Below are 54,229 nucleotides of genomic sequence, written 5' to 3'. Positions count from 1 at the left end.
CTCGTACCACTGGGCGCTGAGGCGGGCGGCGCTCTGGGCGGGGACGAGCTCGGTGCGGCGGCGCTTGCCGTACGAGGCCAGGGCCGTGTCCAGGTCGTCCGGGTGGGCGCGCAGGGCGGCGGCGAGGGCGAGGGCGTCCTCCAGGGCGAGGGTGGTGCCGGCGCCGGTCGAGTAGTGGGTGGTGTGGGCGGCGTCGCCGAGGAGGACGGTCCGGCCGTGGTGCCACGTCTTCGTGGTGAGGGTGCGGAAGTGGAGCCACTGGGCGGGTTCGGCGCCGCGGTCGCGGCCGATGAGGGCGTGGCCGTCGAGGAGGTCGTGGAAGAGTTTTTCGAGGAGGGCGAGGCAGTCGCCTTCGGGCAGGGTGTCCAGGCCGAGGCCGGTCCAGGTGCCGGGGGCGCATTCGACGACGCAGGTGGAGCGTTCGCCGCTGAAGCCGTAGGCGTAGCACCAGATCCAGCCGTGTTCGGTCTCCTTGAAGGCGAAGCTGAAGGAGTCGAAGACCTTGCTGGTGCCGAGCCAGATGTAGGGGTTCTTGCCGGTGGTGAAGGTGGCGCCGTAGTGGTCGGCGTGGGCCTCGCGCAGGGTGCTGTTGATGCCGTCGGCGGCGACGATCAGGTCGGCGCCGTCGAGTTCGGGGGCGCCGGGGCCGGTGACCGGGTGCTCGTACGCGACCTGGATGCCGAGCTCGGCGGCCCGGTCGGCGAGGAGGCCGAGCATGCGGCGGCGGCCGATGCCGAAGCCGGCGTCGCCGCGGTGGACGGTCCGTTCGTCGCGGACGATGGCGAGGCCGTCGGTCCAGGTCACCGAGGCGTCGGCGACGGCCGTGGCGGACTCGGGGTCGCCGGCCCGCAGTTTGTCGAGGAGCCCGGCCCAGTAGGTGACGCCCCAGCCGTAGGTGGAGCCGGCCGCGTTCCGCTCGTACACCGCGATCTCGTGGGACGGGCCCTGGCGCTTGAGCAGGATCGAGAGGTAGAGGCCGGCGGGTCCGCCACCGACGACGGCGATCTTCACGTGCGCTCCCACAAGGACATGACGTTGTGCGCTTGGACGACAGCGCACGGTAGCAGTCTCAGGGGAGCAGGCGCTGTTCCTTCGCGACCGCCACGGCTCCGGCCCGCGTGTCGACGCCGAGCTTGGCGTAGATCCGGCCCAGGTGGGTCTTGACGGTGGCCTCGCTGATGAAGAGGGCGCGGGCGATCTCCTTGTTGCCGAGGCCGTGGGCCAGCTGGCCGAGGATGTCGCGTTCCCGGTCGGTGAGGGAGGGGCCCGCGGCGCCGCGCATCCGGTCCATGACCCGGCTGGCGACCGGTGGCGACAGGGCGGTGCGGCCCTGGGCGGCGGAGTGGATGGCGGCGAACAGCTCCTCGGGCCGTTCGGCCTTCAGGAGGTAGCCGGTGGCGCCCGCCTCGATGGCGCGGGTGATGTCGGCGTCGGTGTCGTAGGTGGTGAGGACGAGGACGTGGACGCCGGTGGGGGCGATCCGGCGGGTGGCCTCCACGCCGTCGATGCCGGGGCCGAGCTGGAGGTCCATGAGGACGACGTCCGGCTTCAGTCTGGCGGCCATGGCGACGGCCTCCTCGCCGCTGCCGGCCTCTCCGACGACCTCGATGTCGGGGGTGGAGCCGAGCAGGGCGAGCAGTCCGGCGCGGACGACGGCATGGTCGTCGCAGAGCAGGATGCGTACGGTCACGGGCGGGCCTCCGTGGGGGGTGCGAGGGGGAGGGAAGCGGAGAGGACGGTGCCCTCGCCGGGGGCGGACTCCACGGTCAGGGTGCCGCCCAGCTGCCGGGCCCGGACCCGCATCGCGGGCAGGCCGTGGCCGCGGACGCCCTCGTCGGCGCGGGGCGCGGACGGGTCGAAGCCGCTGCCGTCGTCGGCGACGTCGAGGACCACCTGGTCGTCGAGGTAGGTGAGGGTGAGCGCGGCGGAGGTGGCGTCGGCGTGCTCGCGGATGTTGGCGAGGGCGCCCTGCGCGATCCGCAGCAGCGCCGACTGGGCCCGGTCAGGCAGCGGCACCGGTGTGCCGTCGACCCGGAAGGCGGCGGACTCGCGCTCCGCGAGCCCGCGCAGCGCCTGTTCCAGGCCGCCGCCCCCGGCGAGGTCGGCGGGGGCCAGGTCGTGGACGAAGCGGCGGGCCTCGGCGAGGTTGCGTTCGGCGATCGACTCGGCCGTGCGGACGTGCCGGCGGGCGGTCGCCGGGTCGCTGTCCCAGGTGCGGTCGGCGGCCTGGAGCAGCATCTGCTGGCTGGACAGGCCCTGCGCGAGGGTGTCGTGGATCTCCATGGAGAGCCGCTGCCGCTCGGCGAGGGTGCCTTCGCGCCGTTCGGTGGCGGCGAGTTCGCGGCGGGTGCGGATCAGGTCGTCGATGAGGGCGCGCTGGCGGGCCGCCTGCCGTTCGGCGTGGACGAAGACGCCGGTGGCGAGGGCGGCGACGGCCGGTGGCGCCACGATCAGGTTGGGGTCCAGGCCGCCGTGCGAGAGCTGCACCTGCGCGAAGACGACGAAGGCGGTGAGGAGGGCGACGAGGACGATCGCGGCCCTCGGCGGCAGGGTGCGCAGGCCCGTGTAGAAGAGGGGGACCGCGCACCAGGCGAAGCTGGGCGCGAGGACGACGAGGACGACCCATACGGCGACGACCGTGCCCAGCCAGGCGGTCCGGCGGGGGGTGGCGCGGGTGCCCAGGACGGGGCCGAGGAGGTAGAGGGCGGCGAGGGTGCCGCTCAGGACGATGATCCAGGGGCTGCGGCCCTCCCACGGGTGGCGCAGCAGGAACCGTGCCAGGGAGGCGCCGAGCAGCAGGAAGAACGCGACGTGCATGACGCGTGCGAGCCAGCCGGCGTCCGGGTCGGGGGCGGGGGTGTGCGGTGCCCGCGTCTGCCTGCCGGTTCTGTCCATCGTTTCGCCTCCTTCGGTGCCGGGCGCGGGTGTGCGTACAGGCGCTGACCTGGGTGTACGTATCCATGCTGACCCGCGAGGACCATGCGGGCATCAGCCGATCGGCTGACCCCCGTGTCCTCCGGTGCGCTGCGGGAGGGCAGCCGGACCGTCGACCGTACGGGGCCGGTACCGGACCCAGGATGGTTGCAGAGCGAACGAAACGCGCTCTCCGGCACAGACGCCCTCTCCGGCACAGACGCCCTCTCCGGCACAGACGCCCTCTCCGGCACAGACGCCCTCTCCGCCTCAGACGACACGACCTCCTTGGGAGCCCCACCATGCAGAAGAAGAAGCTCGTTCTCGGTGCCACCGCCGCCGCCATCGTCGCCGCCGGGACCTTCGGCGCCGTCTCCGCGAACGCCTCCGCCCCGGCCGCCGCTCCCGCCGCCGTCGTCAAGGCCGACGCCGCGAAGGACCATCTCTTCCAGACGAAGCACCTCACCGTCGAGGCCGCCACCGACGCCGCCGAGGCCGCCCTCAAGGCCGCCAAGAAGGAGAACCAGCGGGTCACCGTCGCCGTCGTCGACCGCAACGGCAACACCATCGTGACCCTGCGCGGCGACGGCGCGGGCCCGCAGTCCTACGAGTCGGCGATCCGCAAGGCGTACACGGCCGTCTCCTGGAACGCGCCGACCTCGGTCCTCGCCGGCCGTCTGGCCCAGGCCCCGAACCTGAAGGACATCCCCGGCACCCTCTTCCTCGGCGGCGGCGTCCCGGTCACCGCCGACGGCGGCCCGATCGCGGGCATCGGCGTGGCGGGCGCCCCCTCGGGCGACCTGGACGAGAAGTTCGCCCAGGCCGGCGTCGCCGAGCTGGCGAAGTAGCCCCCATGTGCGGGTGAGGGCGCCCGGCTCCCCCCGACGGGCGTCCTCGCCTCCGCCTGCTGTCCGACTTGTCTACTATCCGGGTGTGCACCGGAGCAGCCGGACCGGAAGGTCCCCCAGGTCCAGGGCCACCGCCGGCACGGCGGTGGCCCTCGCCGTGCTCGGACTCCTCGCCGGGGGGTGCGTCCCGGAGACCGGCGGGGTGCGGGGCGGGCCCGGCGCTGCGGGGCTGCGCGACCCGTACTTCCCGAAGCTCGGGAACGGCGGGTACGACGTCCGCCACTACGCCCTCGACCTCGCCTTCGACCCGGCCGCGGGGCGCCTCGACGGCACCGCGCGGATCACCGCCCGCGCCACCCGGGACCTCTCCGCGTTCAACCTCGACCTCGCCGGTCTCACGGTCGAGCGGGCGGATGTCGACGGCGAGCCCGCCGCCTTCAACCGGGCCGGGGGCGAGCTGACCCTCCGTCCGCGCGACGAGCTGTCGGAGGGCGCCGAGTTCACCGTCACCGTCGTCTACTCCGGTGTGCCCGAGCCGCTCACCGACGCCGACGGTTCGACGGAGGGCTGGCTGAACACCGCCGACGGGGCCCTCGCGGTCGGTGAACCGGCCGGTTCCACGACCTGGTTCCCCGGCAACCACCACCCCTCCGACAAGGCCACCTACGAGATCGCGCTGACCGCCCCGAGCCGGCTCCAGGCCCTCTCCAACGGCGTCCGCGTCTCCTCGGGGCCCGCGTCCGGCGGCCGTACCCGCACGGTCTGGCGGCAGGCCGAGCCGATGGCGAGCTACCTGGCCACCGTGATGATCGGCCGGTACGCGACCACCACCGGCACCGCCCTCGGCGGGGTCCCGGTCGTCACCGCCGTCGAGCCCTCGCTGGGCCCCGCCACGGCCGCGCTCCGCGCCGAGCTCCCGACGTTCCTCGCCCGCCTGCGGGAACGCTTCGGCCCCTACCCCTTCGGTGCCGCCGGTGCCGTCGTCGTCCCCGACGGACTCATCGGCTACGCCCTGGAGACCCAGACCCGGCCCGTCCTCCCGGCCTCCGCCTTCGACCGCGCGACGCTCGTGCACGAACTGGCCCACCAGTGGTTCGGGAACTCCGTCACCCCCGAGAGCTGGCAGGACATCTGGCTCAACGAGGGCTTCGCCACCTACGCCGAGTGGCTGTACGCGGAGGAGTACGAGTCCGTGCCGGCCCGGCGGCGCTTCGAGGCCGCCTTCGCCGAGGACGCCAACTGGGCCTTCCCGCCCGCCGACCCGCCCACCGCCGGGGACCTCTTCGGCGCGCCGGTCTACCAGCGCGGCGCGATGGTCCTGCACAAGCTCCGCGAGGCCGTCGGGGACGAGGTCTTCGACGAGCTGCTGCGCGGCTGGGCCGCGAAGTACCGGCACGCCAACGCCTCGACGGAGGACTTCACGGCGTACGCGGAGGGGGTCGCGGGGCGGGACCTGGGGGAGCTGTGGGACGTGTGGCTGTACGGGGACGGGCGGCCGGAGAAGCCCTAGCGCGGGTCCTGGAGGGGCCTTGCTTCTAGAGGGGCTTGCGCAGGATCGTGCACGGGCGGCCGTGGGCGCGGTCCGGGCGGCGGGCGATCTCCTCGTACCCGAGGGAGGTCCAGAAGGTGAGGGCCCTCGGGTTGTTCTCCAGGACGGCGAGCTTCAGGCCGGTGCGGCCCGCCGCGCGGAAGCCGTCCTCGACGTGTCCGGCGAGGCGGCGGCCGTGTCCCGCGCGCCACTCGTCGCCGTGCACCATCAGGAGGCCCAGCCACGGGTCGGGGTCGGCCGGGTCGGGGTGGTGGGCCAGGGTGACGGCGACGGCCACGAGCCGGCCCTCGGAGCGGGCGAGCAGCACCTCGGCGGACGGCTCGGCCAGTTCGGCGGCGAGCGTGGCCGCGACCTGCTCGGGCCGGATGTCGTCCGGGTCCGGGAAGTCGCCGCTGAGCTGGTGGAACTCCCGGTTCGACGCGTACAGCGCGGTGAGTTCGGTGAGCAGCGGGCCGGGCAGCGCGGCCCCGTCCTCCAGGGCCTTGGGCGCGAGGGTCTCGACGATCACCCGGCAAGGGTAGGGCCAGGGGCGGAGCCCCGGCGGGTGGAAACCCGGCCGGGGCCCCGCGGTTCTGCCGGGGTGCGTCAGATGTTCACGCCGAAGTCGCGGGCGATGCCCTCCAGGCCGGAGGCGTAGCCCTGGCCGACCGCGCGGAACTTCCACTCGGCGCCGTTGCGGTAGAGCTCGCCGAAGACCATGGCGGTCTCGGTGGCGGCGTCCTCGGAGAGGTCGTAGCGGGCGATCTCGGCGCCGCCGGCCTGGTTCACGATGCGGATGTACGCGTTGCGGACCTGGCCGAAGTTCTGCGAGCGGGAGACCGCGTCGTAGATGGAGACCGGGAAGACGATCTTGTCGACGTTCGGCGGGAGGGCCGCCAGGTTGACGTTGATCTGCTCGTCGTCGCCGCCGCCCTCGCCGGTGCGGTTGTCACCCGTGTGGACGATGGTCTGGTCCGGGGTCGCCTTGTTGTTGAAGAAGACGAAGTGGGCGTCCGAGGCCACCCGGCCGGTGCCGTCGACGCCGATCGCGGAGGCGTCCAGGTCGAAGTCGGTGCCGGTCGTCGTGCGGACGTCCCAGCCGAGGCCCACGGTGACGGCGGTCAGGCCCGGCGCCTCCTTGGTGAGGGAGACGTTGCCGCCCTTGGTGAGGCTCACAGCCATGGAAGTCCCTTTCCTCGCGGTGCACACGCGGTCACGTCGCGTGTGGTCGTCGCCGGGAGAAACGCGGGACGGCGCCCCGTGGTTCCCGGCGCGTGAAAACAGGGCGTGTGAACGTGAAAACAGGGCGTGTGAAAACGGGATGACGGTCCGGACCCGCCGCGGGGAACATGGAGGCATGTCAGGTCCGTATCAGATCCGTGGCTCCGTCTCGCTTCCCGAGGCCGAGCTCCAGTGGCGTTTCTCGCGCTCCTCGGGTCCCGGCGGCCAGCACGTGAACACCTCCGACTCCCGCGTCGAGCTGCGGTTCGACCTCGCCGCGACCGAGGCGCTGCCCGAGGTGTGGAAGTCCCGCGCCCTGGAACGGCTCGCCTCCCGGCTGGTGGACGGCGTGCTGACCGTACGGGCCTCGGAGCACCGCTCCCAGTGGCGCAACCGGGAGACGGCCGCCGTCCGGCTCGCCGCGCTCCTCGCCGAGGCGACGGCCCCGCCGCCGAAGCCCCGCAAGGCCACCCGCATCCCGCGCGGCATCAACGAGCGCCGGCTGCGGGAGAAGAAGCAGCGCGCCGAGACCAAGCGCGGCCGCCAGGGCCGCGACTGGGGCTGACCGCCTGAGCCGTGCGGTGCCGTGCGGTCAGCCCAGGCGGCGGTAGCGGCCGCGGAAGTACGTGAGCGGTCCGCCGTCGGGGGAGGGCAGGCCGACCGTCAGGACGCGGCCGATCACCAGGGTGTGGTCGCCCGCCACCACCCGGCTCTCGGTGCGGCACTCCAGGGTCGCGAGCGCCCCGCCGATCAGGGGCGCGCCGCTCTCCTCGCCGCGGGTGTACGGCACGTCGGCGAAGAGGAGGCGGTCCGAGATCCGGCCCTTCATCGCGAAGCGCCCCGCGACGTGCCGCTGGCTCTCGGCGAGCACCGACACCGCCCAGACCGGGACCTCCTCCAGGAGGTCGTCCATCCGGGAGCCGTTGCGCAGGCTGACCAGGACCAGCGGCGGGTCGAGGGAGACGGAGAGGAAGGCGGTGGCCGTCATGCCGACGTCCTCGCCGCGCGGGCCGTCGTCGGGATCGTGCGCGGTCACCAGGACCACGCCGGCCGCGAGGCGGGACATGGCCGCCCGGAACTCGTCTGCGCTCACTCCCTCAGCATGAGGGACGGCCCCGGCGCGAGGGAGGGCGAGGTCCGTGACGGGCGGCGAGGCCGGAGTCTTCTGCAGCACGTCTGCACGCTAGACGCGGGCCGGGCGTGCCGCATCGGGCCGGGGGACCAGACCGGCGCCCGGCGGGGGTCCTAGGACCCCCGCCCTCGGAGCCGTACCGTCATCGCCCCGGCGTCCGAGCCCCGCCCTCGGAGCCGTACCGTCATCGCCCCGGCGTCCGAGCCCCGCCCCTGGAGCCGTACCGTCACCGCCCCGCCGTCCGCCCCCCGCCCTCGGAGCCGTAGCGCCGTCGCCCCGGGGTCTGGAACCCCGGCTCCCGGAGCCGTACGCTCGCCACCCCCGCCCCCACCGAGGGCGCGGCGTCTCCGCCGGTCACCTCCGACCCGCCGAATCCAGCCATGCAGTGCTGTGACTTGAGTCACAGAGGGCACTATTTGTTGACCCTGTGTACCGGGTGCGCAGCTCGCTGTGATTCAGTGGCGGGGACAGTGCAGCACGAAGCCGATGAGAACCCTGGAGTTGCTGTCGAGGTCTCGGGGAGAGCGAGCGATGGAGACCGAGTCGGAGCCTTACGTCCGTCTCTCGACCCTGCGGCAGCTGCATCAGGTCGTGGCGGACCTCAACACCGCCCGCAGCCTGGCGGACACCCTGCAGACCGTCGCCGACGGCGTCGTCGCCGGTCTCAACTACCAGCTGGCCGCCGTCAACCTCGTCCGGCCCGACGGTGACCTGGTCGTCGCCGCCTTCGCGGGGGACGCCGCCGCCGAAGCCCTCATCACCGGCCGCGTCGGCTCCCGCGACGCCTGGGAGCGCCGCCTGTCCATGGCCGTCCGCTGGGGCGACCTGCGGTTCATCCCGCACACCGAGGGCTGGGTCCTGATGGACGACGACGTCCCCCAGTGGCACACCGACGGGCCCGCCCCCCGCTTCGAGGACGAGTGGCACCCCCACGACCGCCTCTACGCCCCCATGTACGCCTCCGGCACCGGCCGGGAGCTCCTCGGCGTCATATCCGTCGACCGCCCGCGCAACGGCCGGCACCCGGGACCCTGGGGGCAGGAAGCCCTCCAGATGTACGCCTCCCAGTCCGCCATCGCGATCAGCAACGCCCGGCTCCGCTCCAACATGCAGCGCGCCCTGATCCGCCTGGAGCGCGAGCAGCAGGCGCTCCGCGCCAGCGAGGAATCCTTCCGGCAGGCCTTCGAGTACGCCCCCTCCGGCATGGCCATCGCCGAGCTCGGCGGCGACCAGCACGGCCGCCTCCTCCGTACCAACGACGCCCTCTGCCGGCTCCTCGGCCGCCCCTCCTCCGTGATGCGCCGCTACTCCTTCGCCGACCTCGTCCACCCCGAGGACATCGGCACCCTGCTCCGCACCTCCGCCGAGGGCGGCCGGGCCGAGCTGCGGCTCGGGCGGCGCGACGGCACCTACGTGTGGGTGTCCCTGCGGAACTCGGTGGTCGCCGACACCGCCGACGGGCCCCGTTTCCTCCTCACCCACGTCGAGGACATCGAGGAGCGCAAGCGGCACGAGCTCCAGCTCGCCCACCGCGCCTCCCACGACGCCCTCACCGGCCTGCCCAACAGCGCCGAGCTGCGCTCCCGGCTCTCCGCCCGGATCTGCGAGCGCCCCGCGCACACCGGCGCCTACCAGGGCCCCGGCACCCCGTACGAAGGGCCCTACGAGGGGGGTTACGAAGGGGGCTACGAGCACGAGCACGAGCACGGTTTCGGGTTCGAACCGGCCGCCGGCGGCGGGGCGTACGACCACCACGTGCACCTGGTCGCGCCGAGCGGCGGGGCCGTCGACGACGGCACCAAGGGGCTCGCCGTCCTCTTCTGCGACCTCGACGGCTTCAAGTCGATCAACGACCGGTTCGGGCACCACACCGGCGACGCCGTCCTCATCGAGGTGGCCCGCCGGCTCACCACCGGCGTCCGGGACGGTGACACCGTCGCCCGTCTGGGCGGTGACGAGTTCGTCGTCCTCGCCGACGGCCTGGGCGCCGCCGACGCCGCCGACCTCGCCGTCCGGCTGCGGAACGCGATCATCCCGCCCATCCGGGTGGACGGCCGCGCGGTCCGGGTCGGGGCCAGTTTCGGCATCGGCTGGGCCGAGTGCGGCATGACCGTCGAAGAGGTCCTGAACTCCGCCGACCAGCGGATGTACCTGGAGAAACGGTCCCGGGCCAAGGTGCAGCGCCGGGCCGGGTGATCGTTCCCCGCGCAGGAGCTTCAGCCGTTCGGGGTAGGCTCGCCGGGTCGGCGACGGCTGGCGAGCATGGAGAGGATGACCCGGATGGCTGCCGGAAACGACGGCGCGAACAAGCCCGAGGACGACGACCCGTTCGGTTATCTGTACGCGGACGGCCAGGCGTCGGGCCGCGCCCCCCAGGGCGGCGGCTACGGCTACCCGGGTCCCGCGCCCGCGCAGCCGGGTGTGCCCCGAACCTCGTACAACCAGGTCAGGACGGTCGGCGAGCGCCAGTACGGCCAGCAGCCGGGCCAGCCGGCCCAGCCGTACGTGCCGCCGCAGCAGCAGGCGCCGTACGGACAGCCGCAGCAGCAGGCGCCGTACGGGCAGCCGCATCCGCAGTACGCGGCGCCCGAGACGTACGGGAACGGGCAGCAGCCGCCCCGGCAGTCCCCGCCCCCGCAGGGTCCGCGCGGCGGTGGCCGCGGGCCCAACACCAAGGGCCTGCTGATCGGCGCGGTCGCGGTCGTCGCGGTCGTCGTCATCGGCATCACCGCGGCGGTGATCTCCAATTCGGGCGGCAAGGGCAAGAAGGAGGAGGAGCGGGCAGGCGGTCCCACGGCCACTACGGCCCCGGTCACCCCCAGCCAGGAGCCCGGCGCCTCCACTGAGCCGACCACCGAGCCGACCAAGGCGGAACTGCCCCGCCAGGACGCGGCCACCCTCCAGCTCGGCGGTTCGGCCACGATCGGCAAGGACATCAAGGGCGGCAAGGGCCCGGACGGCGCCTACGTGGCGCTCAACGGCGTCGGCGGCTCCGCGAGCTGGACCGTGGACGTGCCCGAGGCGGGCGACTACACCCTCAAGATCACCTACAGCGTGCCCGGCAAGGACGCGGACGCCATGCTGACGGTGAACGACCGGCCGCCCTACAAGGTCAACATGAAGAACTGGGCGAACGCGGCGGAGGGCGACTGGGAGAAGGGGTGGACCACCACCTACGGCTACGCCACCCTCAACAAGGGCAGCAACTCGCTCAAGATCTCCTGCGAGGAGGGGAACTCCTGCGAGGCGATCATCGACCAGGTCTACCTGGTGGAGGGCAAGGTCGGCAGCTGAGCCTCAGCCGGCGTCGCCCGTCTCGGTGACCGTCACCTTCGGCAGCAGCTCCGCGTAGACGGCGGGGTCGTACTCCCCGGCGACCGGCGCCGCGACCGTCGCCGCCGAGAGGGCGACCGCGCTCGCCAGACGGGCGGGCCAGGGGGTTCCGTCGACCAGGCCCGCCAGGAGGGCCGCGACCGCGGAGTCGCCCGCGCCGGTCGGGTTGCCGTGGACGGGGGCCGGGGGCGTCGCCTGCCAGAGGCCCTCGGGCGTGGCGGCGAGCAGGCCTTCGGGGCCCAGCGAGGTGACGACCGTGTGGGCGCCTCGGCGGCGCGCGTCCTGGGTGGCGCGGCGGGGCTCGCGGGAGCCGGTGAGGCCGGCGAGTTCCTCGGCGTTGGGTTTCACCAGGTCGGGGCGGGCGGCGATGCCGCGGCGGAGCGGTTCGCCGCTGGTGTCCAGGAGGACCGGGACGCCGGCGGCCCTGGCCGTACGGACCAGGTCCGCGTACGCGCCGACGTGGACGCCCGGCGGGAGGCTGCCGCAGAGGGCGACGGCCGCGGCACCGTCCAGGAGCTCGGCGTAGCGGGAGCGGAAGGCCGCCCACTCCTCGGGGGTGACGGCGGCGCCGGCCTCGTTGAACTGGGTGGTGTCCCCGGCGCCGGTGTCGACGACGGCGATCGTGCGGCGGGTGGCCGCCCCGGTGGTGACGAGCGCGTCGGTCAGCCGGGGGAGCGGGGCGAGGAGGGCGCGCAGCCGGTCCCCGGTGGGGCCGCCGGCGAAACCGGTGACGACGGTCTCGTGGCCGAGGGCGGCGAGCACCCGGGCCACGTTGATCCCCTTGCCGCCGGGACGCTCCGCGCTGCGGGCGACGCGGTGGCTGCCGTACGGGACGAGGGCGGGCACCTCGTAGGTGAGGTCCAGTGCCGTGTTGAGGGTGACCGTGAGGATCACCTGCTCACCCCCGTACTTCCGGTAAGTCCTTGTGGCGACAGCCGTGTGACGCGCCACGATCATGCCAAAGGAACGGCGATCGGCCCAGCCCCCAGCCTGTTCGCCGTCCCCTTTCCGCCCTGATCAGGCGGTCTGCGGCACCCGGGCGGTCACGCCCTGCGGGGCGACGATCCACTCGCCCTTGCGCATGACGCCCTTCACGTCGAAGGCCTCGTCGAGGACGACGATGTCGGCGTCCTTGCCGGGCTCCAGGGAGCCGACCCGGTCGTAGACGCCGAGGAGGCGGGCCGGGTTGGCGGAGATGGCCTGGACGACCGCCTCGACGGGGAGGCCGTCGATGGTGGCGGCGCGCTTGAAGGCGCGGTCGAGGGTGAGGGTGGAGCCCGCGATGGAGCCGCCCTCGACGAGGCGGGCCACGCTGTCCTTCACCTCGACCTCCAGCGTGCCGAGCATGTAGCGGCCGTCGCCGAACCCTGCGGCGTCCATGGCGTCGGTGATGAAGGCGACGCGCTCGGGTCCCGCGTGGTGGAAGGCGAGCTCCAGGGCGGCCGGGTGGAGGTGGGTGCCGTCGTTGATGAGCTCGACGGTGATCCGCTCGTCCTCCAGGAGCGCGGCGATCGGGCCGGGGGCGCGGTGACCGAGGCCGGGCATCGCGTTGTAGAGGTGGGTGGCGACGGTGGCGCCCGCGTCGATGGCCGCCCGCGTCTGCTCGTACGTGGCGTCGGTGTGGCCGATGGCGGCGATGACGCCGTGCTCGGCGAGGAGGCGTACGGAGTCGAGGCCGCCGGGCAGCTCGGTGGCGAGGGTGACCATCCGGGCCTGGCCGCGGGCGGCGTCGATCAGCTTGAGGACGTCGGCGGGGTGCGGGTCGCGCAGCAGGGTCTCGTCGTGGGCGCCCTTGCGGCAGGGGGAGATGAACGGGCCCTCGAAGTGGAGGCCGGCGATCTCGCCCTGCTCGGCGAGTTCGGAGAGGAGTCCTGCCCGGGCGGCGAGGAAGTCCATGTCGCCGGTGACGAAGGAGGCGACGGTGGTGGTGGTGCCGTGCAGGCGGTGGGTGTGGACGCCCTTGAGGACGTCCTCGACGGTGCCGGAGGTGAAGGAGGCGCCGCCGCCGCCGTGGTTGTGCATGTCGACGAAACCGGGGACGAGCCAGTGGCCGGTGAGGTCGAACACCGGGGCGTCCTCGGGGGAGCTGCCCGCGATGCGGCCGCCGTCGTCGACGATCACGCGTCCGTTCTCGACGATCCCGGTGGGCAGCACGACGCGCGCGCCGGCGAGAACCTTGTGATCGGACATCAGGCGGAAACCTCCGGGTCGGTGGGGCGCGGGTCGGCGGGGTGCTGGGAGTGCCGGGGGCTCTGGTCGGCGAGCAGGTCCCAGGCGAGGAGGCCCGCGCCCAGGCATCCGGCGGTGTCCCCGAGGGCCGCCGGGACGATGGCGGGCAGCTTCTGGAAGGTCACGCGTTCCTCCACCGCGGCCCGAAGGGGTGTGAACAAGGTTTCCCCCGCCTCGGCGAGCCCGCCACCGATGATGAGCGTGCGGGGGTCAAGGAGGGTGAGGGCGGTGACCAGGCCGTCGGCGAGGGCGTCGACCGCCTCCTGCCAGATCCGTACGGCCGCGGGGTCGCCGGACGCGACCGCCTTGGCGCAGTCGGCGGCGTCCGCGCCGGGGTCGCCGGTGGCCTCGGCCCAGGCGAGGGAGACGGCGGAGGCGGAGGCGTACCGCTCCAGGCAGCCGCGCTGGCCGCAGCCGCAGTCGGTGCCGCCGGGGCGGACGACGATGTGGCCGATCTCGCCCGCGTAGCCGTGGGCGCCGGCCTCGATGCGGTCGCCGATGCCGATGGCGCCGGCGATGCCGGTGCCGAGCGGCACGAAGAGGAAGCGGTCGGCGCCGTCGCCGGCGCCGATGCGGCCCTCGGCGAGGCCGCCGGTGCGGACGTCGTGGCCGAGGGCGACGGGGAGGCCGCCGAGGCGTTCGCTGAGGAGGGCGCGGAGGGGGACGTCGCGCCAGCCGAGGTTGGCGGCGTAGACGGCGATGCCGCGGTCGGCGTCGACGATGCCGGGGACGGCGACTCCGGCGGCCGCGGCGGGCTCGCCGTACCGCTCCTCGCCGAGGGCGCGGAGCTCCTCGGCGAAGGCGAGGATCGTCTCGACGACGGCCTCCGGGCCGCGCTCGCGGCCGGTGGCGCGGCGGGCCTCGTGGAGCAGGGTGCCGTCCGCCCCGACGAGGGCGGCCTTCATGCCGGTGCCGCCCACATCCAGGGCGATGACGTGTCTCACGGGAACAGTCTCGCGCGAGACCCGCCTAAAGGTCTAGTCCACTGCCGAGGATTGTTGCGCTCGGATACAAATTCGAGGGCGGGGTGCGGGGGAAGGGTGGGGGCTTTGTGGCGAAGGTCCACCCGGGTTGCCGAAGTGAGACCCAAGTGGTGTAGACCTCTTGTCCGGGGTGGGAGAGACTTTCACCTCTCCCCCATAGGTACACGCAGCTCACCGCTGCCCGAAGACGAGCGCTCAATGACGAGCAAAAGGTGGATGAAGCCGTGGAGCGGCGACGATTCCTTGGACTGACCGCGGCCGCCGCCGCCCTGGGCCTGACCGCCACGGTCGCCGGCTGCGGCACCCTCGGCGGTGACGGCGGCGACGTGACCCTGCGCCTGGTCGCCGCCGACTACGACCTCACCGGCGGCACCACCACCAAGAAGTACTGGGACGACCTCGTCGCCGCCTTCCAGGCGAGCCACCCCGGGATCAAGGTCCAGGTCCAGATCGAGTCCTGGGACGACGTCGACCGCAAGGTCGCCGAGCTGGTCGAGGCCGGGCAGGCCCCCGACATCGCCCAGATCGGCGCCTACGCCGACTACGCGGCCGCCGGACAGCTCTACTCCGCCGACGACCTCCTCAGCATCCCCGTCCAGGCCAACTTCCTCCCGCCGCTCGTCGACGCCGGCGAACGGAACCAGACCCAGTACGGGCTGCCCTTCGCCGCCTCCACCCGCCCCCTCTTCTACAACGCCGACCTCTTCGAGAAGGCCGGGCTCAAGGCCCCCACCACCTGGGACGAGCTGGCCGCCGCCGCGAGGAAGCTCAAGGACGAGGGCGTCCGCACCCCCTTCGCGCTCCCCCTCGGCCCCGAGGAGGCCCAGGCCGAGTCCCTGATGTGGCTGCTCGCCGGCGGGGGCGGCTGGACCGACGACTCCGACCGGTACGCCATCGACTCCCCGGCGAACGTCGAGACCCTCACCTGGCTCAAGGACGAGCTGGTCGGCAAGGGCCTCACCGGCCCCGTCGCCCCCGGCAAGCTCAACCGCAAGGCCGCCTTCGCCGCCTTCGCGCGCGGCGAGGTCGGCATGCTCAACGGCCACCCCTCGCTCCTCCAGGAGGCCGCCAAGCAGGGCGTCAAGGTCGGCCAGGCCCCGCTGCCCGGCGTCGAGGGACCGGCCAAGGCGGCCATGGGCGTCGCCGACTGGATCATGGCCTTCAAGCAGAACGGCCACCGCAAGGAGGCAGGCGCCTTCCTCGACTTCGTCTTCAGCGACGAGAACGTGCTGAAGTTCGCCGGCGACAACGACCTGCTGCCCGTCACCGTCAGCGCCTCCACCCGCATGCAGGGCGAGGCCGAGCACGCCTCCCTGCACGAGTTCCTCAAGGCTCTGCCCACCGCCCAGCTCCCGCCGGTCGGCAAGACCTCCTGGGCCAAGGTCAGCGAGACCATCAAGCAGGACATCGGCAAGGCCGTCACCCCCACCGGCCGCCCGGCCGACGTCCTCAACGCCATCGCCCGCACCGCGACGGCGGCGGAGGCGGCGGAGTAGCGCACTTGTATATAGGTTGACCGTATGACCGAAGAGACGCCGGGGGACAGTGGTGGCCTCGGGGAGCTGGAGCAGGCGGTGCTCGCCGTCGAGCGCCGCTCCTGGCCCGGCCCCGGTGCCAAGGAGCGGGCCGTCCGTGAAGGACTCGGCCTCTCGCCGACCCGCTACTACCAGCTCCTCAACGCGCTCCTCGACGACCCGCGGGCGCTCGCCCACGACCCGGTGACCGTCAACCGCCTGCGCCGGGTCCGCCAGGCGAAGGAGCGCCGACGGTAAACGTCTCCGGGGGTGAGTCCGGCCACGCTGACGGCGGACGGCCGCCTCGGTAGGGTCGGAGGCATGGTCAGCAGCCTTCCGCACCCGGCCACACCCGCCGGCCGCGACGGCCTGGACGCGCTCCTCGCGCGTCCTTCCGAGGCCGTCGTCGCCCTCGACTTCGACGGGACGCTCGCCGAGATCGTCCCCGACCCCGAGCAGGCCCGCGCCCACCCCGGCGCCGTCCCCGCGCTCGCCGCCCTCGCCCCGCACCTGGCCGCCGTCGTCGTGGTGACCGGCCGCCCCGCCGGGGTCGCCGTCCGCCACGGCGGTTTCGCCGGCGTCCCCGGCCTGGACCGCCTCACCGTCCTCGGCCACTACGGCGCCGAGCGCTGGGACGCCGTCACCGGTACGGTCACGGCCCCCGCCCCGCACCCCGGTGTCGCCGCCGTCCGCGCCGAGCTCCCCGGCTTCCTCCACCGGCACGGCGCCTGGCCCGGTGTCTGGATCGAGGAGAAGGGCCGCGCGGTCGCTGTCCACACCCGCCGTGCCCAGGCCCCGCAGGACGCCTTCGACGCCCTCAAGGGCCCCCTCGGCGACCTGGCCGCCGCCCACGGCCTGGTCCTGGAGCCCGGCCGGCTGGTCCTGGAGCTGCGGCCCCCGGGCATGGACAAGGGGGTGGCGCTGGCGGAGTTCGTACGGGAGCGGGGCGCGGGTTCCGTCCTGTACGCGGGGGACGACCTGGGCGATTTGCCGGCCTTCGCGGCGGTGGAGAAGCTGCGCGGCGACGGCCTGCCGGGCCTGCTGGTCTGCTCCGGCTCCAGCGAGGTCCCGGAGCTCGCCGAGCGCGCGGACCTGTCGGTGGAGGGCCCGGCGGGGGTGGTGGCGCTGCTCGCGGAACTGGCGAGGGCGGTACGGAAGGACTGAACGCCCTCCCGTACCGCCCTCGTCCGCTGCGGTGACCGATCAGTGCGCGGCGGGGTTGCTCACGCTGATCGTCAGGTCGTCGCCGGCGTCGCCGGTGACGGTGACCTTCACGCCGTGCCCGGCGACCTTGACGCTGGCCTGCGGCGCCGAGGTGTCGTAGTAGGCGTTCGGGTCGGTGTCGTCGAAGACCGGGATGCCCGGCACCGACGGGGCGCAGGCGGCCAGGGTCTGGACGGTCTGCTGCTTGCCCTTGCCCGCGAGGACCTCCTTGTGGAGGCAGGTGGCGTCGGTGGCCTCCAGGCCGAAGGTGGCGTCGAAGGGCTGGCGCCGGTTGCTGGGCGCGGTGCCGTCGGCGTACCGGAAGGGGGTCGGGCGGGCGTCGACGGCCATGGCGGAGCCGGCGCCGGGGTGGGCGCTGACGTTGTTGTCGTCGTAGGACCGGTCGACGTACCAGACGAGCATGCCGTTCTGGTACTTGAAGTACTCGACCCAGTCGGGGGCGGTGATGCCCTTGCTGAACTGGTACGGGCCCTCGGCGAGGAGCGCGTCGGCGCCGACGTACTCGCGGTTCTCCAGGAGGTAGTAGCGCGCGGAGGTGACCGTCTCGGTGCCGGTGGAGATCTTCCAGCGACCCTGCGCGGTCCAGCCGTTGGCGCCCTGCTCGACGTCGTCGGTCAGCAGCGTCGTACCGCCGGACGAGACCGCGATGTCGTCCAGGAAGGCGCCGGCGAAGTGGACGCCGCCGTCCGTCTGGTAGCGGAAGCGGAAGAGCGAGGGCTTGCCCTGGGCGTCGTACGCGTAGCGCAGGGTGGTCCAGCGGCCGGCCGAGGAGCCGTCGACGGCCGCGCCGGCGCGCAGCCAGTTCGCCCCGCCGTCGAGGGAGTACTCGGCGAAGAGGTAGTCGTAGTCGGCCTCGATCTCGTACCAGGCGCTCGCCTTCACGGTGATCCGCGAGGCGGCCGGGACGGAGCGGGTGAGGGACTGGTTGAGGCCGTCGGCGGAGCCGGTCCACCAGGCGCCGGTGCCCGAGGCCGGGGTGGTGTAGGTGGTGCTGGTGGTCTTGTCCGGGAGCGCGACGCGGACGGCCTGCGCCTTGCCGGCCTGCTGGAGGGCGGCCGGGCTGAGGGTGTGGGTGCCGTCGGAGCCGAGCGGGGCGTCGGCGTAGTCGAGCCAGCCGAGGAAGAGCTTCTCCTCGGCGCCCATCAGACCCGGGTGGGTGCCGATGCCGGCGTTGGCGGCGTCGCCGTGACCGAGCCAGGAGCCGGAGCTCATGAGGGTCCAGAAGGCGGTGGAGTTCTCGCCGCCGTTGGTGTCGTAGTAGTCCGGAAGGCCGAGGTCGTGGCCGAACTCGTGGCAGAAGACGCCGAGTCCGCCGTTCTCGCCCTCGGTGGTGTAGTCGCCGAGCCAGTACGTGGACTGGCCGATGCGGGCGCCGCCCGCCTTGTTCTGCGTACCGGCCACGACGGGTCCGGTCAGGCCGTAGTCGTCGCCGTTGACGTACCAGCGGTGCGACCAGATGGCGTCCTCGCCCTGGGCGCCGCCGCCGGCGTCCTCGCCCATGCCGGCGTGGACGGCCTGGAAGTGGTCGATGTAGCCGTCGGGCTCGTCGAAGTCGCCGTCGTGGTCCCAGTCGTTGCGGTCCCAGACGTCGAACTGGGCGAGGTACGCGTCGATCTCGGCGGGCGTCTTGCCGGCCGCGATCTGCGCGTCCCACCAGGCGTCGCCGGTGTCCTGGATGAAGGCCCACGAACCGCCGTTGTCCTCCACGGAGTTGTCGCCGTAGGTGGAGGCGTTGCCGGGGACCTTGACCCAGTCCTCACCGACGCGCTTTCGCCCCCGCGCGCGCCGGCCCGGCGCAGCCCCGTACCGCGGCAGCACGTGCCGCCCGCCCCGGCCGCGCCGCCGCGCGACACCGTGGTGTCCGGCGCGAAGCCGCGGCTGCGCGAGCGCTACACCCGGACGCAGCTCGTGCTCAGAGGCGTACTCGCGCTGCTCGCCGCCCACGGCGTCGCGCTGTACACGGCCGGCACCGTGGCAGGCGATTGGGAGAACCCGCTCATCGGGATCCTGGCCGTCCTGCTCGTCTCGTTCATCGGCGGCGGCGTCGGTGCTTTCGTCTGCGTCGCCGGATCGATGACGGGTGGCTGCTTCCTGCTCCTGTGGCGGATCGCGCGCCGAGGCAAGCGGGTACGGGCCCGGTTCGTCCGCAGAAAGACCACCAAGGGAGTGCACCAGCACGTCTTCGCGGTCACCGACGTGACAGGACGTCAGCACGAACACACGCGCACGGCAGGCGGCCCGAACGTGGCCCCCCTCCCGTACCGCACCGTCTGGTACCTCCAGGGAGCCCCGGACAAGGACACCCTGCTCGGAGCCTGGGCGCCCCTGTGGCTGACCCTCGGAGCCTGCGTGGGCACGGCGGTGACCCTGACGGCCGCCTGGCTCCTGACGTTCTACGTGATCCCGGGCATGCTGCTTCGCACCCTCTTCTGACGTCCCCGCACCGCACGGCCGCCGTCACCGCAGCAGCAGGTCCACCACACCGGTCAGGTCCTCCTCCGGGGCACCCTCCGCGAGGCGACGGCGCATCAACTCGAAGTAGGGGCTGATCAGTTCCGGGCTCACGCCCTGCTGTTCGGCGGTGGCGAGGAAGGCGGGCGTGCCCGCCGTCTGCATGCCCAGGTTGCTGACCACGTTCGTCGTGTAGTCACCGCTCTTCAGCTGGTCCGCGGTCTGCGCGACGTGCGGCCCGGCCATGGCTGAGAGCCATTCGGCGAGCAGCGGGGCGAAGCCGGCCGGATCGATCTCCTCCTTCCGGATCAGCGCGAAGGCGTGCGCGGCGCCGGCGAACATCCCGTACATGGCGCTGAGCAGGGCCACGTCGTGGAGGGCGGCGTGCCCCGGGTCGGCGCCGACGAAACGGGCCCCGGTCGGGGCGGCGAGGGTCCCCCGGTGCTCCTCGAACAGCTCCGGCGAGCCGCTGTAGAAGACGTAGCCCCCGGCCTCCGGGACGCCGATCATCGGCGGGACGGCCATGATGCCGCCGTCCAGGTAGCGGGCGCCCCGGGCGGTCGCCCAGGCGGCCCGCTCGCGGGCCTGAGTGGGGGTCGTGGTGGTCAGGTTGACGACGTCCTTGCCGGTCAGGTCGATCCCGTCGAGGACCGCGCCGACCGAGTCGTCGTCGAGGAGGCAGACGATCACGAGCCCGTGCGCGGCGACGGCGTCGGCGGCGCTCGCGGCGACCGACGCGCCCTCGGCGGCCAGGGCCCCGGCCCGGCCGGCGGTGCGGTTCCAGACGGTGAGCGGGTGCCCGGCGGCGAGCCAGGCGCGGGCGAGGGCGGTACCCATGGCGCCGAGACCGAGGAGGGCGGCGGGGGTCTTGTGAAGTGGGTTCGCTGTCATGTCCCCAAGGCTGTGCGAGGGCTCCGGCCTGCTCAAGTACCCACTCCGAAGTGGGTGGTTACCCTGAAGTGAGCGAGCAGGTCAGGAGGGGGTGGGGCATGGCGACGCCGAACCGGCCCAGGGCGGGCGGCGGACACGTCTGCGGCATCGACACCGCGATGGAGGTGATCGGCGGCAAGTGGAAGGTGCTCGTCCTCTGGGCGCTCCACGAGCAGCCGCACCGCCGCTTCGGAGAACTGCGACGGCTCCTCCCGGGCATCACCGAGAAGGTCCTCGCCTCCCACCTGCGCGAGATGGAGGCGGACGGCATCGTCCACCGCGTCGCGTACGACGAGGTGCCCCCACGCGTCGAGTACGCCCTCACCAAGGACGGCATCCGCCTCAACGAAGCCCTGGAACCCCTCGCGGCCTGGGGTCGCGAGCGGCAGGAGGGGACGTCCTCCTGAGGGGCGGAGCCGGGGCCGGTGAACTCTCTCCTGCCGACCGCTTTCCGCTGTGACGCTCCAGGCGTCGGCGAAGACCGGCACCGGGACGCCGCCCGTACGCTCGGCCTTGGCCCCTGGCATGCTCACCTCCATGACGAGCGAACGTGTGCCGGACCTCGTGCAGGTCACCGATCGGCGTGAGGTCACTTCCGGGCTCCGCCGCCAGTTGATCGACTGCTGGATAGCGGTCACCAACGCGGGCGGTGCCGCGGGGTTTCCCTTCCCGCCCGTCCAGGACGGCGATGTCGCACCGGTCATGGACAGGATTCTCGACCGGCTTCACCCGGATCGCAGCCGCCTGATCACCGCGCGATTCGGAGACGCACTCGCCGGATGGGTCGTCCTCAACCGGGACCCGTACCGGCTCGTGGAGCACTGGGGCACGGTCAACCACCTGCAGACCCGCACCGAGTTCCGGGGACAAGGAGTCGGCTCCGCCCTCATGCGCGAGCTGCGGAGGACCGCCCGCGACGAGCTGGATCTCGAACAGCTCCATCTCGCCGCCCGGGGAGGAGAAGGCCTGGAGAAGTTCTACGGCGCACTCGGATGGCGCGAGGTCGGCCGCTGGCCCGGCGCCCTCCGCCTCGCTCCCGACGACGACAGGGACGAGGTCCTCATGCTCCTCGACCGCCTCTGACCGAGCGGGCCGATGACCTGGCCTGGGTCCTCAGGTGTGTTCGTGCAGCGGCTCGTCCCCTCGGGCCGCACGACTTGCACCGGGACGCCCGTACGCTCGGCGTGGCGCACCACGCCGACGGTACCGCCGAAGCCCACGGGGGCGGCCGAGCCGGACCGCCCCCGGTCGCCCGATGCGTGCCTCACACGGCGACGAGCCGGACCCGGTCGCCGCAAAGCCTGGTCATGTCGTCGATGTCGGACGTCAGCATGACCACGGGACGCTGCTGCCGCAGGGCGGCCTCGGCCACGGCCGCGTCGATGGCGTACTTGTGACCGTGCAGGCCGACGCCCATCAACAGGGCCGAGGCCGCCTTCGCTTCCTCGTCCCCGACGGGGATCACGCGAAGGCCGGACAGCAGCCAGTTCAGCCGAGCCTTGTCCGTGCGGGCGTGCACGGCCTCGATGATGGTGAGTGCGCAGATCACCACTTCCATGCCCCGCGAGCGCGCCTCCGACACCAGGGCCACCACGGTCTCGTCATCGGCGAGCAGCTTGGAGAGTCCCTCGCTGTCGAGGACGAGCGTCCCCTCATGACTCAGCTTGCGGCGGGCCACTGGTCTTCCTCGGTGAACACCTCGTCGAACACCTGCCGTGCCCGCTGCCGCGCCTGCTCGGAGACCGGTCCCTTACGGGTCTCGTAGTCGGCCAGGTACTCGTCCAGCACGCGCCCGCGCAGCTCCCGCTCGACGGCCGCGGCGATGAACGCGGAGAACTCCCGTTTCCCGACCCGGGCGCGGATGGCCTCCGCGGTCCCTTCGGGCAGGGAGAGGCTGACGCGCGTCGCGGGCCCTTCACCGATGTTGTACGTCGTCTCGGACATGCCTCTAGTTTGTCAAACGAGTAGGAAACGAGAAACCCGGTCCGCGTTCTTGCTCGGCAGGGCTGAACTGTTCGAGGGCCAGGACGAGCCGTGATGGCTGGCAGCGTTCCTCTGGGCCCGCGTCTTGCTGCCGTCGCCCCGAGCCATCCGCCGGTGGAACCCGCACCGACCGGGGCGGACGGTGGGGTACGGGGCGGCGGGAGCGGTGCCGGGTGAGCCGGAGCTCGTACGTACCGCACCGGCGCCCCTCCTCGCGCGCCCGCACCCGCCTCCGTATCCGACCGATCGCAGCAACTCCCTGAAACTCGCCTGGACCTCAGCCCAAGACAAGCGACCACGGCGGCGGGAGAGCCGGACGGTCGTCCGCCACGTGGCCCCCAGCAACCACCTACCGGCCCCGGCCACGCTTCCCTCGACGACACCGCCCTCGGCCCGCGACGGCGGAGGGATTCGCGCGGCGAGGGTGGGCGGGGGCGCGCCCGCGCGGCGGGTGGCCTTACCGGTTTAAGACGGAGCGGGCTAAGCAGGTCGCTGACCTGCGACTTCACGAGAAGCTCTACCTAGGACTGGGCGGAGCTACCCAGAATTGGGTAGAGTGGAGATCGGTATCCGATTCTGGATGGCTCCTTTCAACCGTGGGGGTAATCTGTGCGTGCAGGCCGAAGGGTCACCCTGATCAAGACCGTCAACCGGTCGACCGGTGAGGTGAACGACCTCGCCGTCCACTCGTCGGTGTCGGCCACGGTGGCCCTCTGGTTCAGAGGAGGAGGGTTCACCACTATGGGATACGCGGCACACTGGGCGCTCGGAGACGCCGATCTCAGCGCGGCTTCGTACAAGCTGTTCCACAAGATGTGCGCCATCCAGAACCGCAAGGATCACGGCCTGGTGAGGGTGGAGAGTCAGACGAAGTTCGCCGAGCAGGTCGGTATGTCCCAGTCGTCGGTCTCACGGGCCCTCAAGCAGCTCGCCGAGGCCGGTTTCATCTATCCCGACGGCCGCGACTGGCGCCTCCGCCCCGACTTCGTGTTCAACGGCAACGGGGCCGCGCAGGGCCGGGCCATCCAGAACATCCCCGCCGACAGCACCGACCCGTACACCGGGAAGGCCCCCGGGCTGACCGTCATCGACGGCGGCGACGAGGGCGACAGCTGAGCGGCGGGGAAACGCGCGGGCGCCGTACTCAGCGGCTCGCTCCTTCCGGCCACAGGAGCCGTACGGGGACGCCCGTACCTTCGGCGTAGGCGACCACGTCGGCCGTGCCGCCGAAACCCCGGGCGGGCTCGCCGTCCCACACGGCCAGCAGTTCGTCCGCCAGGCCGACGAGGATCTCGCTGCCCGCCATGTGCGCGGCCGAGTCGGAAACCGTCATGCCGGTCCGGCGTACCTTCGCCGCGTGGCTCATCAGCCGGTCGTACACCGGCCAGTGCTCCGCCGGAAGGTTCTCCCGGTACGCGTCGGCCGGGACGACGACCTCCAGGTGGCCGCCGTGGGCGAGGACGTACTCGGCGAGCCACGCGTCAGGGCCGTCCGCGATGCAGGAGACGCCGATCAGCTCGGCGGGGTCGTAGGCCCTGACGGCGGCCTCCAGGAGTCCCCGGACGCGCCGCTCCACATCGGCGCTCAGTCCGCGATGGCCGGTGATTCCCACACGCATGGCGTGATGTCCCTTCGCCGGAGGCAGACGTCGTGAAGACGTCCGACGGCGGCCGGACCGCCGTTACGAGGACGGCAGCTCGGTCGGGCGGATCATCGCGGAGAGAAGGGGAGACTCGGGGGACGGCCGGCTCGTGCCGATCACCCTGTACCCCCAGGATTCGTAGACGCGCTGGACCTTGCCGTCGCCTGCCGCCGCATTGACCATGAGCGACACATGCGCCTCGCTGCGGCCGGCGATCAGCTCGTCATGGATACGGCGTGCCAGTCCGGTGCCCCGGTAGGGAACCGTCACACCGATCTCCTTGAGGGCCAGAGCCGGGGAGCCGGTGAACTCGGTGTCGACCTCGCCCATCCTCGTCCACCAACGGTCACCGCTCTCCACGGTGTTGCCGTACGCGTAGCCCACCGGCCGCTCTTCGGCGTCGAACGCCAGCACCGCCCCGAACCCCGGCTCTCCGCTGTGGCGTTCCAGGCGTTCGGCGAAGGTCGGCACCGCGTAGTTCGGCAGATGCAGCAGCGGTTCGCGCACCTTCGCGTACACCGCGATCAGCGGAGCGACGACCAGGCCGACGTCCTCGGGTGTGTTCGTGTAGCGGCGGAGTCGTGGGGTCATTCGGGCTTCCTCCAGGTGTCACGGGCGAACTGGGCCCATGCGTGGGCGAGGGCGGTGCCGGGAGCGATGACCTCCAGGCGTCGGCCGAAGGCGTGGAGCATCCCCGCGACACGGGGGTGGCGGATCGCGGCGTCGGCCGGGACGGACATGGCGCTCGCGACGGCGGGTTCCACGTCGCCCTGTTCGAGCTGTGCCCGCGCGATGCGGGTCGTGGCGATGGCCTTGGACCGGTGCATGTGGGGACGCAGAGCCGCGAGACAGCGGTGGCCGTGAGCCTCGGCACGCGTGAAGTCGCCGAGGGCGAGGTAGGCGGACATGGCGAGGCTGTCGAGTTCGGCCTGGTCGTAGAAGGCGTTCATCCAGACGGGGCGCTGGGCTTCCGGGTCGGCGCGCAGTATGGCGTCCTGTGCCTGGTCGAAGGCGCGGCGGACTGCCGTGCCGTCACCGGCAGCCCCGTGGATCGCGCCCTGTCTGGCCAGGCCGAGGGAGGCGAACATGGGGTCCTGGCGGGTGATGCTGAGCTTGCGCGCCACGTCGTTGGCCGCGACGGCGTCTGCCGGGCGGCCCATGTGCCGATACATCGTGCCCGCGTGGGACCAGATGCGGAACTTGATGTACGGATCACCGGCCATCTCGGCGAGCTGCTGGGCGATGTGCATGTGCCCGGTGGCGTCTTCGAACCGACGCCCGTCGATGGCGGCCCACATCGCCGAGGACCGGAACGCGGCAGCCGAGGCGTAGACCTGCTTTCGGATGCGCTGACTGGCGCTGCCGGACCTCTGCAGGTCCAGTGCTTCGTCCGCCAGAGTCGCGGCCTTGTGCTCGATGGCGCGTTGGCCGCCGTGGCGGTGGTCCTTGGCGATGACGTCCGCGAACCTCCGGTGAAGCCGTTCGATGTCGCTGACACCAATGCGGCGAGGAGAACCGAAGGCCAGGGTCGCCGAGGTGAGAGCCAGAGCAGGCCCGGCGGTGACGAAATGGCGGCGTTCCACTGGACCCTCCGGCGGTGCTGTGATGCTGGGAGAGACGAATCCCAGATCTTTCAACGGGCAGCGGAAGACCGCTTCCAGCGCTCTGCGTGTCCGACCGATCGGGCGCCGGGTGGCCCCGCTGAGCAGATTCCGCACGGTCCGGTCCGACACCTCACCGGGCCTGCCGGTGATCTCCAGCAGAGCGGCGTTCATCCGCTCCGCCAACTCCTCTTGCGTGATGCCTAAGTCGGCCATCCGCTGCTTCAACACGGCGTTGACTGCCACGACACAGAACGTAGTCCCGACTCGTACACCGGGCCAGAAGAGTCGCAAAGCGATCGTAAAGTCTTCCGGTCGCGTGCCGCGCTTCGGCCGACGGTCTTTCCTGTTCCGATGCGGGACCGGCCCGTTGACTGATCACACGCCGTCCGGGTGTGGGTCGAACAGCGCAGGCTCCCCCTACCAGCCTGGACGGCGGCCGAACACATCGACGGCAGGAGCAGACGATGGACAGTTCCCTCCCTCATCGCACGCCTGGAGCGAGCGGGCACGAGCACGGTGTACCGAGGCCGGAGTACGGCATTCCGAGTCGTGAGCTGCGGGAGAGGGCGGCCGAGGGATGGGAGAGGTTCCTGGACCGCTTCGACGACGGGGAGCCTGACGGGGAGCCCGACCACGCGGGGTACGAGCGGCATCCGCTGCTCGGGCGCCAGGTGCGGGACGTCGCTTCCCAGGGCGAGGGCGAGCTCATGGCCGTCACGCACGAAGTGCACGACGACGGACGCGTGGTCCGTGTCGCCCACATCCGCCCCGCGTCCGGTGTGGAGTGGTCGACGGCCGTCGCCAACATCCAGGCCGCCCGGTGAACCGCTGGCTCGCGGCCGTCCCCCGCGCGGTGGTCATGCAGCCGACGACGCAGTGCCTGCCCATGGACTGCGCCTACTGCTACCTGCCCTTACGGGAGAAGAAGCACCTCATGACGGTGGAGGTCGCCAGGGCGGTGGCCGCGTCGGTCAACGGGTGGGCGGCCGACGACCCGGCCTTCGAGGTCGTCTGGCACGGAGGCGAGCCCCTGGCCGCCGGGCGTGAGCATCTGGCCGCGCTCATGGCGCCCTTCGAGGGCGTGAAGCACTCCGTGCAGACGAACGCCGCTCTCGTCGACGACGCCTGGTGCGGCTTCCTGCTGGAGCACGACGTGGCCGTGGGAGTCAGCATCGATGGTCCCGCGGATATGAACACCCGCCGGGTGACCCTCGCCGGGCGTCCCGGATTCCACGTGGCGATGCGCGGGATCGACCGCCTGCGTCGTCACGGCATCCCGTTCTCCGCCATCGCGGTCGTCTCCGATCTCGATCCGGCGAACGCCGCCCGGTTCTACGAGTTCTTCGCCGAGCTCGGCGTCACCACCCTCGGCGTGAACGTCGAAGAGGAGGAGGGCGTCAACCTCTCGGTACGGGCGGTCGACACCGCTCGCGCGGCCGACTTCTGGGCCGCCCTCGCCGACGCCTGGCGGGCCGACCCGGTCGTACGCCTGCGAGAGCTTCAGCGCGTACTGAACTTCGCCGGCGCGGTCCTCCAGGGCGAGGGGACGGCCCCGCTCCCTGCCTCCGCTCCGTGGGATCCGCTGCCCACCGTCGCGTACGACGGCGGTGTGGTCATGCTCTCCCCCGAGCTCGCCGGGTTCACCGACGACCGGTTCGGCGACTTCACCACCGGAAACGTGCTCCGCCTCGGCCTCGATGTCCTCGTGACCGAGGCCGAGGAACGTACCCCATGGATCTCCGAGTTCTGGAAGGGCGTGGACGCCTGCCGCGCCGCATGCCCCTCCTTCGCCTTCTGCGGAGGGGCCCACCCCGCCAACCGGTACTTCGAGCACGGCGGCCGGATGGACGGGACCAGGACCCGGTACTGCACCACCGCCAAGATCGCCCTGCTGGAAGGAGTGACGCGCCATCTCCGTACGCATGCCCGCTGACGCCACCACCCTCGTGATGGACTTGACCCATGGTTTCCGGGCTCTCCTGGAAGCCGCCGGGACGCACGCCCCGGCCGCCTTCGACAACCGGCCCACCTGGGACAACCCCACCCCGGCCTTCGACAACCGGCCCACGTGGGACGACTGGAGCAAGAAGCCTTGGCCGACTCCGACAACGGGGCGGTCCAGCCGACTCCGCTGGGCCGCCCCGGCCCGCCACAGAACGGAGCACCACCATGGCCACCCGCGTCTTCGGGCACGTCACCGTGACGACCCCGGACCTGGACGAACCCGGCCTGTACCTGGCGAACATCGACACCCTCGACAGCCCGCGCGGCATCGTCCAGGACTTCTCCTTCAAGGGCGCGGACCTGCGCTCACTCGACCTGGCGGACACCCGGCTCATCACCGGTCGCATCGCCGAAGTCCACTCCCAGCGCGTCGAGTTCCGGACCTTGAACCTGCACGACGTGGAGATCAGTGGCAGCGATCTCCGCTCGGTCCGCTGGAACGAGAGCAGGCTGACCCGTGTGGTGCTCCGCGACTGCAAGCTCATGGGCGCCGCACTGGACGGCCTGGTGCTGGACGACGTGCTCTTCGAGAACTGCAGGTTCGACTACGCGACGTTCGACAGGATCCGCGCCACCGGGCCGGTGGTGTTCACCGGCTGCGTCCTCACCGAAGCCGTGTTCAGCGACTGCGACCTGTCCGGCGTCGTGTTCTCCGACTGCGCTTTGAGGCTTGCGGAGTTCGGCGGCGGCCGCTACCGGGACACGGACCTGCGAGGCAACGACCTGTCGACGCTCCGAGGCGTCGCGCACCTGGCCAAGGTCCGCATCGACCACACCCGGCAAGCCGATCTCGTTCACGCCTTGGTGAACGAACTCGACATCACGGTCGGGGACGACTGACCGCATCCACCGGGAGGACCCGCGTGCCCCTGCACCTCGCCTTCGACGATCTGCGCGCTTTACGCGCACGCTGCGACTTCGCCGCAGTCCGCATGGTCGAGGACGATCCGGAGTACGAGGACGGGGCCGTGGCGCCGTCCGGCTTCTGGCAGCCACTGAGCAGGGCGGGCGGGTACATGCTGGCCGCTCCCGCATGGGCGCCGCCCAGTACGCTCGTGGAGATCGTCCGGCTTCCCGTACCGACGGGCCGGGGACTCGACGACCTGGCAAGGCCCCTGGGCGACGACCACGCCGAGTACATCGGCCAGGCCCTTGCCAAGCCTGGAATGCGCACCACCACGGACAACCACCGGGACGGACGCCTGCTCGGCCTCCACCTCGACAACTGGGACAAGCTTGCTTACGGCCGGAGGACGAGCGGCAGGCGGCGACTCGCCCTCAACCTCGGCCCCGGCGACCGGTACGTCGTGCTCGGGACCCTCGACGCACAGGCCGTGTGCCGGGCCGTCCACCCCGATTCCTACGAGTGCCGGTACCCCCATACCGACGACTACCGCGCGTACGCCGCCGCCGGCCGTTCCCACTGGTGCGTCCGGATTCGCCTCGCTCCCGGAGAGGGCTACATCGCCCCCACCGAGTACCTGCTCCACGACGGCTCGACCGAGGGCCAGGACAAGCCGTCCGCCGTGGCCTTCTGGCTCGGGCACTGGAACCGCGAAGTCCTGCCCTCGCTCGTCTGAACGCCGCACCGATTGCTCCGCAGACCCCTATGGCGGCGTTCGTCAGGACCGGGGCGCAGCCTGCTTCGGAGACCACGGGTATCTCCTTCGCCACCAGGTTCATGCCGTCGCGGGCCGGGTTCACCAGGGCCGTCCGCGATGCAGGAGACGCCGATTTTGAGCAAAGGGCACGGAATCAGGGTCGGCGAAGTGCACGAGCGAATCAGCGGTTCAGGTCGAACACGGGTGTACCCCGTCCCTGGTACGCCTTCGGTTCGACGGTGGCGACCAGCGCGTCCGCACCCCACTCCGGTAGGTGCCGGACGGCGTGGATCGCGGCGCCGACGCCTGGCGGGACGCCGTCGCGGTGCAACTGGGCCACCGCCAGTACGGCCGGGTAGTCCAGATCCACGGTGTGGACGACGTCGAGCTGGCCGATGTGCTCGGCCAGCCCGGGATGGACACGGTCGGCCTCCAGGGCCGACAGCACCGGTACCCAGAGGCGGGTATCCGCCTCGAAGTGGGCGCGGTGGATCAGCGCGGACACCTGCCGGTTTCCCGAGAGCGCCGTCAGGGTCGGCGCGTCGAGGACGAGGTGGTGCAGGATCACGCCGCCGCGTCCTGCTGCCGGGAGAAGGCCTCACGGAGCCGGGCCCCCATGGCGGCGCTCTCTTCTTCGGTCACGTCGACACCGAAGTGCTCGGCGAGGTACGCCCGGGTGCGCTCGGCGCGTTCACGGCGTTCCTCCTCGGTCAGCGTCGATTCCGCGAACTCCTGCACCAGAGAACGGATCGACGTCCCTCTCGACTCCGCGATCACCGCCAGCCGGTCCCGCACCTCGGCAGGCACACGAATCATCGCATCAGACATGACGCGAGTATACGGCGCCGTATACGGGGTGCGCGCGCCTGATCCCGGTGCATGGGCGGGGCGCGCGGTGACGGCACGAGGACGCGGCCGCGCCGGTGGTAGGCCCCCGCGTACGCGAACACCCGCCGGGCGATCCGCGCCGGGCGGACCTTCTCCAAGGTGCTGAGCGTGTCGCGGAAGAAGGCGGCCTGTTCGGATCCGGTGGAGTCGGATGCCGGGACGGTGGGGCTTCTTCACGAGACCGGGGAGAAGAGTCCTTACGAGACCTTGGAGTTCCGTCGTCTTCCCGTGGCCGCGCTCGTCAGGTGAAGTCGGCCTTCAGCGCCTCCAGTTGGTTCAGGAACCAGCGTTGGGGCGGGAGTGCGGTGGCCGCCTCGGCCAGGCGCTTGGTGCGGGCGGTGCGTTCGGCGGAGGGCATGGAGAGGGCGGTGTGGAGGGCCTCGGCCGTGCCCGAGACGTCGTAGGGGTTCACCGTGAGGGCGTCGGGGCCCAGTTCCTGGTGGGCGCCGGCGCCGGTCGACAGGACCAGGGCGCAGCCCGCTTCGGAGACCACCGGTATCTCCTTCGCCACCAGGTTCATGCCGTCGCGGACCGGGTTCACCAGGGCCACGTCCGCCAGGCGGTAGGCGGCGAGGGAGCGGATGAAGTCGTCCTCGACCGAGACCAGGACCGGTTCCCAGTCCGGTGTGCCGAACTCGGCGTTGATCTCCTGGGCCAGTTCGATGACGGAGGCCGTGTACGCGCGGTACGACTCCAGGTCCTGCCGGGACGGGTAGGCGGAGGCGAGGTGGACCACGTGGCCGCGCCACTCGGGGTGGGCGGTCAGCAGTTCCCGGTAGGCGAGCAGGCCGCGCAGGATGTTCTTCGACAGTTCGGTGCGGTCGACGCGGACGATGGTCTTCCGGCCGCCGACCTCCTCCCGCAGCCGGGCCAGGCGCTCGTCGACCTGGGGGCGGTGGGCGAGCGCCCGCAGTTCGTCGCCGTCCACGCCGAGTGCGTACACCTGGACGCGGGTGCGGCCCTTCCCGGTGTCGTGGCGGCGCCATTCCACGCCGTACCAGGGGTCGCCGCTGGGCCACACGCCCCGTGTCGTACCCGTGGAGTCGTCGCGCCGGGCGCAGCAGCCGATGAAGGAGGACGCCCATCCCCAGGTGTGGAAACCGAGCTCGTCCGCGCCGAGCATGCCCCACAGCAGTTCCTCGACGATGTCGTCCGGCACCATCCGCAGGTACTCCGGTGACACCCACGGGGTGTGCGTGAAGTGGCCGATCCGCAGGTCGGGGCGGAGCTCGCGGAGCATGCCGGGGACCAGCGCCAGGTGGTAGTCCTGCACCAGGACCGCCGCGCCCTCGCCCGCCTCGGCGGCCAGCGCCTCCGCGAAGGCGCGGTTGTAGGCGCGGTAGGAGGCCCAGCGGCGGCGGAAGGCGGCGTCGAAGACGGGCTCGTGCGGGATGTCGTACAGGTGGTGGTGGAGGAACCACAGCACCGAGTTGGCGACGCCGTTGTACGCGTCGGCGTACACCTCCGGGTCGATGTCCAGCATCCGGACGCCGGGTTCGGCGACGCCGCGCCGGACGGCCTCCCGGTCGCCGGCGCCGAGCGCCGCGCACACCCACAGGCTGTCCCGCGAGTCGACGGCGCTCAGGCCGGAGACCAGGCCGCCGCCGCCCCTGCGGGAGGAGAGCGCGCCGTCGTCACCGAGCGTGTACGAGACGGGGCCCCGGTTGGATGCCACGAGCACTGAAGCCATGTGGCGTACCTAGCCCGTCCCGTAAACGCTCAAACGTACATATACGGTCAGCGGTCGGCCGGATACGGACCCCGTCCGCTGTCCTCGCGGATCTGGCGGCCGCGCATCGCCGCCTTCGCCACCAGGCCCGTCGCGGCCAGGACCAGCGCCAGCGCGCCAAGGAGCCACAGGCGCTCGGTGGCGGCGCCCGCCCCGGCGAGGGTTGTCGACGCGGCGGCGGCCGGTGTCGCCAGGGAGAGGGCGAGGGGGAGCGGGCTCGCCGCCAGGGCCACTGCGGCGAGCGTCCTTCCGGTGCGATGACGTGGGAAGCGCATGAAACGGAAACCTAGATAAAGCGGGCCTTTGCCGGCGGTTACGCCACAGGGTGTTACGCCACGCGGCGGTGCGCGTACTCCGTGATCTCCGCCATCGGCGGGCGCTCCTCCGTGTCCACCGCGTACGTCCGCGGCTCGAAGCCCGCAGGACCCCGCTCGAACTGGGTCAGCCGGGGGCGTACGAGGTGGCCGCGGGAGAGCCGCAGCTGGGCCGTCCGGTAGATCGCCGCCGCCATCCGGCCCAGCGCCTGGCCGTCCTGGTGCCGGTGCTTGCGGACCCCGACGTCCACCTGCGCGAGCGCGTCCAGGCCCACCGTGTGCAGGGCGTCGACGAGGAGGCCCAGCTCCACTCCGTAGCCGACGGGGAAGGGGAGGCGTTCGAGGAGGGAGCGGCGGGCCGCGTACTCGCCGCCCAGGGGCTGGACGAAGCCGGCGAGGGGCGGCCAGTGCAGGTTGAGCAGGGGGCGCGCCACCAGTTCCGTCACCCGGCCGCCCTGACCCGGGGCGTCGCCGAGGGGGCGGTCGTACATCGCCTTGACGAAGTCCACGTCCGGGTCGGTGAGCAGCGGGCCGACGATGCCCGTCACGAAGTCCGCCGAGAAGTCCCTGAGGTCCGCGTCGACGAAGCAGACGACGTCCCCGCGCGTCACCATGAGCGAGCGCCACAGGACCTCGCCCTTGCCGGGGACCGCCGGGATCCGGGGGAGTATGTCGTCGCGGGCGACCACGCGCGCGCCGGCCGCCGCCGCGACCTCCGCGGTGCGGTCCGTGGAACCCGAGTCGATCACCACGAGCTCGTCGACGAGCGGTACGGCCTCCGTCATCAGCTCGCGCCTGATCACGCCGACGATGTCACCGACGGTCGCCTCCTCGTTCAGCGCGGGCAGCACCACGCTGACCGTCGTCCCCCGCTTGGCGGCGAGCACCCGCTCCAGCGGGCGGTCGGACACGGACCAGGACCGCCGGGTCAGCCAGCGCTCCACTTCTTCCAGCAACGTGATCTCCATCTCGCGGATCGGACGACCGTCTCCACCTTCGAAGCCTTCGGTTACAGTCTTGAACAACGCGGATGCCCGATGCATGTCGGGGTGCCGACCGCGTCTCACAATCGAATACCGCTCATCCAGAGGGGCAGAGGGATACGGCCCGTTGAAGCCCCGGCAACCCTCCAGTCGGTTTGTCTTGCGTCGTCATCGCGGCAGCGAGGTCCCCGGCTAGGGAAGGTGCCAAATCCGTCTCATGGCGAAATGCGTCATGAGGAAGATGAGGAGAAAGGGCCTCGCCTCCATGGCTGTAAACACCGTCGCACCCGCAACCGCCGCTGCTGACTCCGCTGCCGATTCAGGTGCCTCCGCCACTCCCGCCGTCGATCTCGGCCCCGCCTCCGGGCTTTCCTGTCGCGAATGCGGCCAGGTCTTCGCCCTCGGCCCGATCTTCGCCTGCGAGCTCTGTTTCGGTCCTCTCGAAGTCGCGTACGACCTGCCGGTCGGCGACCCCGAGGCGCTGCGGAAGCGGATCGAGGCCGGCCCGGCCAGCATCTGGCGGTACGCGCCCCTGCTGCCCGTCCCCGCCGACGTCGCCGAGAAGCCGAACCTGAACCCCGGCTGGACGGCCCTGGTGAAGGCCGACAACCTCGCCCGCGAGATCGGCGTCGCCCCCGGCAGGCTCTTCGTCAAGGACGACTCCGGCAACCCGACGCACTCCTTCAAGGACCGGGTGGTCGCCCAGGCCATCGAGGCCGCCCGTGCCTTCGGCTTCACCACCCTCTCCTGCTCCTCCACCGGCAACCTGGCCGGCGCCGTCGGCGCCGCCGCCGCCCGCGCCGGCTTCCGGTCCTGCGTGTTCATCCCGCACGACCTGGAGCAGGGCAAGGTCGTCATGGCCGGTGTCTACGGCGGTGACCTCGTCGCCATCGAGGGCAACTACGACGACGTCAACCGCTTCTGCTCGGAGCTCATCGGCGACCCGCTCGGCGAGGGCTGGGGCTTCGTGAACGTCAACCTGCGCCCGTACTACGGCGAGGGCTCCAAGACGCTCGCGTACGAGATCTGCGAGCAGCTCGGCTGGGTCCTCCCCGACCAGCTCGTCATCCCGATCGCCTCCGGCTCCCAGCTCACGAAGATCGACAAGGGTCTCCAGGAGCTCGTCAAGCTGGGCCTGGTCGAGGACAAGCCGTACAAGATCTTCGGCGCCCAGGCCGAGGGCTGCTCCCCGGTGTCGGCGGCCTTCAAGGCCGGTCACGACGTCGTACGGCCCCAGAAGCCGAACACCATCGCCAAGTCGCTGGCCATCGGCAACCCGGCCGACGGCCCGTACGTCCTCGACATCGCCCGCCGCACCGGCGGCGCCGTGGAGGACGTGAACGACGAGCAGGTCGTGGACGCGATCAAGCTGCTCGCCCGGACCGAGGGCATCTTCGCCGAGACGGCGGGCGGGGTGACCGTCGGCGTGACGCGCAAGCTCGTCGAGGCCGGCCTCATCGACCCGGAGCTCACCACCGTCGTCCTCAACACCGGCGACGGGCTCAAGACCCTGGACGCCGTGGCCGACACCTCCCAGGCGACCGCCACCATCCGCCCGAGCCTGGACGCGTTCCGCGACGCGGGCCTGGCCCACTGAAAGGCTGACGAAGACATCATGGCCGTGAACGTCCGCATCCCCACCATCCTCCGCACCTACACGGGCGGGCAGGCCGAGGTCGCCGCCGAGGGCGCGACCCTCGCCGAGGTCATCGCCGACCTGGAGAAGAACCACACCGGCATCGCCGCCCGCGTCCTGGACGACCAGGGCAAGCTGCGTCGTTTCGTGAACGTGTACGTGAACGACGACGACGTCCGTTTCGAGCAGGGCCTGGAGACCGCCACGCCGGACGGCGCGGGCGTCTCGATCATTCCGGCGGTCGCCGGCGGTTGCTGAGCGTTACCGGCGGTTCTACCCGCCGGTCTACCGGTGGGTCTACCCGTGGGTACTGAATTGCCCCTTCCGCGACAGAAGCGGAAGGGGCAATTCTGCATGGTTGAGCGCGATAGAGTTGGGGAAGCCCCTCGATCGCTCATGCCGAACGCATATGAGAGCGGGTGGGGAGTGGCTCGGGGAGCGTCGAGAACGCGCCAACCAGCGGCCGAAAAGCGTACGTACTCTGTACCTTATGCGCCCTTCGCCCGGCCCGACTTGCCCCGCAATTCAAGGTTTTCTCCCTGATTCCCGTTTCCGTGCCGTTCAGAATTCCCGGCGGATTGCCCTGTTGCAGAGGGCAGTTGGACAGATACATTCAGCCGCGGTCGACGCGTTCCGGCGCAGGTTCTGACCCGGGTCCGTGAAGTGCGGGTCCGCGCAAGGGCCAGTAAGTAATAGGGGAGTTAGGCATGGCTCAGGGCACCGTCAAGTGGTTCAACGCGGAGAAGGGCTACGGCTTCATCGCGGTCGACGGTGGTGCGGATGTTTTCGTCCACTACAGCGCCATCCAGATGGATGGGTACCGCAGCCTCGAAGAGGGCCAGCGAGTCGAGTTCGAGATCTCGCAGGGCCAGAAGGGTCCGCAGGCGGACATGGTCAAGGTGACCGCCTGAGGCGCGGCGCGATCGGCCACCGACGTCTCGTCGTCGAGGGGCCCGCATCCCCAGGGATGCGGGCCCCTCGCGCGTTCTCCGGCCGTGCGGTCCCGGCTGCCCGATCCACGAGAGTCGCTTGCGCCCGCCCGCCGCCCGACCACCACCCCTATAGGAGCCTCTTCGAGGCGCTTGCACTCTCCTGGGTCGAGTGCTAATCATTGGCGTTAGCACTCGGAAGGTGAGAGTGCTACGAGGATCGGGCAGACGAGGTCGCCGACCCGGGTGGGGCAAGGAACCACGCGGAACGCGGAGGCCGTCCGTCGCGGGCGTCGGCGCGGTCCTGGAGCGTTATCCACCCCATGTCCGGGAGGACCACTTCACATGGCCAAGATCATCGCGTTCGACGAGGAGGCCCGGCGCGGTCTCGAGCGCGGCATGAACCAGCTCGCTGACGCCGTCAAGGTCACCCTCGGCCCCAAGGGCCGTAACGTCGTCCTCGAGAAGAAGTGGGGCGCCCCCACGATCACCAACGATGGTGTCTCCATCGCCAAGGAGATCGAGCTCGAGGACCCGTACGAGAAGATCGGCGCCGAGCTGGTCAAGGAAGTCGCCAAGAAGACGGACGACGTCGCCGGCGACGGTACGACCACCGCCACCGTCCTCGCCCAGGCGCTCGTCCGTGAGGGCCTCCGCAACGTGGCCGCGGGCGCCAACCCGATGGCCCTGAAGCGCGGCATCGAGAAGGCCGTCGAGGCCGTCTCCGGCGCCCTGCTCGACCAGGCGAAGGAGGTCGAGACGAAGGAGCAGATCGCCTCCACCGCCTCCATCTCCGCCGCCGACACCCAGATCGGCGAGCTCATCGCCGAGGCCATGGACAAGGTCGGCAAGGAAGGCGTCATCACCGTCGAGGAGTCCCAGACCTTCGGTCTGGAGCTGGAGCTCACCGAGGGCATGCGCTTCGACAAGGGCTACATCTCGGCGTACTTCGCGACCGACATGGAGCGCATGGAGGCCGCGCTCGAGGACCCGTACATCCTCATCGTCAACTCCAAGATCTCCTCCGTGAAGGACCTCCTCCCGCTCCTGGAGAAGGTCATGCAGTCGGGCAAGCCGCTGCTGATCATCGCCGAGGACGTCGAGGGCGAGGCCCTGTCGACCCTGGTCGTCAACAAGATCCGCGGCACCTTCAAGTCCGTCGCCGTCAAGGCCCCGGGCTTCGGCGACCGCCGCAAGGCCATGCTCCAGGACATCGCCATCCTCACCGGCGGCACGGTCATCTCCGAGGAGGTCGGCCTCAAGCTGGAGTCGGCCGGTCTCGACCTCCTGGGCCGCGCCCGCAAGGTCGTCATCACCAAGGACGAGACCACCATCGTCGACGGTGCCGGTGACAGCGAGCAGGTCGCGGGCCGCGTGAACCAGATCCGCGCCGAGATCGAGAACAGCGACTCCGACTACGACCGCGAGAAGCTCCAGGAGCGCCTCGCGAAGCTCGCCGGCGGCGTGGCGGTCATCAAGGCCGGTGCCGCGACCGAGGTCGAGCTCAAGGAGCGCAAGCACCGCATCGAGGACGCCGTGCGCAACGCCAAGGCGGCCGTCGAGGAGGGCATCGTCGCCGGCGGTGGCGTGGCCCTGCTCCAGGCCTCCCAGGTCTTCGAGAAGCTGGAGCTGGACGGCGACGAGGCCACCGGTGCCGCGATCGTCAAGCTCGCCCTGGAGGCCCCGATCAAGCAGATCGCGGTCAACGCGGGTCTTGAGGGCGGCGTCGTGGTCGAGAAGGTGCGCAACCTGACCCCGGGCCACGGCCTCAACGCCGCGACCGGCGAGTACGTCGACCTGGTCGCCGAGGGCATCATCGACCCGGCCAAGGTGACGCGCTCCGCGCTGCAGAACGCCGCGTCGATCGCCGCGCTGTTCCTCACCACCGAGGCCGTCATCGCCGACAAGCCGGAGAAGGCCGCGGCGCCGGCCGGCGGCGGCATGCCGGGCGGTGACATGGACTTCTGATCCTTCTGGGATCGGTGGTTCATCGCTGAACGCGAACCGAGGGCGGCACCCCCTGCGAAGGGGGTGCCGCCCTCGGGCGTTTCCGCGACCCTCAGACGACCGGCCGCACGAGCACCTCGGCGAACGGCTCCCCGGTCCGCCGCGCCACCGCCATCCGCGCCTTCACCTCGGCGAGGGTCCGGGGCCGGTAGCCGGGCCCGCCGCAACAGCTCTTGTGGAACCGCACCCCCGCGTGCAGCAGCACGGCCAGCACCCGCCACCCCTCGTCGTCCCGCCGCCTCGGCGGCTGGAACGCGGAGCCGACGTGTGTCATCACCTCCCCGCACCGCGGACAGCGCCGCTCGCGCTCGGAGCCGTACCCCTGTTTGTACGAGCCCCGGCACGGCAGGCAGACGTAGGAGGTCCTGTTGGTTCCCATGGGGGAGAGGGTAGGGATGGCGGCGCGGCCGAGCCACGCGTTTACGGGCGGCGGAAGAGGCCCGTCCAGAGGAAGCCCCTGCCGAAACGCGGGGAGTCGGCGGGCTCGTCGCGCATGCGGCGGAGCTCCACCGGAGCGAGGTCGGCGAAGAGTGCGCGCAGGGCCGTGTCCGTGTAGGCGAGGCCGCCTTCCAGGCCGCCTTCGTGGGAGCCCGGGCGGTAGAAGTCGGCGTCCGGGCGTTCCGAGCCCATGCCGTCCTCGCCCGCCGCGAAGGCGGTCAGCGCGAAGTGGGCGCCGGGGGCGAGGACGCGGCCGAGGAGGGCCAGGTAGCTGACGCGGCGGTGCGGGGGCAGGTGGTGGAGGCACCCGGAGTCGTACACGAGGTCGTACGGGCCCTCGACGGTGCCGGCGGCGAAGGCGTCACCGCGGAGGAAGCGGACGTTCTCCGCGCCCGTCTCGCGGGCCCGTTCCTCCGCCCAGCGGATCGCGGTCGCGGAGAGGTCGACGGCGTCCACCCGGTACCCGAGCGAGGCGAGGTACAGGGAGTTCCGCCCGGGCCCGCAGCCGAGGTCGAGCGCCCGTCCGCCGCCCGCGAGCAGCCCCCGTTCCGCGTACGACACCAGGTTCTCGTCCGGCTTCGGCACGAAGAACGGCACCGGCCGCTCCCGGTCCGCGTAGAAACCGTCCCACCAGTCGGCCCCGCCCTCCGACCACCGGTCGGCACCGGGCGCGAACAGCCCGTCCAGCAGCTCCAGTACGTCCTCGACCGTGCGGATGCCGCGGCCCGCCCCTGCCATGTGGATCTCCCCTCGACGTTCCCTCCAGGGTAGGTGGGGAGCCAGTAAATGCCCAGGTCAGATGGGGTCTTGGGGGTGTGGGGTGAGGGCTTGTACGGGGGAGTGGGCGGCCTTGTAGGGCTACTGCAGCCCTCGCCCCTCGCCGCCGGGTGATCAGCGGTCACCGGGCCCGCCTCACGCCGGGAAGGGGCCTTTCCGTGGTCCGCCGGGGTGGGTTTTCCGCGGCAACGGCCTCACCGCTTCGGCACATGACATACCTGGTGGCGACGGGGTTTCGCGCGGCTGTACGATCCGTCTGCCGGCAGGCGGGGGCATCGGGCCGGCGCTCTGGCCGGGCGTGTACGCCTTCGACGGACGACGCCTTCCACGCCCCTCCGCAGCCTGTCGCCACTGAGCTTCCGCATGACTTTCTGCGACTTTCCGCACGAGGGGACCTTCTTTCTTGTCCGTCCTGCCCGCCCGAAGAGCCGTCGCGCTCGCGCTGAGCGCGGCCCTGGCCCTCACCGGCCTCGCCGCCGGTACGGCGCCCGCCGCCGTGGCCGCGTCCACCACCCCGTACGAGGTGACGATCCCGGCGCCGCCGAGCGCCACCCCGCCGACCCAGTACCTCTTCGGCGCGGGCACCGGTGTCCAGACCGCCGACCACCTGACCGGCCGGCTGCGCTGGCAGAGTCTGAAGGACGGGCGGGTCGAGCTCCGCGACTTCTGCGACTCCTCGGACCGCGTCGTCTTCCACGGCGACCGGGTCGGCTGCGTCGGCTACCACGGTGACGCGGCCGAGGCGTCCGTGTACGACTTCGCCACCGGCGCCACCCTCACCCGCACGCGGCCCGAGGGCCACACCTGGCTGCGGGCCTTCGACGCGCACCGGCTGCTCGCCTACCGCGCCGACGCCGAAGGCGCCGTGACCCTGCGCCTGCTGGGCCTCGGCGAGGGCGCTCCGGCGGACGCCGACATCACGACGGACGAGCGGATCACCGGTCGTCCCACGGTCCTGGCCTTCGACGGCGCGGGCGCGGTCGTCCGCTACACGCGGGCCGACAACACCGGCGCGGTCGGTCTCGTCGACTTCGCCGCCGGCACGCTCGTACCGCTCTCAGCGGGCCCGGGGCTGCCCGCCTATCCGAAGGCCGCGCTCAGCGCCGGCCGTATCGCCGTGTACGACACGCACGGCACGGAGCGGGCGTACGTCGTCGCGCGCGCGAACCCCTCGGGGCCCGGCAAGACGGTCGCGCTGCCCGGCGCCTCGTACGGAGAGGGCAGGCTCGCCCTCCTCGGCGACTGGATCGTCGGCCACGTCGGCGACCCCTACGCGCGGCGCCCGCTCAAGGCCGTCTCGGTCACGAGCGGCACCGTCCGGGACCTGGGCGTGTCCGCCGCCGTCGCCATCGAGCTCCAGACCGCTCCGGACGGCTCCCTGTACGTCGTCGGGGGCGCCGACTCCACCCACTGGGGCGTCCGGCGCGTCACCCTGGACGCCACCGGGGCACCGGTCACCGCCCAGGTGCTGAGCACACCGCCCAAGCCGCTCCAGCGGACCGGTCTGACGCTCGCCAACGGCCGTCTCACCACCGAGCACACCGACGACCCGAAGCGGGAGCTCGTCCGCTACGACCTCTCCCTCACCGAGCCGAGGACGGCCACCCGGCGCTGGAGCTGCGACGCGGTCACCGGAACCGCCGTGAACTGCCCGCCGACCACCACGACGGGCGCGATCATCTCGACGCGGTGGGCCGACACCGGTGACGGCCGGCTCGTCACCCTCCTCACCGAGGACCTTCCGCCGTTCCGCGGCGAACTGCCCTGCAGCGACTGCGTCATCAAGCTCCAGGTGACGACGACCGGCCCCGGCGGAACCACCCGCACGGTCCCGCTGGACACCACCCGCAAGCTGAGCCCGAGGGTGCTGCTCGATGCGAGCGGCCGCTACCTGCACTTCCTCGCCACCGAGAACTACGAGACGAAGTCCGTCGTCGCCGACATCGAGACCGGCAAGGTCCTGTCGGTGTCCAGCAGCACGAACCAGGCCCTGTCGGGCACCTGGCTCTGGAGCGCGTCCACGGCGAACGACACCGTCACGGCGGTCGACGTGCGCACGGGGGCCACGGTCGCCACGGCCGACCTCGGCAGCGACTGCGGCCTCATCGACTTCGACGTCCTCGGCAAGTGGATGTACGGGAGCTGCGGAACCACCGCCGTCGTGCACAACCGCGAGACGAAGACCTCCGTCCGTTTCCCGACCACCCGAGGCGGAGGCCGGGCGGTGCTGGGCGACGGATTCCTCGTCAAGACTTCCTACACGGCGGCGGACGGCGACCAGGTGACCGTGACCGACGTCCGGTCCGGCGCGCCCGTCACCCGTACGCTCGGCTCGATGGCGCCCGGCACCACCAACTACAACCAGACGTGGACCGTCGACCGCTTCGGCGGAGCCGTCGCCTACGTCGACTCCCGGCAGGCGATCCGCGTCGTCGGCCTCGGCGGGGCCACGAGCCGGCTGACCGCGACCGACCGGTCCGTCTCCACCGCGGTGAACCTGAAGTCGTACGTCTGGAAGCCGCGTTGGTGGATCTCCAAGCCCGGTCTCTGGTCGCTGTCGCTGAAGCACAAGCCGACCGGGAAGGTCGTGCGGACCCTGACCGGCGAGGGCCGCGGCCTCGTGGCGCCCTCCTGGAACGGCAAGGACGGCTCGGGCCGGCTCGTCGCCAGCGGCGCGTACACGTGGTCGCTGACCGTGAAGCCCGCCGACGGACAGGGCGCCGCTCTGACGGCATCCGGGGCGCTGACCGTGACCGGCGGTGCCGCCGTGTGGCGGGACATGGCCGGGGACGACGGCTTCGGCGACCTGCTGGCGATGGACACGACGGGTCTCGTCTCGATGTACCGGGGTACGGGCAAGGGCGGCGTCTCGGCGCGGATCGCCGGTACGGGGACGAAGTTCGCGACCTCGTCGGTGCTGGTGCCGGTGGGCGACCTGAACGGGGACCGGTGTGCGGACGTGTACGTGCGGGTCGGGGACCAGCTGCGGGCGTACCGTCCGGGCTGCGGGAAGGTGGTCTCGGCCTCGTCGCCGTACACGCTCGTCGGGTCCGGCTGGGGCATCTACGACGTCCTCACCTCGCCCGGTGATGCCAACGGCGACGGGTACGCCGACCTGATCGCCCGTCAGGCATCCACTGGTGACATGTACTTCTATGCCGGTACTGCCGATCACCGGCTGAGGTCGCGGGTGAAGATCGGCAACAACTGGAAGCTGTACAAGAAGATCGTCGGAGCCGGGGACCTGAACGGTGACGGGCGGGGCGACCTGCTCGGGCTCGATTCCGCGGGTGTGCTGTGGCGGTACTACGGCACCTCCACCGGTGGCGTGACCGCGCGGGTGCGGGTCGGCGGCGGGTGGGGTGTGTACTCCGCTCTCGTCGGGGTCGGTGACCTGTCGGGTGACGGGCGGGCCGATCTGCTCGCGCGTGACACGGCCGGGAGGCTGTGGCGGTACGCCTCCACCGGGACCGGGACCTACGGCGGCCGGGTGCTGATCGGCAGCGGCGGCTGGAACGGGTTCAAGGGCCTGTTCTGAGCCGATGGTGAGTTGTGTGCCCCGCGCCGGGTGAAGCCCGGCGCGGGGCACACGGGTACGAGGGCGGGCTCAGCCGGCCGCGTACGAGACGAAGGCCGTCCAGGCGCCGGGCGCGAGGGCGAGCTGGGGGCCGCCGAGGCACTTGGAGTCACGGACGTGGACGGTGGTGGGGGCGGTGGCGACCTCGATGCAGGAGTCGCCTTCGCTGCTGCTGCTGTAGCTGCTCTTGCGCCAGCTCAAGGCGACCTCGATGCAGGAGTCACCCTCGCTGCCGCTGCTGTAGCTGCTCTTGAACCACGCCAGTTCGGAGGCGTCCCCGGCCGAGGTGTTGCGGATCATGTCTCTCCCAGCAGTTGCTCAATGAGGGCGGTCGACTCACGCGGCGTGAGAGCCTGAGCCCGGATGATGCCATACCGCAACTCCAGGATATGGAGCTGCTTCGGATCGGTCACGGGGCGTCCGTTCGCGACTACCGGGGAACGTCCGACGGCCGACCCGTCACCGAACTTCAGTACCTCGATGCTGCCGTCCACTCCGGCGTGCTCCTCGCGGTCCATCGGCATCACCTGAAGCTCGACGTTCCGCATCCGCCCGATCTCCAGCAGGCGCTCCAACTGGGGTCGCAGCAGGGCCCTTCCGCCCAGGGGGCGGCGGAGCGTCCACTCCTCCAGGACGAAGCTGAGCTCGGGCGCGGGGTCCCGCTGGTAGATGCTCTGCCGGGCCATGCGACCGGCGACCATCCGCTCCACCTCGTCCTGCGTGTACGCCGGCCGCCGCATGAGCAGCAGTCCACGCGCGTACTCCGGTGTCTGGAGGAGGCCGTGGATGTTGAGCGGGTCGTACAACTGGAGTTCCACCGCCTTGCTCTCCCGCTCGGCCAGGTCCCGTACCTTCTTCGGGTACCGGACCTTCACCACGTCCTCCTTCATCGCGGACACCAGCCCCTTCGCGTCCAGCACGTCGTCGGCCTTGTCCAGGAGTTCGGGGCGGGGGATCCGCTTTCCGCCCTCGATCTTGTAGATCAGGGCCTCGCCGTATCCGACGGCCGCTCCGAACTCGGCGGCGCGCATGCCCGCCGCTTCTCTGCGCAGCTTCAACTGCCGCCCCACCGTGGTGATGACGGCCACGCCCCACTCGTCGTCCGGGTCGACCTCCCAGCCCGGCTCGTCCGCCTCGGCCTTGAGCTGCCGCGTCTCGTCGTCCGCCGACATCACGCACCCTTCCCTCGCCCTTCTTGTGGCGCGGCGCACCTACCCGTGAGGGAGGCCCGGACAGCCCGGACAGCCCGGACAGCAGTGGACAAGCCCTGGACAGTAACTGTGCGCATCGACGCCGTCACGGTTCACGGTAAGCGGGTGCGGTCGCGCTTGTCCGCGTAACCTCCGTCGACCTGTGGGGACTTGCTTTCCCAGGCTGGGGACAACTCTGTGGATGGGGCTGTGGAGAAGTAAGCCCACCGGCGTCCGGTTTTCTGGCTGCCGGTGAGCCGGTAGGTCCCCCAAGGACGACTACGGGGAGAAAGAAACCGAGCCAAACCCCACCTTCCCTCCCCGCCGGAGGGCCTGGTCACTCGCGCGGGTGAATATGCCAACTCGGCTGGCTTTCTGGTGGGTTGTCTGATCTAGGCTCGCCTCAGCAGCAGTAGAACCAGCACCACTCACCAGACATGAGTCGGCCCCCACAGGGACTAGCACTCCCAGCAGGGGCCTGACCAATCAAGGAAGACAGGACCTTCCTGATGGATGCCCAGAACACTACCGTGCGCCCGCACGCCCCGTCCCGTAACCGCGGGAAGAATCGCCCCTCCGGGGGAACTCACGACGCCAGGCGGCCCGGTGGCGTCGTCCACGACAACGTCCGCCTCACCGCCCGCTTCACGGTCATCAGCAACGACCTCCTCCAGCATCCCGGACTGACGCTCGCCGCCATCGCCCTGGGGGCGCACATCCAGTCCCTCCCCGTCGGTGCCCAGGTCGACATCGCGACCCTCGCCACCCGCTTCCCCGACGGCAAGACCCGCATCGCCGCCGGCCTGCGCGAGCTGGAGGCCCACGGCTACCTGCGCCGCAGCCGCGAGCGCCTTCCCTGCGGCCGGATCGTCACGCGTACGGTCTCCTGCAACCAGCCGGGCCGCACCCGCCCGGACACCCCGCCGCCGCCTCCGTCGGAGCCCTGCCCGGACCAGGGCCCTCAGGCTGAGCGGGACTCCGGTCCCGACGAAGGTTTCCGCCCCGAGGTCGACCTTCCGGAGGTCGACTTTTCCGAGGCCGGCCTTTCCGAGGCCGACTTTTCCGCCGCCCCGGAGCCAGGCTCCGACGACAGCCCCGGGCCCGACCGCGAACCCCGCTCCGACGAGAGTCCCGGGCGCGGTCAGCGGCCTGCTCCCGACCGGGGCCCCCGTCCCGCGTCCTCGGGCGGGCGGCACGGCGGCACGCGTCCGCGCCGCCGCGCCCTGCCCGCCGTACCGCAGCCGTTCTTCCCCGCCGCCGCCCTGCTGGAGCTCGCGCTCGGCGTCGTCGCCGCCCTCCGTCGCGAGGACCCCCGGCTCCTGGTCTCCGCCGCCGAGGCCGAGCACCTGGCCCCCGGTGTCGCCGCCTGGATCGAACGGGACCTCGCCCCTCACGAGGTCCTCCGCGCCCTCACCCACGACCTTCCCGCGGAGCCCCTCCACCGCCCGGCCGCCCTCATCGCCCACCGCCTCGCGGACCGGCTCCCACCTCTGCCCGCGCCCGGCCGCACCCCGCCCGCCGCCCGGCACCCCCTCCAGAACTGCGACCGCTGCGACCACGCCTACCGCGCCCCGGAACCGGGCATCTGCGACGGCTGCGCGCGCACCCCCTGAAACCCCGAGGAGTCCCTATGGTCAGCCCGCCCCACGAGGCGATGCACCACATCTTCCGCCACGACCTCCACCTCTTCAGCCGCCTGAAGGACGTCCTGGGACTTCCCCTCCCGGCAGCCGTCGACGCGGTCGTCCTGCCCAACGACCTCACCGAGACGAAACCCGTCGAACGCCGCGTGGACACCCTCCTGCGCCTCGACAGCGCACAGGACGGCTCCCTCCTCCTCGCCATCGAGGCCCAGGGCAAGAAGGACCCGGCCAAGCCGGCGAGCTGGGCGTACTACGTCTCCTACCTGTGGACGAAGTACGGACTGCCGACCGTGCTCCTGGTCGTCTGCCAGGACCGAGGGACGGCGGAATGGGCCGGACAGACAGTGACGTACGGGCCACCCGGCATGCCCACCCTCAGCATTCAGCCGGTAGCCGTGGGCCCCCACGACATGCCGGCGATCACCGACCCGGCCGAGGCCGGCGAGGATCTGGCCCTCGCAGCCCTGTCAGCCATCGCGCATGCGGGTGCCCCAGACATCGGCGAGATTCTGAAAGCGCTGTCCACCGCGCTGCGGTATGTCCCCGAGATCGTCGCCGATCCGATCGTCGAACTCACCGCACAGGGGCTGAACAAGCGCTCCGATCAGGAAAACTGGAGGACTCTGGTGGCCGCGAACCTCTCCTTCTACAAGTCCTACCTCTCCGAGGAGATTCGAGACGAGGGCCGGGCCGAGGGCCGAGCCCAGGGCAGCGCCGACGCCATGCTGCTGGTCCTGGAGCAGCGCGGCCTCGACGTCCCCGACGACGTCCGCGACCGCGTCACGGCCTGTGGCGATCCGGACGTGCTGCGTACCTGGCTCACCCGTGCGGTCACGGCCGCCACGGCCGAAGAGATCTTCGCGGACGAGTAGTCCGACCGGCGGACCGGCAGACCGGCGGGGAAGGGCCCTCTCGGGCCCTTCCCCTGCTGCTCCGCCGTCGGCGAACTCCTTTCCGGGGGTGGGAGCCGGGGTGGTCCACTGGGTCGCATGGAGATTCTGGTTCTGGGCGGTACGGCGTGGGTGGGGCGCGAGGTGGCGCGGCGGGCGCTGGCGCGGGGGCATGCGGTGACGTGCCTCGCGCGGGGAGAGAGCGGGGAGGTGGCCGAAGGGGCCGAGCTGGTCGTCGCGGACCGGCGGGAGCCGGGGGCGTACGACGGGCTGCTCGGGCGGGAGTGGGACGCCGTCGTCGAGGTGTCGTGGCAGCCGGGGTTCGTGCGGGGGGCGCTCGACGCGCTGGGCGGGCGGGCCCGGCACTGGACCTATGTGTCGTCCGGGAACGTCTACGCCTCGCAGGCGGAGGTCGGGGCCGACGAGTCCGCCGAGATACTCGCTCCCACCGAACTGGACGAGGTCGGGCGGGAGTTGTACGGGGAGGCCAAGGCCGCTTGCGAGCTGGCCTCCGTCGCCGCCGTGGGGGACCGGCTGCTGATCGCGCGGGCGGGGCTCATCGGCGGGCCCGGGGACGTCAGTTGCCGGACCGGGTACTGGGCGGCCCGGGCCGCGCGGGACACCGAGGGGCCGCTGCTCGTGCCGGACGAGCCGGAGCTGCCTACGCGGGTCGTCGACGTGCGGGACCTCGTCGACTGGATCCTCGACTCGGCGGAGAAGGGGGCGACGGGGACGTACGACGCGGTGGGGCCGAACATGTCCCTCGGCGAGTGGATCGCGCTCTCCCGGGCGGCGGCCGGACACACCGGGCCCGTGGTGCCGGCCGGGTCCTCCTGGCTGCTCGAACAGGGGGTGGAGGAGTTCATGGGGCCCGACTCCCTGCCGTTGTGGATCGTGGCCGAGGACTGGAGCGGGTTCCAGGCCCGTTCGGGCGCGGCGGCGGCCGCGGCCGGGCTCCGGCACCGGCCGCGTGCCGAGGTGATCGCCGACACGCTGGCCTGGGAGCGTGAGCAGGGGCTCGGGCGGGAGCGGCGGGCCGGGCTCGGTCCGGAGCGCGAGGCCGAGTTGCTGGCCCTGCTGGGGCGGTAGCCGTTACGGGGCCACCAGCGCCGGGTCCTGGGCCGAGCGGCGCAGGGCTTCGGCCACGAAGCCGTTCTTCTTCAGGTCGTCCACGAGGGAGTTCAGGTACGCGAGCGTTCTCGGTGACCGGGTCGTCGTGGTGCCCACCGCCTGCCTGATCTCCATGAAGCGGCCGTCGATCAGGCGGACTTCGGGGTGTGCGGCGACGTAGGCCGCCATGGGCTGGCGGATGCCCGCGCCCGCCTCCAGGTCCAGGGTGCGGAAGGTGTCGACGCCTTCCGCGCCCCGGACGACGGTGGCGTGCCGGAGGGTGCGGGTGAGGTGGAGGTCGTACGCCGAGCCCTGCTTGACGCCCACGCGGACGCCGGGCGCGTCCACGTCCTCGACGGTGGCGAGCGCCGAGTCGCGGGGGACGACGTAGACGCCCTCGATGACGACGTACGGGGCGGTGAACGCGACCTCCTTCTCGCGCGCCGGGTCCACGGCGAGGAAGCACAGGTCGGCGCGGCCGTCCGCCATCGCCTCGAACGACTTGCGCGCCGCGTCGAAGCAGAGTGTCTCGACGGGGAGCCCGAGGCGTCGGCCGATCTCCCGGGCCAGGTCGACCGTGATGCCGGCGGGGGTCTCCGGGGTGCCCTGGGCGAGTACCGGGTTCCCCAGGTTGACGGAGGCCCGCAGGATCCCGGTGGGGGCGAGGTCGGAGGCGATGGCGGGCAGGTCGTGGTCGCCGTCGCGGTCGTCGTGCTTGGTCGTCATGGTTGCGGAGTCTAGGCACCGGTGGGACGACTTCGTGCCGGGGTGCGCGGAGCTGCCCCGGGGCAGGGGAGGGGATGAGGCAGAGGGATCAGACCTTCACGGGATCGGGGGTGTCCGCGCCGGGCGTGGGGCCGTCGCCCGCCGCCACGGGGGCCGTGTCCCCGTCCCCCGCCGCCACGGGGGCCCTGTCCCCGTCCCCCGCCCCCGTGTCCACGTCGAACTCCTCGATCATCGCGCGGCTGAACCCCCAGAAGTAGGTGGCGACGAAGCCGGCGAGGTAGCCGGTGGCCAGCCCTCCCGCGTAGACCGCGATCGTCGTCCCGAGGCCCTTGTTCCCGTCGAGGAGCGGGAAGAGCGCCCAACCGGACGGGCCGATGGCGGTGGAGCCCACCTTGGCGCCCAGCATGCCGAAGAGCCCGACGAAGCCGCCGCCGAACGCGCCGCCGACGCAGGCGGTGACGAAGGGCCGGCCCAGCGGGAGGGAGACCCCGTAGATCAGCGGCTCGCCGACGCCGAGGAGACCGGCGGGGAGGGCCGATCTGATCGTGCGGCGGATCGAGCCGTTGCGGGGGAGCCGCAGGTGGACGGCGATGGCCGCGCCGACCTGGCCCGCGCCCGCCATCGCCAGGATCGGGAGGAGGACGGTGTGGCCCTGCTGCTCGATGAGGGTGGTGTGGATCGGGATGAGCGCCTGGTGCAGACCGAGCATCACCAGCGGCAGGAAGAGGCCGCCGAGGAGGAACCCGACGCCGGCGCCCGCGTTCGTCAGCAGCCAGTCGGCGAAGCCGCCGATGGCCCGCGAGACCTCACCGGCGACGACCATCAGGCCGAAGACGGTGGCCAGACCGGCGACGAGCACCGTGAGCGTCGGGGTGACCAGGACGTCCAGGGCCTCCGGCACCCGGCGCCGGCACCACTTCTCCACGTACACGGCGAGGACGGCCGCGCCCAGTGCGCCGAGGACGCCGCCCTGGCCGGGGGAGAGGGTCTGGCCGAAGACCTCGACCCTGGCGACGCCCGGGTAGACGACGACGGCCGCGACCGCCCCGCCGAGGATCGGCGTGCCGCCGAGCTCCTGGGCGGTGTTGTAGCCGACGAAGACCGCGATGAGCGCCATGAAGCCGCTCGCGACGGCGGCGAGCGCGGGGGTGACGCCCGGCAGCCAACCGAGGTTGACCAGAAGCCCGTTGAGGCCGGCGATGACGCCGCAGCCGATGAGGGCGGGGATCAGCGGGACGAAGATGTTCGCGATCCGGCGGAGGAGGAGCTTGAACGGGGTCGAATTCCGCGCCTTCCGGGCGGCCTTGAGGGCGGCGCCCTTGCCGGCGAGGTCCTGCGCGGGGGTCGTTCCTGCGCTCAGGAGGGTCTCGAAGGCGGGGGTCACCCGGGCGACCGTGCCGGGGCCGAGGACGATCTGGTACGTGTCGTCCTCCACCACCCCGAGCACGGAAGGCAGTTGCCTCAGGTCCTCGTCCCGGACGAGCGAGCGGTCGCGCAGACCCAGCCGGAGGCGGGTCATGCAGTGGGCCACGGAGGTGACGTTCCCGGCGCCGCCGACGAGGGGGAGGATCGCGGCGGCGACGGCGCGGTTCTTGTCGCCCGTGTCGTCTGTTTCGTCTGTGCTCATGGTGCGGTGGTGCCTTGCTGTGAGGGGGGGGAGGGGTCCCGGGGCTCAGCGGTCCGTCGCGTCCAGCGCCGCACGCAGGTGCCCGTGGGCGTCCTTGAGCCGGCGGTCGGCGGTGTCGGCGTCGACATCGGCGAGGATGATCAGGATGGCGTTCTTCACCTCTCCCCCGGCGGCGGAGAGGGCGGCCTCGATCCGCTCGTCGGGGGCGCCGGTCGCGAGCGCGACGATGCGCCGCGAGCGGGCCTGGAGCTTCTCGTTGGAGGCGCGGACGTCGACCATGAGGTTCCCGTAGGTCTTCCCGAGCCGGATCATGGTGATCGTCGAGATCATGTTGAGGACGAGCTTCTGGGCCGTACCGGCCTTCAACCGGGTCGATCCGGTGAGGAGTTCGGGCCCGGTGACGACCTCGATGCCGTGCTCGGCGGCGGCCGCGAGGGCGCTGTCGGCGTTGCAGGACAGGCCGATGGTGAGCGCCCCGGCGGCGCGGGCGTGCTCGACGGCGCCGACGGCGTACGGGGTGCGGCCGGAGGCGGAGACGCCGACCACGGTGTCGTCGGGGCGGACGCCGAGGGCGTCCAGGTCGGCGGCGGCGAGCTCCTTGGAGTCCTCGGCGCCCTCGACGGAGCGGACGAGGGCGGAGGGGCCGCCCGCGATCAGGCCGGTGACCTGGGAGGGGTCGGTGTTGAAGGTGGGCGGGCACTCGCTGGCGTCGAGGACGCCGAGCCGCCCGGCGGTGCCGGCGCCCGTGTAGACCAGCCGCCCGCCGCGGGCCATCCGCTCGGCGGTGGCGTCGACGGCGGCGGCGATCGAGGGAAGCGCGCGGGCCACGGCGGCGGGGACGGTCCGGTCCTCGCCGTTCATGATGCGGGCGATCTCCAGGGTGGACAGCCGGTCGATCTCGGCCAGTTCGGGGCGGAACGCCTCGGTGGTGAGGGTGGCCAGCTGGGCGCGGAGCTCGGAGTAGGAGGTGGGCACGGGTCGGCTGCTCTCTTCCTGGCTGACGGCTAACGGGTGCTGCGGGGTGCGTGACGGTGGGCGAGGGCCTCGTAGGAGGCGGCGAGGGCGGGGGCGGCGGTCTCGTACGTACGCTGCGTGACGCAGGTGAACAGGCAGTCCACAACCAGGAGTTGACTGGTACGGGACGACATGGCGGCCGGTCTCAGCTCGCTCTCGCGGGCGGTGGAGGTGGTCAGCACATGGTCGGCGTACTGGCTGACGGGCCCGTCAGGACGGCCGGTTATCGCGACCGTCGTGGCGCCGTGCTCGAAGGCGACCCGGAGCGGTTCTATGACGTCGCCGGTCGAGCCGGAGTGGGTGATGGCGAGGGCGACGTCGCCGGAGCGGAGCTGCACGGCGTTGGTGACGGCGAGGTGCGGATCGCTGTGGGCGTGGGCGACGAGCCCGATCCGGAGCAGCTTCTGTACGAGGTCCTGGGCGACGAGCCCGGAGGCGCCGACCCCGTACACGTCGATCCGGCGGGCGGCGGCGCAGGCGGCGGCGACGGCGCCGAGCTGCACGGTGTCGAGGGCGGCGGCGGTGTCGGCGAGCGTCTGCCGCTCGTCGTGGGCGAGCTTGGCGACGACGTCCGCGACGGGATCGTCGACGGCGATGTCGGCGGTCACGGAGGGCGCCCGCCCCGACTGCTGCTGCGCGGCGAGCCCGGCGAGCGCGAGCCGCAGGTCGCGGTAGCCCGGATAGCCGAGCAGCCGGGCGGTACGGACGACGGTGGCCTCGCTGGTCCCGGTCAGCTCGGCGAGCCCGGTGACCGTGAGCGCGGCACACCCGGCGGGGTCCCCGGCGACGGCCTCGGCGACCCGCTGCATGGAACGGGTCATGGAGGGGGAGAGGGTCCGTACCTTGGCGGCGAGGGCGGCGGGAGCGGGAGGAGTCTCACTCCTGAAAGTTTCCTTCACGTCATTGGTCACACCTGAAAGATACTTTCAGTTGCTGGGGCCGGACAAGACCCGTACGCCCGGAAGAGCACCGGAAGAGCAAGGGCCCGCCCTCCCCCTCCCCGCCCCCGGCGGGGGACAATGACCCCATGGACGACATCGACCCCGTGGAGCAGACCCTCCACGCCGCCCGAGCCCTGGTCCTGGCCGACCTGGCGGCCCGTGACGTGGCCGCGGCCCAGGTCGTGTCGATGGTGGAGGACGCGGTGACCCACCGCCGCTGGTGGGTCGAGCAGTGGCCGGAGGGCCTGGAGTACGTCGCCGGCCTGGTCGCCCAGGACGTCCAGGACGCCCTCCTGGAGGCGTACGGCCGCTGGCCCCTCTGCCCCGTCTGCCCCTCCGGCGACCCCCACGCCCTCGACGTGGAACCGGAACTCGGCCCGGACCCCCACTGGGTCTGCGCCAAGCAGGGCGTGGTGGTGGCGAGAGTGGGCGGCCTGAGGTGAAGCGGCGCGCGGCCGACACGGCTCCGGCCTCCACCCGCCCGGCCCCCGCCGACGCGCCGGGGACAGAGGCGTGACCCTCTACATCGACCCCCCGACCTGGCCGGGCCACGGCCGCATGTGGTCCCACCTGATCAGCGACGTCTCCTTCGACGAACTCCACGCCTTCGCCGCGACGCTGGGCGCCCCGCCCCGCGGCTTCGACGGCGACCACTACGACATCCCCTCCGACTGGTACGAGGCGGCGATCGCGGCCGGCGCGATCCCGGTCGGTTCGAAGGAACTCCTCCGCCGCCTCACGAAGGCGGGGCTACGGCGCCCGAAGGGACGGCCGGCGGAGTCGTAGCGGAAGGGATTCCGGAAGGAACTACGGCAGGAGAGTCAGCGCGGGCACATGCTTCGGTTTGACGGCCCGGAAATGACGGTGGTCGAGAGTGGCGATCCGGTCGACCTCGTGACGCTCGGCGACGGCGATCACGGAGGCGTCGACCGCGCCGAGAGGGAAGTCGGCGTACTGGGTGATCAGTTCGCTGACCCGAAGCAAGTCCTCTGAGGAGAAGCTGACGAGTTCGAAGAAGCCCTGGGCGACGTGCTCGACGAAGGCGGCCTCGACGCGCGGCCAGCGCTCCAGCTGCCAGCTCACCTCGGCCAGAACGGTGGCGGGCAGCAGCTTGCGTCCGCGGAGCTGCGAGAAGAAGGCGACGCAGCTCGAATGGTGCTTGTCCTTCGCGTTGAAGAACGCCACCAGCGGGCCGGTGTCGAGGACCGTGGCGATCACTCGCCGGTGCTCCGCTCGCGTTCGGCGCGTTCGCGGATGTAGTCGTCGTGCCGCTCGGCGTAGTCGGCCGGTGCTTCGATGCTGCCGGACAGCGCGAGGAAGCTGGCGGGGAGAAGCTCGCCCTCGCCGTCGTCCCCTTCGGTCTCGTCCGGGACCTGCCGGTCGACCCGGGAGAGTTCCTCGTCCTCGGTGATGATCAGCCGCAAGCGCCGTACCTGGGACGGGCTCAGCCGATCCACCAGGTGGTGCAGGTGCTCATAATCCTGCGCTGCCGTCATGGCTCAAGTCTGGCATGCCTGCGGCTTGCCTGTCCCGGCCCTTCGACCTCCCCCGTTCCGGGGCGGGCCCTGGAACAGGAGAGGCGTAGCGGAGTGCCCCCGCTCTACGACGGGTGGCCCTTGCCCCGCTGGAGGAGGTCGAGTACGTCGGGCAGCGGCGGGAAGTGCGGCGCGCACTCCGGGCACGCGTACACGTTCCACCCGGGCCCGGAGCTCTGGTGCACCTCCGCGACGGTCACGGGCGCGTCCGTGACCTGATGGCAGCGCACGCACATGCGGACGGGCCTCCGCGCGGCCGGGTCAAATACCGGTCCGTTCACCACGCCGCCACCCCCACCGCGTGCACGTCCCGGGTGTCCAGGTCGACCCCGAAGTCCGCCGCCAGGACGAGACTGAGCCGCCGCCACCGCTGCCGAGCGGCACGCTCCTCCTGCCGCTCGTGCGTGACCAGGTAGGGGCGGACGAGGGCCGTGCTCTCCCCATTGAGCGTCCGCACGAGCCCGTACGGCGACCTCGGCGGGCGTACGGTCCATCCCCACGCGGGACCGGTCCGCCCGCACAGCCCCGGGCGGGGGCCTTCCGTCCACTGGGCGGAAGCTGGGGCGGCGCCAGGCAGACCGCATGCCCGGCGCCGCCGCCCGGAACCAGGGGCCAGCGCGTCCAGCAACAAGTGCAGCAAGGCATGGATAATGCCCACGTCATCAACCTCCATGGGGTTGGTGGCCACACCCCCGGGCCGCTCCAACGGCTGCGGGGGCCTCGTTTCGATGTACCACGGTACGCCATGGTAGCCCGCGATGCACCATGGGCTGACGATGTGGCGCTCGGTACACCGCGGAAAGCTGGACGCATGGCCGAGTACGAGTGGCAGCGGATCGCACGCACCATCGAGGAAGAGATCCGGTCGGGACACATCCCGCCCGGCGGGGCCTTGCCCGGCATCGTCCGCCTCGCCGAGGCTCACGGCGTCGCCGACCGAACCATCAGGCGTGCCCTGCGGGACCTCCGCGAGCGAGGCCTGATCGAGACGCTCCCGCACAAGGGCTCGTACGCCATCGACCCCCTGCCGTCGTCCGACGGGCCCGGGGACGCCGAGTCCACCGGCTGACCGGATCGCACGCCAAAGGCCTCACTGAGCCTCTTTCACCCTCCAGCACAGGACGAAAGAGGCTCG

Annotated in this window: 60 protein-coding genes and 1 riboswitch (1 of these 61 cut by a window edge); of the genes, 27 read left to right on the top strand and 33 right to left on the bottom strand. The window is 71.9% G+C overall.

Going from position 1 to position 54,229, the window contains the following annotated elements:
* The 3 genes in view from QK442_RS31955 to QK442_RS31945 are tightly spaced (at most 58 nt apart) and all read right to left on the bottom strand, a layout consistent with a single transcriptional unit that may run on beyond the window.
* A protein-coding gene (locus QK442_RS31955) for an FAD-dependent monooxygenase (RefSeq protein WP_282697597.1) crosses the window boundary here: on the bottom strand, positions 1-1,011 show its 5' portion. It extends 195 nt beyond the left edge of the window; 1,011 of the gene's 1,206 nt are visible here — the first part of the coding sequence; its start codon is at positions 1,009-1,011; its stop codon lies off the left edge, out of view.
* A gap of 58 nt (positions 1,012-1,069) precedes the next feature.
* Positions 1,070-1,690 (bottom strand): response regulator transcription factor, encoded by a 621-nt coding sequence (locus QK442_RS31950; RefSeq protein WP_282697596.1) that lies wholly within the window; start codon positions 1,688-1,690, stop codon positions 1,070-1,072.
* Positions 1,687-2,895: a sensor histidine kinase gene (locus QK442_RS31945; protein WP_282697595.1), complete on the bottom strand. Its 1,209-nt coding sequence runs from the start codon at positions 2,893-2,895 to the stop codon at positions 1,687-1,689. Before QK442_RS31945 ends, QK442_RS31950 begins: the two co-directional genes overlap by 4 nt.
* 320 nt (positions 2,896-3,215) lie before the next feature.
* On the opposite strand from QK442_RS31945, the gene QK442_RS31940 reads away from it, so the two are divergent.
* Together QK442_RS31940 and QK442_RS31935 are read left to right on the top strand one after the other, a co-directional pair.
* Positions 3,216-3,761, top strand: a complete 546-nt coding sequence (locus tag QK442_RS31940) for a heme-binding protein (protein ID WP_282697594.1) — start codon at positions 3,216-3,218, stop codon at positions 3,759-3,761.
* An 85-nt stretch (positions 3,762-3,846) separates the two neighbouring features.
* Positions 3,847-5,271 (top strand): M1 family metallopeptidase, encoded by a 1,425-nt coding sequence (locus QK442_RS31935; RefSeq protein ID WP_282697593.1) that lies wholly within the window; start codon positions 3,847-3,849, stop codon positions 5,269-5,271.
* Positions 5,272-5,296: 25 nt separating this feature from the next.
* Here the strand turns inward: QK442_RS31935 and QK442_RS31930 are convergent, their stop codons facing one another.
* Together QK442_RS31930 and QK442_RS31925 are read right to left on the bottom strand one after the other, a co-directional pair.
* Positions 5,297-5,818 (bottom strand): GNAT family N-acetyltransferase, encoded by a 522-nt coding sequence (locus QK442_RS31930; RefSeq protein WP_282697592.1) that lies wholly within the window; start codon positions 5,816-5,818, stop codon positions 5,297-5,299.
* A 77-nt stretch (positions 5,819-5,895) separates the two neighbouring features.
* Positions 5,896-6,471, bottom strand: coding sequence for a TerD family protein (locus QK442_RS31925; protein WP_282697591.1), 576 nt, complete (start codon positions 6,469-6,471; stop codon positions 5,896-5,898).
* A 175-nt stretch (positions 6,472-6,646) separates the two neighbouring features.
* Between QK442_RS31925 and arfB the strand changes: the two genes are divergently transcribed.
* Positions 6,647-7,075, top strand: coding sequence for an alternative ribosome rescue aminoacyl-tRNA hydrolase ArfB (gene arfB / locus QK442_RS31920; RefSeq protein WP_282697590.1), 429 nt, complete (start codon positions 6,647-6,649; stop codon positions 7,073-7,075).
* Between the two features lie 27 nt (positions 7,076-7,102).
* Here arfB and QK442_RS31915 read toward each other — a convergent pair whose 3' ends face one another.
* Positions 7,103-7,681 carry a flavin reductase family protein gene (locus QK442_RS31915; RefSeq protein WP_282697604.1) on the bottom strand — a complete coding sequence of 193 codons (579 nt, stop codon included), beginning with the start codon at positions 7,679-7,681 and terminating at the stop codon, positions 7,103-7,105.
* A gap of 492 nt (positions 7,682-8,173) precedes the next feature.
* Here QK442_RS31915 and cdgB point away from each other — a divergent pair, with 492 nt between their 5' ends.
* On the top strand, positions 8,174-9,838 hold the full coding sequence (cdgB, locus tag QK442_RS31910) for a diguanylate cyclase CdgB (RefSeq protein ID WP_282697589.1): 1,665 nt from the start codon (positions 8,174-8,176) through the stop codon (positions 9,836-9,838).
* Between the two features lie 84 nt (positions 9,839-9,922).
* Positions 9,923-10,936, top strand: coding sequence for a carbohydrate-binding protein (locus QK442_RS31905; RefSeq protein ID WP_282697588.1), 1,014 nt, complete (start codon positions 9,923-9,925; stop codon positions 10,934-10,936).
* 3 nt (positions 10,937-10,939) lie between these two features.
* Here QK442_RS31905 and QK442_RS31900 read toward each other — a convergent pair whose 3' ends face one another.
* The 3 genes from QK442_RS31900 to QK442_RS31890 form a co-directional block, all read right to left on the bottom strand.
* Positions 10,940-11,869 (bottom strand): 1-phosphofructokinase family hexose kinase, encoded by a 930-nt coding sequence (locus tag QK442_RS31900; RefSeq protein ID WP_282697587.1) that lies wholly within the window; start codon positions 11,867-11,869, stop codon positions 10,940-10,942.
* Between the two features lie 123 nt (positions 11,870-11,992).
* The gene (gene nagA / locus QK442_RS31895) at positions 11,993-13,165 is read right to left on the bottom strand and encodes an N-acetylglucosamine-6-phosphate deacetylase (RefSeq protein ID WP_282697586.1); all 1,173 of its coding nucleotides are present in this window, start codon (positions 13,163-13,165) and stop codon (positions 11,993-11,995) included.
* The gene (locus QK442_RS31890; protein WP_282697585.1) at positions 13,165-14,148 is read right to left on the bottom strand and encodes an ROK family protein; all 984 of its coding nucleotides are present in this window, start codon (positions 14,146-14,148) and stop codon (positions 13,165-13,167) included. Before QK442_RS31890 ends, nagA begins: the two co-directional genes overlap by 1 nt.
* A gap of 251 nt (positions 14,149-14,399) precedes the next feature.
* Between QK442_RS31890 and QK442_RS31885 the strand changes: the two genes are divergently transcribed.
* The 3 genes from QK442_RS31885 (at position 14,400) to otsB (ending at position 16,865) form a co-directional block, all read left to right on the top strand.
* Positions 14,400-15,683: an extracellular solute-binding protein gene (locus tag QK442_RS31885; RefSeq protein WP_282697584.1), complete on the top strand. Its 1,284-nt coding sequence runs from the start codon at positions 14,400-14,402 to the stop codon at positions 15,681-15,683.
* Between the two features lie 24 nt (positions 15,684-15,707).
* Positions 15,708-15,959, top strand: coding sequence for a DUF3263 domain-containing protein (locus QK442_RS31880; protein WP_282697583.1), 252 nt, complete (start codon positions 15,708-15,710; stop codon positions 15,957-15,959).
* A gap of 63 nt (positions 15,960-16,022) precedes the next feature.
* Positions 16,023-16,865, top strand: coding sequence for a trehalose-phosphatase (gene otsB, locus QK442_RS31875; RefSeq protein ID WP_282697582.1), 843 nt, complete (start codon positions 16,023-16,025; stop codon positions 16,863-16,865).
* Between the two features lie 39 nt (positions 16,866-16,904).
* Here otsB and QK442_RS31870 read toward each other — a convergent pair whose 3' ends face one another.
* Positions 16,905-18,743, bottom strand: a complete 1,839-nt coding sequence (locus QK442_RS31870) for an immune inhibitor A domain-containing protein (protein ID WP_282697581.1) — start codon at positions 18,741-18,743, stop codon at positions 16,905-16,907.
* Between QK442_RS31870 and QK442_RS31865 the strand changes: the two genes are divergently transcribed.
* A complete protein-coding gene (locus tag QK442_RS31865; protein ID WP_282697580.1) occupies positions 18,744-19,358 on the top strand; it encodes a hypothetical protein in 615 nt (204 codons plus the stop codon).
* 24 nt (positions 19,359-19,382) lie between these two features.
* Here QK442_RS31865 and QK442_RS31860 read toward each other — a convergent pair whose 3' ends face one another.
* Positions 19,383-20,267 (bottom strand): NAD(P)-binding domain-containing protein, encoded by an 885-nt coding sequence (locus tag QK442_RS31860; RefSeq protein WP_282697579.1) that lies wholly within the window; start codon positions 20,265-20,267, stop codon positions 19,383-19,385.
* 98 nt (positions 20,268-20,365) lie between these two features.
* Here QK442_RS31860 and QK442_RS31855 point away from each other — a divergent pair, with 98 nt between their 5' ends.
* Both QK442_RS31855 and QK442_RS31850 read left to right on the top strand, forming a co-directional pair.
* The gene (locus QK442_RS31855; protein WP_282697578.1) at positions 20,366-20,713 is read left to right on the top strand and encodes a helix-turn-helix domain-containing protein; all 348 of its coding nucleotides are present in this window, start codon (positions 20,366-20,368) and stop codon (positions 20,711-20,713) included.
* Positions 20,714-20,843: 130 nt separating this feature from the next.
* A complete protein-coding gene (locus QK442_RS31850; protein WP_282697577.1) occupies positions 20,844-21,389 on the top strand; it encodes a GNAT family N-acetyltransferase in 546 nt (181 codons plus the stop codon).
* 181 nt (positions 21,390-21,570) lie between these two features.
* Here the strand turns inward: QK442_RS31850 and QK442_RS31845 are convergent, their stop codons facing one another.
* Both QK442_RS31845 and QK442_RS31840 read right to left on the bottom strand, forming a co-directional pair.
* On the bottom strand, positions 21,571-21,984 hold the full coding sequence (locus tag QK442_RS31845; RefSeq protein ID WP_282697576.1) for a DNA-binding protein: 414 nt from the start codon (positions 21,982-21,984) through the stop codon (positions 21,571-21,573).
* Positions 21,966-22,250 (bottom strand): hypothetical protein, encoded by a 285-nt coding sequence (locus tag QK442_RS31840; RefSeq protein WP_282697575.1) that lies wholly within the window; start codon positions 22,248-22,250, stop codon positions 21,966-21,968. Before QK442_RS31840 ends, QK442_RS31845 begins: the two co-directional genes overlap by 19 nt.
* 780 nt (positions 22,251-23,030) lie before the next feature.
* Here QK442_RS31840 and QK442_RS31835 point away from each other — a divergent pair.
* Entirely contained in the window at positions 23,031-23,405 is a 375-nt protein-coding gene (locus tag QK442_RS31835; RefSeq protein WP_282697574.1) for a helix-turn-helix domain-containing protein, read from the top strand.
* A gap of 28 nt (positions 23,406-23,433) precedes the next feature.
* Here QK442_RS31835 and QK442_RS31830 read toward each other — a convergent pair whose 3' ends face one another.
* The 3 genes from QK442_RS31830 to QK442_RS31820 all read right to left on the bottom strand — a co-directional run bounded on the left by QK442_RS31830 (position 23,434) and on the right by QK442_RS31820 (position 25,778).
* Positions 23,434-23,907, bottom strand: a complete 474-nt coding sequence (locus QK442_RS31830; protein WP_282697573.1) for a hypothetical protein — start codon at positions 23,905-23,907, stop codon at positions 23,434-23,436.
* A 63-nt stretch (positions 23,908-23,970) separates the two neighbouring features.
* On the bottom strand, positions 23,971-24,522 hold the full coding sequence (locus QK442_RS31825) for a GNAT family N-acetyltransferase (RefSeq protein ID WP_282697572.1): 552 nt from the start codon (positions 24,520-24,522) through the stop codon (positions 23,971-23,973).
* Positions 24,519-25,778 carry a helix-turn-helix transcriptional regulator gene (locus QK442_RS31820; RefSeq protein ID WP_282697571.1) on the bottom strand — a complete coding sequence of 420 codons (1,260 nt, stop codon included), beginning with the start codon at positions 25,776-25,778 and terminating at the stop codon, positions 24,519-24,521. Before QK442_RS31820 ends, QK442_RS31825 begins: the two co-directional genes overlap by 4 nt.
* 221 nt (positions 25,779-25,999) lie before the next feature.
* On the opposite strand from QK442_RS31820, the gene QK442_RS31815 reads away from it, so the two are divergent.
* The 4 genes from QK442_RS31815 to QK442_RS31800 all read left to right on the top strand — a co-directional run bounded on the left by QK442_RS31815 (position 26,000) and on the right by QK442_RS31800 (position 29,119).
* A complete protein-coding gene (locus QK442_RS31815) occupies positions 26,000-26,359 on the top strand; it encodes a hypothetical protein (RefSeq protein WP_282697570.1) in 360 nt (119 codons plus the stop codon).
* Positions 26,356-27,468, top strand: a complete 1,113-nt coding sequence (gene amcB / locus QK442_RS31810) for a cyclophane-forming radical SAM peptide maturase AmcB (RefSeq protein WP_282697569.1) — start codon at positions 26,356-26,358, stop codon at positions 27,466-27,468. The genes QK442_RS31815 and amcB overlap by 4 nt, the downstream gene beginning before the upstream one ends.
* Positions 27,469-27,704: 236 nt before the next feature.
* Entirely contained in the window at positions 27,705-28,379 is a 675-nt protein-coding gene (locus QK442_RS31805) for a pentapeptide repeat-containing protein (RefSeq protein ID WP_282697568.1), read from the top strand.
* A gap of 23 nt (positions 28,380-28,402) precedes the next feature.
* Positions 28,403-29,119, top strand: a complete 717-nt coding sequence (locus tag QK442_RS31800; protein WP_282697567.1) for a hypothetical protein — start codon at positions 28,403-28,405, stop codon at positions 29,117-29,119.
* A gap of 202 nt (positions 29,120-29,321) precedes the next feature.
* Here the strand turns inward: QK442_RS31800 and QK442_RS31795 are convergent, their stop codons facing one another.
* The 5 genes from QK442_RS31795 to QK442_RS31775 all read right to left on the bottom strand — a co-directional run bounded on the left by QK442_RS31795 (position 29,322) and on the right by QK442_RS31775 (position 33,027).
* On the bottom strand, positions 29,322-29,708 hold the full coding sequence (locus tag QK442_RS31795) for a hypothetical protein (RefSeq protein WP_282697566.1): 387 nt from the start codon (positions 29,706-29,708) through the stop codon (positions 29,322-29,324).
* The gene (locus tag QK442_RS31790; RefSeq protein ID WP_282697565.1) at positions 29,705-29,968 is read right to left on the bottom strand and encodes a hypothetical protein; all 264 of its coding nucleotides are present in this window, start codon (positions 29,966-29,968) and stop codon (positions 29,705-29,707) included. The genes QK442_RS31795 and QK442_RS31790 overlap by 4 nt, the downstream gene beginning before the upstream one ends.
* A gap of 301 nt (positions 29,969-30,269) precedes the next feature.
* Positions 30,270-31,718, bottom strand: coding sequence for a trehalose-6-phosphate synthase (locus QK442_RS31785; RefSeq protein WP_282697564.1), 1,449 nt, complete (start codon positions 31,716-31,718; stop codon positions 30,270-30,272).
* Between the two features lie 47 nt (positions 31,719-31,765).
* A complete protein-coding gene (locus QK442_RS31780) occupies positions 31,766-32,032 on the bottom strand; it encodes a hypothetical protein (RefSeq protein WP_282697563.1) in 267 nt (88 codons plus the stop codon).
* A 53-nt stretch (positions 32,033-32,085) separates the two neighbouring features.
* Positions 32,086-33,027 carry a glucosyl-3-phosphoglycerate synthase gene (locus QK442_RS31775; protein WP_282697603.1) on the bottom strand — a complete coding sequence of 314 codons (942 nt, stop codon included), beginning with the start codon at positions 33,025-33,027 and terminating at the stop codon, positions 32,086-32,088.
* A gap of 121 nt (positions 33,028-33,148) precedes the next feature.
* Positions 33,149-33,302, top strand: a riboswitch (SAM riboswitch).
* Between the two features lie 17 nt (positions 33,303-33,319).
* Between QK442_RS31775 and thrC the strand changes: the two genes are divergently transcribed.
* From thrC to groL, 4 genes are all read left to right on the top strand, one after another.
* Positions 33,320-34,651, top strand: coding sequence for a threonine synthase (gene thrC, locus QK442_RS31770; protein WP_282697562.1), 1,332 nt, complete (start codon positions 33,320-33,322; stop codon positions 34,649-34,651).
* Between the two features lie 18 nt (positions 34,652-34,669).
* Positions 34,670-34,948, top strand: coding sequence for a MoaD/ThiS family protein (locus QK442_RS31765; RefSeq protein ID WP_031012286.1), 279 nt, complete (start codon positions 34,670-34,672; stop codon positions 34,946-34,948).
* A 449-nt stretch (positions 34,949-35,397) separates the two neighbouring features.
* Positions 35,398-35,601: a cold-shock protein gene (locus QK442_RS31760; protein WP_030498267.1), complete on the top strand. Its 204-nt coding sequence runs from the start codon at positions 35,398-35,400 to the stop codon at positions 35,599-35,601.
* Positions 35,602-35,964: 363 nt separating this feature from the next.
* Positions 35,965-37,587 carry a chaperonin GroEL gene (groL, locus tag QK442_RS31755; protein WP_282697561.1) on the top strand — a complete coding sequence of 541 codons (1,623 nt, stop codon included), beginning with the start codon at positions 35,965-35,967 and terminating at the stop codon, positions 37,585-37,587.
* Positions 37,588-37,678: 91 nt separating this feature from the next.
* Here groL and QK442_RS31750 read toward each other — a convergent pair whose 3' ends face one another.
* Together QK442_RS31750 and QK442_RS31745 are read right to left on the bottom strand one after the other, a co-directional pair.
* A complete protein-coding gene (locus QK442_RS31750) occupies positions 37,679-38,005 on the bottom strand; it encodes a deoxyxylulose-5-phosphate synthase (RefSeq protein ID WP_282697560.1) in 327 nt (108 codons plus the stop codon).
* Between the two features lie 41 nt (positions 38,006-38,046).
* Positions 38,047-38,802 (bottom strand): class I SAM-dependent methyltransferase, encoded by a 756-nt coding sequence (locus QK442_RS31745; protein ID WP_282697559.1) that lies wholly within the window; start codon positions 38,800-38,802, stop codon positions 38,047-38,049.
* 442 nt (positions 38,803-39,244) lie between these two features.
* On the opposite strand from QK442_RS31745, the gene QK442_RS31740 reads away from it, so the two are divergent.
* Positions 39,245-42,379 (top strand): FG-GAP-like repeat-containing protein, encoded by a 3,135-nt coding sequence (locus tag QK442_RS31740; protein WP_282697558.1) that lies wholly within the window; start codon positions 39,245-39,247, stop codon positions 42,377-42,379.
* 69 nt (positions 42,380-42,448) lie between these two features.
* On the opposite strand, the gene QK442_RS31735 is transcribed toward QK442_RS31740, so the two are convergent.
* Entirely contained in the window at positions 42,449-42,718 is a 270-nt protein-coding gene (locus QK442_RS31735) for a DUF397 domain-containing protein (protein WP_282697557.1), read from the bottom strand.
* Positions 42,715-43,590, bottom strand: coding sequence for a helix-turn-helix transcriptional regulator (locus tag QK442_RS31730; protein ID WP_282697556.1), 876 nt, complete (start codon positions 43,588-43,590; stop codon positions 42,715-42,717). Before QK442_RS31730 ends, QK442_RS31735 begins: the two co-directional genes overlap by 4 nt.
* A 527-nt stretch (positions 43,591-44,117) precedes the next feature.
* On the opposite strand from QK442_RS31730, the gene QK442_RS31725 reads away from it, so the two are divergent.
* From QK442_RS31725 to QK442_RS31715, 3 genes are all read left to right on the top strand, one after another.
* Complete coding sequence (locus QK442_RS31725) at positions 44,118-45,221, top strand: helix-turn-helix domain-containing protein (protein ID WP_282697555.1); 1,104 nt, start codon at positions 44,118-44,120, stop codon at positions 45,219-45,221.
* A 17-nt stretch (positions 45,222-45,238) separates the two neighbouring features.
* On the top strand, positions 45,239-46,123 hold the full coding sequence (locus QK442_RS31720; protein ID WP_282697554.1) for a hypothetical protein: 885 nt from the start codon (positions 45,239-45,241) through the stop codon (positions 46,121-46,123).
* Between the two features lie 117 nt (positions 46,124-46,240).
* A complete protein-coding gene (locus tag QK442_RS31715) occupies positions 46,241-47,230 on the top strand; it encodes an NAD-dependent epimerase/dehydratase family protein (protein WP_282697553.1) in 990 nt (329 codons plus the stop codon).
* 3 nt (positions 47,231-47,233) lie between these two features.
* Here QK442_RS31715 and QK442_RS31710 read toward each other — a convergent pair whose 3' ends face one another.
* The 4 genes from QK442_RS31710 to QK442_RS31695 all read right to left on the bottom strand — a co-directional run bounded on the left by QK442_RS31710 (position 47,234) and on the right by QK442_RS31695 (position 51,529).
* Positions 47,234-47,977: a transporter substrate-binding domain-containing protein gene (locus QK442_RS31710; RefSeq protein ID WP_282697552.1), complete on the bottom strand. Its 744-nt coding sequence runs from the start codon at positions 47,975-47,977 to the stop codon at positions 47,234-47,236.
* 88 nt (positions 47,978-48,065) lie between these two features.
* Entirely contained in the window at positions 48,066-49,604 is a 1,539-nt protein-coding gene (locus QK442_RS31705; RefSeq protein ID WP_282697551.1) for a PTS transporter subunit EIIC, read from the bottom strand.
* A 45-nt stretch (positions 49,605-49,649) separates the two neighbouring features.
* Entirely contained in the window at positions 49,650-50,579 is a 930-nt protein-coding gene (gene murQ, locus QK442_RS31700) for an N-acetylmuramic acid 6-phosphate etherase (RefSeq protein WP_282697550.1), read from the bottom strand.
* Between the two features lie 29 nt (positions 50,580-50,608).
* A complete protein-coding gene (locus QK442_RS31695; RefSeq protein ID WP_282697549.1) occupies positions 50,609-51,529 on the bottom strand; it encodes a MurR/RpiR family transcriptional regulator in 921 nt (306 codons plus the stop codon).
* A gap of 116 nt (positions 51,530-51,645) precedes the next feature.
* On the opposite strand from QK442_RS31695, the gene QK442_RS31690 reads away from it, so the two are divergent.
* Both QK442_RS31690 and QK442_RS31685 read left to right on the top strand, forming a co-directional pair.
* Positions 51,646-52,002: a hypothetical protein gene (locus tag QK442_RS31690; protein WP_282697548.1), complete on the top strand. Its 357-nt coding sequence runs from the start codon at positions 51,646-51,648 to the stop codon at positions 52,000-52,002.
* Between the two features lie 70 nt (positions 52,003-52,072).
* The gene (locus QK442_RS31685; protein ID WP_282697547.1) at positions 52,073-52,345 is read left to right on the top strand and encodes a DUF4031 domain-containing protein; all 273 of its coding nucleotides are present in this window, start codon (positions 52,073-52,075) and stop codon (positions 52,343-52,345) included.
* 21 nt (positions 52,346-52,366) lie between these two features.
* Here the strand turns inward: QK442_RS31685 and QK442_RS31680 are convergent, their stop codons facing one another.
* The 4 genes from QK442_RS31680 to QK442_RS31665 form a co-directional block, all read right to left on the bottom strand.
* Entirely contained in the window at positions 52,367-52,777 is a 411-nt protein-coding gene (locus QK442_RS31680) for a PIN domain-containing protein (RefSeq protein ID WP_282697546.1), read from the bottom strand.
* Positions 52,774-53,055 (bottom strand): hypothetical protein, encoded by a 282-nt coding sequence (locus QK442_RS31675; protein WP_282697545.1) that lies wholly within the window; start codon positions 53,053-53,055, stop codon positions 52,774-52,776. The genes QK442_RS31680 and QK442_RS31675 overlap by 4 nt, the downstream gene beginning before the upstream one ends.
* A 104-nt stretch (positions 53,056-53,159) precedes the next feature.
* Positions 53,160-53,294, bottom strand: a complete 135-nt coding sequence (locus QK442_RS31670) for a hypothetical protein (RefSeq protein ID WP_282697544.1) — start codon at positions 53,292-53,294, stop codon at positions 53,160-53,162.
* 77 nt (positions 53,295-53,371) lie between these two features.
* Positions 53,372-53,551 (bottom strand): hypothetical protein, encoded by a 180-nt coding sequence (locus QK442_RS31665; protein ID WP_282697543.1) that lies wholly within the window; start codon positions 53,549-53,551, stop codon positions 53,372-53,374.
* Positions 53,552-53,905: 354 nt separating this feature from the next.
* Here QK442_RS31665 and QK442_RS31660 point away from each other — a divergent pair, with 354 nt between their 5' ends.
* Positions 53,906-54,163 (top strand): winged helix-turn-helix domain-containing protein, encoded by a 258-nt coding sequence (locus QK442_RS31660; protein WP_282697542.1) that lies wholly within the window; start codon positions 53,906-53,908, stop codon positions 54,161-54,163.
* Positions 54,164-54,229: the final 66 nt, after the last annotated feature.

Origin of the sequence: Streptomyces sp. CC208A, assembly GCF_030010625.1 — a bacterium.
Taxonomy (GTDB): Bacteria; Actinomycetota; Actinomycetes; order Streptomycetales; family Streptomycetaceae; genus Streptomyces.
The sequence above is the reverse complement of the archived record's forward strand: the minus strand, read 5'-3'. Positions and strand labels throughout refer to the sequence as shown.

What these genes read in the sequence shown, in the direction of transcription:
- QK442_RS31945 (WP_282697595.1), bottom strand. Translation starts at nt 2,895, where the DNA reads ATGGACAGAACCGGCAGGCAGACGCGGGCACCGCACACCCCCGCCCCC.
- QK442_RS31940 (WP_282697594.1), top strand. Translation starts at nt 3,216, where the DNA reads ATGCAGAAGAAGAAGCTCGTTCTCGGTGCCACCGCCGCCGCCATCGTC.
- QK442_RS31925 (WP_282697591.1), bottom strand. Translation starts at nt 6,471, where the DNA reads ATGGCTGTGAGCCTCACCAAGGGCGGCAACGTCTCCCTCACCAAGGAG.
- arfB (WP_282697590.1), top strand. Translation starts at nt 6,647, where the DNA reads ATGTCAGGTCCGTATCAGATCCGTGGCTCCGTCTCGCTTCCCGAGGCC.
- cdgB (WP_282697589.1), top strand. Translation starts at nt 8,174, where the DNA reads ATGGAGACCGAGTCGGAGCCTTACGTCCGTCTCTCGACCCTGCGGCAG.
- QK442_RS31905 (WP_282697588.1), top strand. Translation starts at nt 9,923, where the DNA reads ATGGCTGCCGGAAACGACGGCGCGAACAAGCCCGAGGACGACGACCCG.
- nagA (WP_282697586.1), bottom strand. Translation starts at nt 13,165, where the DNA reads ATGTCCGATCACAAGGTTCTCGCCGGCGCGCGCGTCGTGCTGCCCACC.
- QK442_RS31880 (WP_282697583.1), top strand. Translation starts at nt 15,708, where the DNA reads ATGACCGAAGAGACGCCGGGGGACAGTGGTGGCCTCGGGGAGCTGGAG.
- otsB (WP_282697582.1), top strand. Translation starts at nt 16,023, where the DNA reads ATGGTCAGCAGCCTTCCGCACCCGGCCACACCCGCCGGCCGCGACGGC.
- QK442_RS31860 (WP_282697579.1), bottom strand. Translation starts at nt 20,267, where the DNA reads ATGACAGCGAACCCACTTCACAAGACCCCCGCCGCCCTCCTCGGTCTC.
- QK442_RS31855 (WP_282697578.1), top strand. Translation starts at nt 20,366, where the DNA reads ATGGCGACGCCGAACCGGCCCAGGGCGGGCGGCGGACACGTCTGCGGC.
- QK442_RS31850 (WP_282697577.1), top strand. Translation starts at nt 20,844, where the DNA reads ATGACGAGCGAACGTGTGCCGGACCTCGTGCAGGTCACCGATCGGCGT.
- QK442_RS31840 (WP_282697575.1), bottom strand. Translation starts at nt 22,250, where the DNA reads ATGTCCGAGACGACGTACAACATCGGTGAAGGGCCCGCGACGCGCGTC.
- QK442_RS31835 (WP_282697574.1), top strand. Translation starts at nt 23,031, where the DNA reads ATGGGATACGCGGCACACTGGGCGCTCGGAGACGCCGATCTCAGCGCG.
- QK442_RS31830 (WP_282697573.1), bottom strand. Translation starts at nt 23,907, where the DNA reads ATGCGTGTGGGAATCACCGGCCATCGCGGACTGAGCGCCGATGTGGAG.
- QK442_RS31825 (WP_282697572.1), bottom strand. Translation starts at nt 24,522, where the DNA reads ATGACCCCACGACTCCGCCGCTACACGAACACACCCGAGGACGTCGGC.
- QK442_RS31815 (WP_282697570.1), top strand. Translation starts at nt 26,000, where the DNA reads ATGGACAGTTCCCTCCCTCATCGCACGCCTGGAGCGAGCGGGCACGAG.
- QK442_RS31805 (WP_282697568.1), top strand. Translation starts at nt 27,705, where the DNA reads ATGGCCACCCGCGTCTTCGGGCACGTCACCGTGACGACCCCGGACCTG.
- QK442_RS31790 (WP_282697565.1), bottom strand. Translation starts at nt 29,968, where the DNA reads ATGTCTGATGCGATGATTCGTGTGCCTGCCGAGGTGCGGGACCGGCTG.
- QK442_RS31785 (WP_282697564.1), bottom strand. Translation starts at nt 31,718, where the DNA reads ATGGCTTCAGTGCTCGTGGCATCCAACCGGGGCCCCGTCTCGTACACG.
- QK442_RS31780 (WP_282697563.1), bottom strand. Translation starts at nt 32,032, where the DNA reads ATGCGCTTCCCACGTCATCGCACCGGAAGGACGCTCGCCGCAGTGGCC.
- thrC (WP_282697562.1), top strand. Translation starts at nt 33,320, where the DNA reads ATGGCTGTAAACACCGTCGCACCCGCAACCGCCGCTGCTGACTCCGCT.
- QK442_RS31765 (WP_031012286.1), top strand. Translation starts at nt 34,670, where the DNA reads ATGGCCGTGAACGTCCGCATCCCCACCATCCTCCGCACCTACACGGGC.
- QK442_RS31760 (WP_030498267.1), top strand. Translation starts at nt 35,398, where the DNA reads ATGGCTCAGGGCACCGTCAAGTGGTTCAACGCGGAGAAGGGCTACGGC.
- groL (WP_282697561.1), top strand. Translation starts at nt 35,965, where the DNA reads ATGGCCAAGATCATCGCGTTCGACGAGGAGGCCCGGCGCGGTCTCGAG.
- QK442_RS31750 (WP_282697560.1), bottom strand. Translation starts at nt 38,005, where the DNA reads ATGGGAACCAACAGGACCTCCTACGTCTGCCTGCCGTGCCGGGGCTCG.
- QK442_RS31745 (WP_282697559.1), bottom strand. Translation starts at nt 38,802, where the DNA reads ATGGCAGGGGCGGGCCGCGGCATCCGCACGGTCGAGGACGTACTGGAG.
- QK442_RS31735 (WP_282697557.1), bottom strand. Translation starts at nt 42,718, where the DNA reads ATGATCCGCAACACCTCGGCCGGGGACGCCTCCGAACTGGCGTGGTTC.
- QK442_RS31730 (WP_282697556.1), bottom strand. Translation starts at nt 43,590, where the DNA reads ATGTCGGCGGACGACGAGACGCGGCAGCTCAAGGCCGAGGCGGACGAG.
- QK442_RS31725 (WP_282697555.1), top strand. Translation starts at nt 44,118, where the DNA reads ATGGATGCCCAGAACACTACCGTGCGCCCGCACGCCCCGTCCCGTAAC.
- QK442_RS31720 (WP_282697554.1), top strand. Translation starts at nt 45,239, where the DNA reads ATGGTCAGCCCGCCCCACGAGGCGATGCACCACATCTTCCGCCACGAC.
- QK442_RS31715 (WP_282697553.1), top strand. Translation starts at nt 46,241, where the DNA reads ATGGAGATTCTGGTTCTGGGCGGTACGGCGTGGGTGGGGCGCGAGGTG.
- QK442_RS31710 (WP_282697552.1), bottom strand. Translation starts at nt 47,977, where the DNA reads ATGACGACCAAGCACGACGACCGCGACGGCGACCACGACCTGCCCGCC.
- QK442_RS31705 (WP_282697551.1), bottom strand. Translation starts at nt 49,604, where the DNA reads ATGAGCACAGACGAAACAGACGACACGGGCGACAAGAACCGCGCCGTC.
- QK442_RS31690 (WP_282697548.1), top strand. Translation starts at nt 51,646, where the DNA reads ATGGACGACATCGACCCCGTGGAGCAGACCCTCCACGCCGCCCGAGCC.
- QK442_RS31675 (WP_282697545.1), bottom strand. Translation starts at nt 53,055, where the DNA reads ATGACGGCAGCGCAGGATTATGAGCACCTGCACCACCTGGTGGATCGG.
- QK442_RS31660 (WP_282697542.1), top strand. Translation starts at nt 53,906, where the DNA reads ATGGCCGAGTACGAGTGGCAGCGGATCGCACGCACCATCGAGGAAGAG.